Raw genomic sequence first — 45,419 nt, forward strand, 5'->3', positions numbered from 1 at the left:
TTGCCCGGGATCTGGCAGCAGAAGGCCTGCCGGTCGAAGCGGCCGGCAGGCCCTGAAACGTCAGACGTGAAACAGAGGTCCGAAGGCGGTCAGACCGCCTCGACGGCCATCTGTTCGCGCATGGTCTGGCGCAGGGTGTCGATCGGGGTCAGGCCCTTCTTGGAATCGATGTGCCAGAAGGTCCAGCCATTGCAGGCGTCGAGCCCCTGCACCTTGGCGCCGATGCGGTGGATCGAGGCGGCGTCCTCGCCGATGGCGATGGTGCCGTCGGCCCGCACCCGCGCCGTCCAGCGGCGCTTGGCGTCGGTCAGCTCGGTGCCCGGCTTCACCAGGCCGGCTTCCAGGAGGCTGGCGAAGGGAATGCGCGGCTCGGCACGCTTGCCGGCCGAGACCTTGAGCACCGTCGGGTCGAGCGCTTCCACCGCGGCGATGCGGGCTTCGGCCGCCTCGATATAGACGTCTTCGCGCTCGATGCCGACATAATGGCGGCCGAGACGCTTGGCGACGGCGCCGGTCGTGCCGGTGCCGAAGAACGGGTCGAGCACCACGTCGCCGGGCTTGGTCGAGGACAGGAGCACGCGGGCGAGCAGCGCTTCCGGCTTCTGGGTCGGATGCGTCTTGCGACCCTCGGCATCCTTCAGCCGCTCGCCGCCCGAGCAGATCGGGAACAGCCAGTCGGAGCGCATCTGCACGTCGTCATTGGCCGACTTCATGGCGTCGTAATTGAAGGTGTAGCCCTTGGCATTGGCGTCGCGCGACGCCCAGATCATCGTCTCGTGGGCGTTCTGGAACCGGCGGCCGCGGAAGTTCGGCATCGGGTTGGTCTTGCGCCACACGACGTCGTTCAGCATCCAGAAGCCCAGATCCTGCATCATCGCGCCGACGCGGAAGATGTTGTGATACGAGCCAATCACCCAGATCGTGCCATTCGGCTTGAGCACCCGGCGCGCGGCCAGGAGCCAGGCGCGGGTGAAGGCGTCATAGGCCTGGAAGCTCTCGAACTGGTCCCAGTGATCGTCCACCGCGTCGACCTTGGACTGGTCGGGCCGGTGCAGGTCGCCGCCGAGCTGCAGATTGTAGGGCGGGTCGGCGAAGATCACGTCGACCGAATTCTCGGGCAGCGCGGCCATCTGCGACACGCAGTGCCCCTTGTGGATCCGGTCCAGCCAGGCGGGTTTTTCCGCTTCGCAATTAACCACCTTGAGGGACGCGGAACGCTTGTAAGCCATCTTCACCACCGGACTACGCAGGACATTGAACCGGCGTCATGGTTACCGAACGACGTAAACAATCGGTGAAATCCTGCCTTTGTCGCGACCTCGTGCTCGTGCTACCGGACCCCTCGCACCATCTGCGCCCCGCGCAACCTTCGACGCAGTCGGCCTTCGCGCCGTCGCCCCTTCGCCAAAAACTTTCTTCGGAGCCCCCCATGTCCGAACCCCTGCTCGTGATCTTCGACTGCGACGGTGTCCTCGTCGATTCGGAGGTAATCGCCGCGCAGGTGCAGGCCGAGATCCTCGCCGAGCACGGTGTCGAGATCGATGCCGGCGAACTCGCCATCCGCTTTGCCGGGCTGACCTGGCCGATGATCCTGAAGCGCCTGTCGGACGAACTGGGCCGCAGCTTCCCCGAGGATCTCGTCACCCGCGTCAATGCCGAGGTGGACCGGCGGCTGGAATCCGACGTGGAGGAGATCGCCGGCGCCCGCATGGCGCTGGATCAACTCACCCTGCCGCGCTGCATCTGCTCGAACTCGTCGTCGCAGCGTCTCGAGCTGGAGCTCGAGCATGTCGGGCTGTGGGACTATTTCTTCCCGCATGTCTTCAGCGCGCCCGAGGTCGGCACGCAGAAGGTCAAGCCGGCGCCGGACGTGTTCGTCCATGCCTGCGAGCAGTTCGGCGTGGCGCCGCAGGCCGCCATCGTCATCGAGGATTCGGTCCATGGGGTGACCGCGGCCGTCGCCGCGGGCTGCCGCGTCGTCGGCTTCACCGGCGCCGGCCACAGCTTTCCGGGCCATGCCGACGCCCTGACCGAGGCGGGCGCCGAGACGGTGATCAGCCGGCTTGCGGACTTTCCCGCCGTCGTCGACGCCTTTGTCAGCTGGCAGGACGCCTGAACGCTTGGCGCGCTATTCCGGCGCGCCCTCGTCGAAGCCGGCGAAGATCACGATGCCGGCGGTCGGCGCCGGGTCGATGAGCACCGACTCGTCGACATAGGTGAAGGTCTGGGCGCCGCCATTGCGGGTGATCGCGACGGTCTGCTGGCCGAGCTCGGAATAGACCACGTCGTTGCCGCGCAGAACCGCGACGCGGATCGGCAGGCGCACGCTGCGGTCCTGGGCCACGGCCCCGGGGGTGATGCGGCCGAGGACGCCGATCTTCATCAGGAGCTTGCCGTCGACGATGCGGCAGTCGCGGGTCGTCTCGGCGATGTTGGCGACGTAGTCGACCTCGGAGCCGATGGTCTTGCGCAGGATCGCGGTGCCTTCGCGAAGCGTCACCTTCGGGCAGTAGCGGGCCTCGCCGCCCTGGTCGAACTGGCTCGATGCGGTGACCGAGGACGGCGGAATGCTAAGTGCCCCGGCATCGCCGAGATCGGCCTTGGGGGTGGTGGAATTGCAGGCGGCGAGCAGCGCCAGCGCACCGCCGAGGGCGAGGCCACCGGCCAGCCGGCGCAGCGCGGGAAGACGGCGGCTGATCGCGGTGCCGGGACCCTGCACGGAAATGCCCTCGTCGATGGCGTTGCGTTCACCATTGGTCGCTATGGGGGGCACTACCATATGCATCGCTCGGTCCTTCCGTTATCGTGGCGCGCCGTTCTATATCAGCCGCCCGTCGGTTAGGCGACCGACAGCGGAACATGGCGGAGCGCCGACCGGCACACGGTGCGCTCGCGGCCGAACAGAATGCCGGGAGCGATCCCGGTCCGAAGCGAAGTGGAGACGAAGTGAGATATGTGAGTTCGCGGGGAGAGGCTCCTGTCCTCGGTTTTGCCGACACACTTCTGGCAGGTCTCGCGAATGACGGCGGGCTGTATCTCCCGGAGACCTGGCCGCAGATCTCGGCGGAAACGATCCGCGGATTCGCCGGCCGGCCCTATGCCGAAGTCGCCTTCGAGATCCTCCTGCCCTACGTCGGCGAGGACATCGCCCCGGACGATCTGAAGCGCATGGTCGACGAGGCCTATGCGACCTTCCCGCATCCGGCCGTCGCGCCCCTCGTCCAGCTCGGCCCGTCGCATTTCGTGCTGGAGCTCTTCCACGGCCCGACCCTGGCCTTCAAGGACGTGGCGATGCAGCTCATCGCCCGGCTGATGGACCATGTGCTCGCCCAGCGCGGCCGCCGCGCCACCATCGTCGGCGCCACCTCGGGCGACACCGGCGGCGCCGCCATCGCGGCCTTCGCCGCGAGCCAGCGCACCGACATGTTCATCCTGTTCCCGCATGGCCGCGTCTCGCCGGTGCAGCAGCGCCAGATGACGACCTCGGGGGCGGACAACGTCCACGCGGTGGCCGTCGACGGCACCTTCGACGACTGCCAGGCGCTGGTGAAGGCGATGTTCAATCACGCCTCCTTCCGCCAGAAGGCGGCGCTGTCGGGCGTGAACTCGATCAACTGGGGCCGGATCATGGCCCAGATCGTCTATTACTTCACCGCCGCCGCCAGCCTCGGCGCGCCCGAGCGGGCCGTCTCCTTCACCGTGCCGACCGGCAATTTCGGCGACATCTTCGCCGGCTACGCCGCAAAGCGCATGGGCCTGCCGGTCGAGCGGCTGGTGATCGCCACCAACGAGAACGACATCCTCGTGCGCACCCTCGATCGCGGCCGCTACGAGACCACCGGCGTCCACGCCACCACCTCGCCCTCGATGGACATCCAGGTGTCGTCGAATTTCGAGCGGCTGATCTTCGAGGCGAGCGGGCGCGACGGCGACATGGTGCGCGGCCTGATGCAGCAGCTCGCCCAGTCGGGCAGCTTCCCCCTGCCCGAGGCGGTTCTGGCCGCGATCCGGGCCGAGTTCGATGCCGGCGCGACGGACCAGGCCGCGACCGCCGACATCATCCGCCGCACCCTCACCGGCACGGCCTATCTCCTCGATCCGCACACCGCCGTCGGCGTCGGCGTGGCGGAAAGCCGGCTCGGCCGCGAGGCGATGATCACGCTCGGCACCGCCCATCCGGCGAAGTTCCCCGACGCGATCGAGAAGGCCGTCCAGATCACCCCCGCATTGCCGCCCAGCCACGGCGACCTGATGCAGAAGCGCGAGACCATGGATCGCCTGCCGAACGAGATCGGCGCCGTGGAATCCTACATCCTCGCGCGCACGCGCGCCGTCGACCAGGGAGCCGAAGCATGAGCGTCGAGGTCACCAAGCTTTCGAACGGACTGACCATTGCGACTGAGACGATGCCGCATCTGGAGAGCGCCTGTCTCGGCATCTGGGTGAAGGCCGGCGCCCGCGACGAGGCGCCCCGGGAGCATGGCATCGCCCATCTCCTGGAGCACATGGCGTTCAAGGGGACGAGCCGGCGCAGCGCCCGGCAGATCGCCGAGGAGATCGAGGATGTCGGCGGCGAGATGAACGCCGCCACCAGCGTCGAGACCACCTCCTACTACGCTCGCGTCCTCAAGAACGACGTGCCGCTGGCGCTCGACATCCTGACCGACATCCTGATCGATTCGCGCTTCGACGAGCAGGAGCTGGAACGCGAGCAGCAGGTCATCCTGCAGGAGATCGGCGCGGCGGAAGACACGCCCGACGACATCGTCTTCGATCATTTCCAGGAAGCCGCCTTTCACAAGCAGATCATCGGACGGCCGATCCTGGGCACCCGCGAGACGGTGAAATCCTTTTCGCCCGACGATCTGCGCGGCTATCTCGCCCGGCACTATTCGCCCGACAAGATGATCGTCTCGGCGGCCGGCGCCGTGTCGCACCGCGCCATCGTCGACCAGATCGAGGCGGCCTTCGGCGGAACGGCTTCCGTGTCGCCGCTGCCGCTGGAATCCTCGCCGCGCCAGGCGGCGTCCTATACGGGCGGCGAGTTCCGCCAGGAGCGCGACCTGATGGACGCGCAGATGGTGCTCGGCTTCGAGGGCCGCGCCTATTACGCCCGCGACTTCTACGCCTCGCAGGTGCTGTCGCTGATCCTCGGCGGCGGCATGTCGTCCCGCCTGTTCCAGGAGATCCGCGAGCGCCGGGGCCTGTGCTACGCGATCTACGCCTTTCACTGGAGCTTCTCCGATTCCGGCATCTTCGGCATCCATGCCGCGACCGGCGAGGAGGAGCTGGCGGAACTGGCGCCGGTGATCGCCGACGAGCTGACGCGGGCCGCGGCCGGCATCTCCGAGCCCGAAGTCAACCGGGCGCGGGCGCAGATGCGCGCCAGCCTCTTGATGTCGCAGGAAAGCCCGGCCGCCCGCGCGGCCCAGATCGCCCGGCAGATGCTGTTCAACGGCGCGACCATCACCAATGAGGAGCTGATCACGCGGCTCGAGGCGATCACCGCGCCGCGGCTCGCCGACCTTGCCGAGCGTACGTTCGTGGGCACCGTGCCCACCCTCGCCGCCATCGGTCCGGTGTCCCGTCTGCCGAGCCGCGACGTCCTTGCCGAACGGCTTGCCGGCGCGTCGTCCGGCGCCGAGGCGAGGCTCGCGACCAGCCACTGATCCGCCGATGAGGATCCTGGAGCATCTCGCCGGGCCGCCCGTCCCCGCGCTGCACGGCGAGGGCATCCTTCTGCGCATGCCCCGGCGCAGCGACTATGCGGCGTGGCGGGATCTGCGCGGCGAAAGCCGCAACTTCCTGAAACCCTGGGAGCCGCTCTGGGCCGCGGACGAATTGTCCTGGGAGGCCTACCGCCAGCGCCTGCGCCGCTATGCACACGATGCGCGCGACGGCGTCAGCTACACCTTCTTCCTGTTCGACGCCTCCGGCCGCACGCTCTATGGCGGCACGACGCTCAGCCAGATCCGCCGCGGCGTCGCCCAGTCGGGCACGCTCGGCTACTGGATGGGCGAGCGCCATGCCGGCGCCGGCCTGATGGCGCGGGCGGTCGAGCAGATGAAGCTGTTCGCCTTCGACGTGCACCGCCTGCACCGGATCGAGGCGGCCTGCCTGCCGCGCAACAAGCGCTCCATCGGGCTTCTGGAGAAATGCGGTTTCGTCCGCGAGGGTCATCTGCGAAGCTATCTGAAGATCGCCGGACGCTGGGAAGACCATTATCTCTATTCGCTTCTGGCCGAAGAATGGTCGTCTTCGCAGCCCAGGGCTCGCATGGGCGCGGCCGTGGTGCAATAAACGCGAAGCGCGGGCGGGGGTGAGTCGGAATGCAAGGTCGGGGCACAACGTGAAGGCGAAAGCCATCAGCAATCGGAAAAGCGGCGTCGGGCCGATCGGTCTGGCCGCGCGGTGGATCCTGTCGCTGGCCTTCGTCCTCGTTGCGCTCGTCGTCTCGGCGTCGCCGTCCCTGGCGCTCGAAGCCGTCAGCATCTCGCGCGGCGACACCGCCATCGACATGCTGCCCGCGGTCGACGTCTATCGCGGCAAGGGCCGCGCCTTCCAGGTTGCGACCGTCCCCGGCGCCGACGGCATCGTGCGCCGCATCGAGATCGAGGCGCAGTCGGCGCAGGCCTCCGGCGACTGGGCGGTCTTCGCGCTCGCCAACAACACCGACAAGCAGATCGACCGGCTCGTCGTCGCCCCGCATTTCCGGCTGGTGGGCTCCGGCGTCGTCTGGCCCGATCTCGGCTCCCAGCGCATCGCCTCGATCACGCCCAGCCAGGGCTTTGCGCTGGAGCGCCAGCCGAGCACCGATGCCGACGTCTTCCTGGTGACCCTCGATCCCGGCGCGATCGTCACCTTCGTCGCCGAACTGGCGTCGCCGAACCTGCCGGATCTGCGGCTGTGGGAGCCGAACGCCTACAAGGACACGGTCAACGCCTTCACGCTCTATCGTGGCATCGTCCTCGGCATTGCCGGCCTTCTGGCGGTGTTCCTGACCATCCTGTTCGTCGTCAAGGGATCGGCGATGTTCCCCGCCACCGCGTCGCTGGCCTGGGCGGTGCTGGCCTATATCTGCATCGACTTCGACTTCTGGCAGAAACTGGTGCCGATCCTGCCCGGGCAGGAACGGGTCTGGCGAGCCGGCACCGAAGTGTCGCTCGCCTTCACCCTCGTCCTGTTCCTCTTCGCCTATCTCAACCTCAATCGCTGGCACGGCGTGCTGTCGATCTTCACCATCATGTGGCTGGCGGCGCTGGGCACGGTCGGCGTCGTCGCCGCCTTCGACCCGGTCGTCGCCTCGGGCATCGCCCGCATCTCGCTGGCCGCCACGGCCGCCCTCGGCCTCGGCATCATCGGCACGCTCGCCGTGCAGCGCTCCGACCGGGCGATCATGCTGATCCCCACCTGGTGCCTCGTCATCCTGTGGGTGTTCGCCGGCTGGTCCACCGTGACCGGCCGCATCGACAACGACATCATCCAGCCGGCGCTGGGCGGCGGGCTGGTGCTCATCGTCCTCCTGATCGGCTTCACCGTCATGCAGCACGCCTTTGCCGGCGGCGGCTTCGCTCAGGGGCTCCTGTCGGACCTGGAGCGCCGCTCGCTGGCGCTCGCCGGCACCGGCGACGCGATCTTCGACTGGGACGTCAGCCGCGACCGCATCTTCGCCGGCGCCGACGGCGACACCCTGGCCGGCATGCCGGTCGGCACCATGAACGGGCCGGCGCGCGACTGGCTGCCGGTCCTGCATCCGGACGACCGCGACCGCTTCAAGGTCACGCTCGACACCATCCTCGAACATCGCCGCGGCCGCATCATCCAGGATTTCCGCCTGCGCGACGAGGACGGCCATTATCACTGGGTCTCGCTGCGCGCCCGCCCGGTACTCGGCAGCGACGGCGAGGTGGTGCGCTGCGTCGGCACGCTCAAGGACGTCACCGATGCCAAGAAGGCCGAGGAACGGCTGCTGCACGATGCGCTGCACGACCAGCTGACCGGCCTGCCGAACCGCGAATTGTTCCGTGACCGGCTGGAAGCCATCGGCGTCCTCGCCATGACGCGGTCCGACGTGCAGCCGACGATCATCGTCATCGACCTCGACCGCTTCAAACAGGTCAACGACGATTTCGGCATCGCCACCGGGGACACCATCCTCCTGACCATCGGACGCCGGCTGAAGCGCCTCCTGAAGCCGCAGGATTCGCTGGCCCGGCTCGGCAGCGACCAGTTCGGCCTGATCCTCCTGTCGGAGACCGAGGTCACCGCGGTGGCCGATTTCGCCGAGGGCCTGCGCAACGCCATCAAGGCGCCGATCGCGTTTGCCAATCGCGAGATCGTCCTGACCGGTTCGATCGGTCTCACCGGCTGGACCGATGCCTCGACCTCGGACGAGGCGCTCAAGGAAGCCGAGCTGGCCATGTACCAGGCCAAGCGCAATGGCGGCGACAGCATCGAGCCGTTCCGGCCCGCCTATCGCAGCGTCGGCTATGGCCGCCTGGAACTGGAATCGGATCTGCGCCGCGCCTTCGAGCGCAACGAGCTGTCCCTCGCCTTCCAGCCCATCGTCACGCTGGAGACCGAAGACATCGCCGGCTTCGAGGCGCTGTTGCGCTGGGAGCATCCACGGCGCGGCGCGATCTCGCCGGCGGAATTCGTGCCGATCGCGGAAAGCACCGGCCTGATCGTCCAGCTCGGCCAGTTCGCGCTGGAGGAGGCCTGCCGCCGGCTCGGCGACTGGCAGCGCATGACCGGCGACGAGAACCTGTTCGTCTCGGTCAACATCTCCAGCCGCCAGCTCATCCGCCAGGATCTCATCGGCGACGTGAAGACCGTCATCGAGCGCTACCGGATCTCGCCGAACAGCCTCAAGCTGGAGCTGACGGAATCGCTGGTGATGGACAATCCGGAGCGTTCGGCCCAGCTCCTGACCCGCCTGAAGGCGCTCGGCGTCGGCCTGTCGCTGGACGATTTCGGCACCGGCTATTCGTCGCTCGCCTATCTGATGGGCTTTCCCTTCGACACGCTGAAGATCGACCAGTCCTTCCTGAAGAACAACAGCCAGCCGCAGCGGCCGATCATCCTGCATTCGATCGTCACCATGGCCCACGACCTGGGACTGAAGGTCGTGGCGGAGGGGATCGAGAGCGATGCCGACGTCATGCAGCTGCGCCAGCTCGGCTGCGAGTTCGCCCAGAGCTTCAAGTTCTCGCCACCGCTCGGCTCCGATCAGGTGCGCAAGATCCTCGACGACCGGGCGGTCGGCCTGAAGCGCGCCAGCTAGGGCGCGCCCGGCTCAGGCGTGGCCGGCTCAGGCGTGGCCGGCCTCGCTGGCCAGGAACGCCGGCTCGATGCCCAGCAGGCCCAGCGCACGGTCGTATTTGCTGTCCAGTTCGACGTCGAAGACGATGTCGAGATCGGCCTTGCAGGTCAGCCAGCCATTGGCCGCGATCTCGCTCTCGAGCTGGCCCGGCGACCAGCCGGCATAGCCGAGCGCCATGATCGCCGTCGTCGGCCCGACGCCCTTCGAGATCGCCTTGAGGATGTCGATGGTCGGGGTCAGCGAGATGTTGTCGGCCACGGCCACGGTGGATTCGGAATCATAGTCGTCCGAATGCAGGACGAAGCCCCGCCCCTTCTCGACCGGCCCGCCCATGCAGACGCAGATCTCCTGCCCCGATCTGGGCATCCGGATATCGCGCTCGCTGGCGACAATGCCGAGCTGGGTCAGGAGTTCGCCGAAGCCGACCGGCTGCGGCTTGTTGATGATGAAGCCCATCGCGCCGCTCGGCGAATGGGCGCAGACATAGATCACGGCGCGCGCGAAGCGCTCGTCGCCCATGCCCGGCATGGCGATGAGGAAATGCCCTTCCAGGGAAGAGTCCGTCGAATTTCTGCCGATTTCGGTTTCGAGATCCATGGCATCCAGATGCTTGCGGGGCTTTCACGATAGATGGCATCGCGGCGATGTCAAAACCAGAGCGCGCGGCGCGGCCCGATTTGCCGGCCGCGTCGCGGCTTGTTGAATGGCCAGCGGCCCTTGCCCGCGCTAACCACGAGGGCAGGCTGGCCATGCGCCGCAGATCGTTTCAGGGCAGAGGACACCGCAGATGAGATGGATTGCGCGGATCGCCGCTCCCATCGCCGCGATGGCGATGGGAGCGGCAGCGGCCGAGGCAGGGCCGGCATCGACCTATGCCAGTGAGCAGGTGACGCTGCGGCTCGTTGCGGGCGAAGCTGCGCCGGACGGCACCGTTCGCGGCGCGCTGCTGGTCGATCTCGCGCCGGGCTGGCACACCTACTGGCTCGATCCGGGCGCCTCGGGCATCCCGCCGCACATCGACTTCACGGCCACGGACAATCTGGCGGCCGCCGATCTGAAATTTCCGGCGCCGCTGCGTTTCGGCGAGGGCATCGCCCGCGCCAATGGCTACGAGAACGCCGTCGCCATCGGCTACGCGCTGACCCCGCAGCCCGGCACCACGCTCGACACGGTGACCGCCAGCCTCGCCATCGGCGTGTGCCAGGATATCTGCATTCCGGTGCAGGCGGAGCTTGCGGCCGATACCGGCGATGCGGCGGCAACCGAGACCGTCGCGGCGACCTTCGCCGCCCTGCCCGCCCGCGACGGCCCGCTCGGACGGATCAGTTCGGCCGTTCTGCCCGCCGGCGGCGACGTGCTGACCGTCGCCGTGGAAACGACGCTCGACGCGCAGGGCACCGATCTCTTCGTGCGCGGGCCGGACGGCTGGTATTTCGACGAGCCCGCAACGCCGGAGCGCAATGGCGACAGTCTCGAATTCCGCGTGCCCGTCGTCGGGCGCCCGCGCGGTGCGACGGACGGGCCGGCAACGCTCGACATGGTGGTCACCGGCGCGCGCGGCGACTTTGCCGCCGATGCGGTACCCGTCACCACCGACACGCCCGGCTGAACGGCTCGACAAAGCCCTCCACCTCGCCTCATATGGCGCCGGGCCGTAACGCCACGCATTTCACGAAGGGAACGACCAGATGACCATCGGTATCGGCGACAAGCTTCCGAACGCGACACTGAAGACCAAGACCTCCGACGGTCCGGCAGACCTGTCCACCGACGAGATCTTCGCCGGCAAGAAGGTCGTGCTGTTCGCCGTGCCCGGCGCCTTCACGCCGACCTGCTCGATGAATCACCTGCCGGGCTTCCTGACCCACAATGACGAGATCCGCGCCAAGGGCGTCGACACCATCGCCGTCGTCGCGGTCAACGACATCTTCGTCATGGGCGCCTGGGAGAAGGCCAACGACGCGGCCGGCAAGATCCTGTTCCTGTCCGACGGCAATGGCGAGTTCACCAAGGCCCTCGGCCTCGACATCGACCTCTCGGTCGCCGGTCTCGGCCTGCGCTCCAAGCGCTATTCGATGATCGTCGAGGACGGCGTCGTGAAGTCGCTGAACGTCGAGGAATCGCCGGGCCAGGCCGAGCGCTCGACCGCCGAGGCCGTTCTCGAGCAGCTCTGATCCGGATAATTCCGTCCCCGCGGCCAGTGCTGCGGGGACGGGCGCGGACTTTCGACTTCGCGCCTATGCGCTGCGCTTGCGGCGCTTGAACGGCTCCATGCCGTCGCGGGCAAGCTGGTCGGCGCGCTCGTTCATCTCGTCGCCGGCATGGCCTTTCACCCAGTGGAAGGTGACGTCGTGGCGCCCCTTCTCCTCCTCCAGCTTCTGCCAGAGCTCGGCGTTCTTCACCGGCTTCTTGTCGGCGGTCTTCCAGCCATTGCGCTTCCAGCCGTGGATCCACTTGGTGATGCCGTCGCGCATATATTGCGAGTCGGAATAGATATCGACGGCGCAGGACCGCTTCAGGGCCGTCAGCGCCTGGATCACCGCGAGCAGCTCCATCCGGTTGTTGGTGGTGTGCTCCTCGCCGCCCTTCAGTTCCTTCTCGTTGCCGTTGAAGCGCAGGATCGCGCCCCAGCCGCCGGGTCCCGGATTGCCAGAACAGGCACCGTCGGTGTGGATCTCGACCCGTCCCTCGGCGCTCATGCCGTCACCCGCTCGTCGTCATAGCCATAGTCCGAGACGCTCTTCACCGACCGGTGGAAGCGCAGCTTGCCGAGATATTCCATCGGGTCCTTCTTGGTCACGAAGGAATCGTCGGGCACGGTCAGCCAGTCATAGAGCCGGGTCAGCAGGAAGCGCAGCGCCGCGCCCCGGCACAGCACCGGCAGCGCCGCCAGCTCCGCCGCGCTCAGCGGCCGCACGCTGGCATAGCCGCCGATCAGCGCCCGGCCCTTGGTGATGTTGAAGCTGCCGTCCTGCTCGAAGCACCAGGCGCAGACGGCGATCGCCAGATCGTAGGCGAGAAGGTCGTTGCAGGCGAAATAGAAGTCGATCAGGCCGGACAATTCGCCCGACAGGAAGAAGACGTTGTCGGGGAAGAGATCGGCGTGGATGACGCCCTTCGGCAGATCGGCCGGCCAGTTCGCCTCGACGAAATCGAGCTCCGCGCCGATCTCGGCGGCAAGTCCCGCCTCGATGCCGTCGACCCGGTCGCCGCAGCTCTCGAACAGCGGCCGCCAGTCGACCACGGCAAGGCCGTTGCGACGGTGCAGCGGGAAGTCGGCGGCCTTGCCGTGCATGCCGGCCAGCGCTGCGCCGACGGCGCGGCAGTGCTGGGGCGCAGGACGGCGGGTCCACATGCCTTCGAGAAAGGTGAAGATCGCCGCCGGGCGGCCCGACAATTCGCCGAGCGACTCGCCGGCGCGCGTGTGGACCGGCAGCGGACAGGACAGGCCGCGCTCGGCCAGATGCTCCATCAGCCCGACGAAGAACGGCAGGTCCGACCGGTTCACCCGCTTCTCGTACAGCGTGAGTATGTAGGTGCCCGCTGTGGTGCGCAGCAGGAAGTTGGAATTCTCCACCCCCTCGGCGATGCCCTTGTAGCTCAGCAGTTCGCCGATGTCGTAGGCGCCGATGAAATCGGCGAGCTGCGGCTCGGAGACGTCCGTATAGACAGCCATGGTCAGCCCTGCCCGTTGACGAAGGCCATGTCGACGGGCGTCAGCGGCGTCTGGCGCAGGCTGCGCATCACCGGGAAGTTCTCGTTCTCCTCCGCCGTGCGCACGAGCTCGATGGTCACCTCGTAGCGCTCGCGGAAGGAATCGACGATGGCGTCGACGAGGATCTCCGGCGCCGAGGCTCCGGCCGACATCGCCACCACCCCGCCGGGCTTCACGCAGTCCCAGGGCAGGTCCTGCGGCCCCTCCACCAGCGCGCCCTGCATCGCGCCGGAGCGCTCGGCGACCTCGACGAGGCGGAGCGAGTTCGACGAGTTCGGCGCGCCGACGATGAGAAACAGGTCGGCGCCGGGAGCTGCCGCCTTCACTGCGTCCTGGCGGTTGGTCGTGGCGTAGCAGATCGATTCCGACGAGGGCGCCTGCATCTGCGGGAAACGCGCCTGCAACACCGCGATGATCCCCGCGGTGTCGCCGACCGAGAGGGTGGTCTGGGTCACGAAGCCCAGCGCCTCCGGATCGGCCGGCACATAGGCGGCCGCGTCGGCCTCGGTCTCGATCAGCGTGACGCTGCCCTCGGGCAATTGCCCCATCGTGCCGATGACCTCCGGATGGCCGCGATGGCCGATCAGCAGCACGTGACGGCCGAGCCGCGTGTGGCGCATGGCCTGCTTGTGGACCTTGGAGACCAGCGGACAGGTGGCGTCGAGATAGAGCAGGTCGCGGGCTTCGGCGGCGGCCGGCACCGATTTCGGCACGCCATGGGCCGAGAACACCACTGGCTGGCCGTCATCAGGGACCGAATCCAGTTCCTCGACGAAGACCGCGCCCTTGCTGCGCAGGCCTTCCACGACATAGCGATTGTGGACGATCTCGTGCCGCACATAGACCGGCGCGCCGTATTTCTTCAGCGCCAGCACGACGATCTGGATGGCCCGGTCGACGCCGGCGCAGAAGCCGCGCGGCTCGCACATGCGGATCGTCAGCTTCGGTTTGGTGGCTGTTGCGGACAAGAAGAGCTCCGGGCTGTTCGGCAGGGCGAATGTCGCGCCGAATGAAGGGATGCGACGCATGGGTGTCAAGCCTCGCGGCGCTTGTGGCGCAGCATTGCGGCACGCAGACGTTGGACCGCGAAGGACGCTGCCGGCGCGGCGTGGCTCAGCGGGCTTCGCGTCTCGCGGCGCGGCGGTCGCCGACGATCAGCATCCCGGTCATGACGATCAGCACCAGCGCCAGCCCGTACCAGGTGATGGCGTATTGCAGGTGATTGTTCGGGATGTCGATGACGGTCGTGCCGCCGACGGGTCCGCCACCCGGCGTCCCGGCCCGCCCGGCATCGACGAAGAACGGCAGCACCGTGACGCCGGCATCCAGCGCCAGCCCCCCGGCCATGGCGTCGATGTCGCGCCAGAAGAAGGTGTCGTTGCCCGGCTCGTTGTCCGGCACGAAATAGCCAGGCGTCTCGCGCGGCGCGTCGCGGGCAAGCCCGGTGACGGACACGACGCCCTCGCTTTGCCCCTCGGCTCGGCTGGCCGGATCACGCATCTCGTAGGGCACGTAGCCGCGATTGACGAAGACGACGGCGTCGGCATCGGTGAGCAGCGGCGTGAAGACGTTCCAGCCGGGCTTGCCCTCGAAGGTCGTGAGCATGAAGCGCTCGCCCTCATGCAGGAACCGCCCGGTGACGGTCACCGGCGTGTAGTCCACGTCGCCGGTGTCCGCGAAGCGGGCGCGCAGGGCGGCCAGATCAATCGGCTCGGCATGGATGCGGGCGTCGATGCGCTCCAGCATCGCCTGCTTCCACTGCATCCTCTCGACCTGCCACGAGCCCAGCCCGAGCAGGATCACGATCCCGACGAGGCAGGCGCCGAGCGCAAACCAGAACTTGCCCCGCGACATGCGCCGGGGAACGTATCCGGCGCCGCCTGCGCCGATGGACGAAGCGGAATCAGACGTCATCGCGAAGCCGGCCTTCCGACGCGTTGTGGCGATACTGCATGGCGATCATCAGGCCCTTCAACGCGCGCAGAAGCGGCAGGGCCAGCCCGAGGATCAGCGGCAGCCACAGGAGGAAATGCACCCAGAGCGGCGGATCGAAGGCGACCTCCACCCACAGGGCCATGCCGACGACGATGAAACCGACGATGAGGATCACGAAGACCGCGGGGCCGTCGCCCGAATCGATGAAGCCGTAGTCGAGGTCGCAGTTCGCGCAGCGCGGCGCCACCGTCAGGAAGCCGGCGAACAGCTTGCCCTCGCCGCAGCGCGGGCAGCGACCGAGGACACCGGCCTTCACCGGGTCGGCTGCTCTCTCGGGGCGTCCGCCTCTGTCGCTCAAATGCTCACTCCGTCATGGCTGGCCGGGATCCGTTGTGCAGCCCGCGGCGCGCATGGTCCTGAAACGAAGAAGGCGGCACATCGCTGCGCCGCCCTCGCAATTTCCGTTTGTCCGCCGCCTATTCGACGTGGATCGCGGCGCCCCAGCTGCCCCAGATATAGATGCAGAAGAAGAGGAACAGCCAGACGACGTCGACGAAGTGCCAGTACCAGGCCGCCGCCTCGAAGCCGAAATGCTTCTGCGGGGTGAACTGGCCTTTCATGGCGCGCAGCAGGCAGACCGCCAGGAAGATGGTGCCGACCAGGACGTGGAAGCCGTGGAAGCCGGTCGCCATGTAGAAGGTCGAGCCGTAGATCGAGCCGCCGAAGGCGAAGGGCGCGTGGGCGTATTCGTAATACTGGACGTAGGAGAAGATCACGCCGAGCACCACGGTGAGCGTGAGGCCCCAGATCAGGCCCTTGCGGTCGTCGTGCAGCAGCGCATGGTGCGCCCAGGTCACGGTCGTGCCCGACAGGAGCAGCGTGACCGTGTTGAACAGCGGCAGATGCAGCGGGTCGAGAACCTCGATGCCCTGCGGCGGCCACTGACCGCCCAGCACCTCGGTGCGGGCCGCCTGGATCGCCTCGTTCGGGAACAGGCTGGCGTCGAAGAAGGCCCAGAACCACGCCACGAAGAACATCACCTCCGAGGCGATGAACATGATCATGCCGTAGCGCAGGTGCAGCGAGACGACGCGGGTATGGGCGCCTTCCTGACCTTCCTTGATGGTGTCAGACCACCACGCATACATGACGTAGAGAACGAGCGCGAGGCCGAGATAGAAGATCCACGGGCCGGCGAGATCGACGCCGAACATGACGAACTGGCCGCCCGCCGCATAGCGCATGAAACCGACGAGACCGATCATCATGATGAAGGCCCCGGCCGAGGCTAGGAACGGCCACGGGCTCGGATCGATGATGTGATAGTCATGCTTGGCGTGCGTGTCGGCCATCGCGGGTCCCCGGTCTCTTCTGAATGCCCTGCGGTCTGCTTAGCGAAACTCGCTCGGCAACTCCAGCATCTGATTGGTGTTTTCGACAGTCACCGCGATCGCTCGCGGCTCTCTAGAGTTGATCGGTCGTCGGTGTTCTCGTCGTCTCGCTCTTGCTGGCGGCCACCGGGGCCTCCGCTTCATCGAGCGGGAAGAAGGTGTAGGACAGGGTGATCCCCGGCGCGTCCTTGAGCTCTTCGGCCTCCAGCATGTCGGCATCGACATAGAAGACGATCGGCATGTCGATCTCTTCGCCCGGCTGCAGGGTCTGGTTGTCGAAGCAGAAGCAGGCGATCTTGTTGAAGTAGACGCCGGCGGCCACCGGGGTGACGTTGAAGGTCGCCTGGGCCCGCACCGGCTTGTCCGACAGGTTCTTGACGTGGAAACTGGTCTCGCGGGTCTCGCCCAGCTTGACGGTGACCTCGCGGTCGTTCGGACCGAACTTCCAGGGCAGCCCCGGCGCGACATTGCCGTCGAAACGCACCAGCACCGTCCGGTCGATCACCTGGCTCGGCGCGGTCTCGGCGCGCTGGGTGGTGCCGCCATAGCCGGTGACCTGGCAGAACAGGTAGTAGAGCGGCACCGAGGCGTAGGCGGCGCCGACCATGCCCACCGCGAAGGCGGCGCAGGCAACGGCGATGACGAGGCCGCGGCGCCGTGCCGGCTGCGCGGATGCGTTGGGCTGGGTGTCGGTCATGTCGACAGCTTCGCGAGAGTGACGAAATAGAAGATCACCACCAGCGAGATCAAAACGACGCCGATGGCGATGGAGCGATTGCGCCGGGCGCGCTGCTGCGCCTCGGTCAGGCGGATGCGATCATCGTCCATCTCAGTACCACCCCGCCGGCAGCAGCGACCGCGCGACGGCTTCGCCGAGCAGGATCACGAAGAGCGCGAAGAGATAGACGATCGAGAAGGCGAACAGCTTCTTGGCCGGCAGCATCTTCTCGTCGCCGTCCGGCATCCGGAACGTCGCATAGGCGTGGCGCAGGAAGTTCGCGCCCAGCAGCACAGAGGCGACACCATAGACCGGCCCGGCAAAGCCGAGCAGCCACGGGGCGACACCGACCGGCACGAGGACCAGGGAATAGAGGAATATCTGGAGGCGCGTCGCCTGCTCGCCGGCGACGTTCGGAAGCATCGGGACGCCGACGCTGCCGTAATCCTTCAGCTTGAACATGGCCAGCGCCCAGAAATGCGGCGGCGTCCAGAGGAAGATGATCAGGAACAGGACGATGCTCTCGATCGCCACGCCACCGGTGACGGCGGCCCAGCCGACCATCGGCGGAAACGCCCCGGCCGCACCGCCGATGACGATGTTCTGCGGCGTCGAGCGCTTCAGACCCATCGTGTAGATCACGGCGTAGAAGAAGATGGTGAAGGCCAGAAGCCCCGCGGCGAACCAGTTGGACGCCAGTCCCAGCATGGAGACGGCGAGCAGCGACAGGATCAGGCCGAAAGCGAGCGCTGCCTCGCGGTCGATGCGGCCCGCCGGGATCGGCCGGTTGGCGGTGCGCGTCATCACCGCGTCGATGTCGGAATCGTACCACATGTTCAGCGCGCCCGAGGCGCCCGCCCCGATGGCGATCGACAGGATCGAGATCACCGCCAGCGTCGGGTGGATGGCGCCGGGCGCCAGCGCCATGCCGGTGATCGCGGTCAGCACCACGAGCGACATCACCCGCGGTTTCAAGAGGGCAATGTAGTCACGCGGCTCCGCCAGGCTGATCGCCGGCATCGCGTTGGTGTGATTTGCGTCGAGAAGCGTCAAGTCGAACCTCGAACCCGTTCGGCGCGATCCTGACCCCGCCTGGGGCCGGTCGTCGTGCGAACCGTTGCGTCGTTCTGCCATCGGCCTTGTTCCACATCCGTCGGGATGCTGCGCCGTGGCTTGCAGTCGCGGCTCCCGGACTGCGGAACCGTCAGACGATCAGGCATCCCGGATACGGAGATCCGGGATGCCGATTGATGTGCGGGAGACCGCCTGCGAAGGGTCTCAGCGGACCCGCGGCAGCTCTTCCCACTGGTGGTACGGCGGCGGCGAAGGCAGCTGCCATTCCAGCGTCGTCGCACCCTCGCCCCACGGGCTCGGACCGGCGATGCGCTTCTTGGAGAAGGCCTCGAAGACACCGTACAGGAACACCAGCACGGCAAAGCCCGAGAGATACGAGCCCATCGAGGACACGTAGTTCCAGCCGGCATAGGCTTCCGGATAGTCGACATAGCGGCGGGGCATGCCGGCTGCACCCAGGAAATGCTGCGGGAAGAACACGATGTTCACGCCCACGAAGGTCAGCCAGAAGTGCAGCTTGCCGATCGTCTCGTTGTACATGTAGCCGGACATCTTCGGGAACCAGTAGTACCAGGCCGCGAAGATCGCGAACACCGCACCCAGCGACAGCACGTAATGGAAGTGGGCGACGACGTAATAGGTGTCGTGCAGCACGCGGTCCATGCCGGCATTGGCCAGCTTCACACCCGTCACACCGCCGACGGTGAACAGGAAGATGAAGCCGATCGCCCAGAGCATCGGCGTCTTGAAGCTCAGCGAGCCGCCCCACATCGTCGCGATCCAGGAGAAGATCTTGATGCCCGTGGGAACCGCGATGACCATCGTCGCGAAGACGAAGTAGCGCTGCGTGTTGAGCGAGATGCCGGTGGTGTACATGTGGTGGGCCCACACGACGAAGCCGACGACACCGATCGCGACCATGGCGTAGGCCATGCCCAGATAGCCGAAGACCGGCTTCTTGGAGAAGGTCGAGATGATGTGGCTGATGATGCCGAAGCCCGGCAGGATCAGGATGTACACTTCCGGGTGGCCGAAGAACCAGAACAGGTGCTGGTACAGGATCGGGTCACCACCGCCGGCCGGCGAGAAGAACGTCGTGCCGAAATTGCGGTCGGTCAGAAGCATGGTGATCGCGCCGGCCAGGACCGGGAGCGAGAGCAGCAGCAGGAACGCCGTCACCAGCACGGACCAGGCGAACAGCGGCATCTTGTGCAGCGTCATGCCGGGAGCGCGCATGTTCAGGATCGTGGTGATGAAGTTGATCGCACCGAGGATCGACGAGGCACCCGCCACGTGCAGCGAGAAGATCGCCAGATCGACGGCCGGCCCGGGATGACCCGAGGTCGACAGCGGCGGATACATGGTCCAGCCCGTGCCGGCGCCGTTCGAACCCGGTGCACCCTCGACGAACATCGACAGGATCAGCAGCGGGAAGGAGAAGGCGAGCAGCCAGAAGGAAATGTTGTTCAGCCGCGGGAACGCCATGTCCGGCGCGCCGATCATGATCGGCACCATCCAGTTGGCAAAGCCGCCGATCAGCGCCGGCATGACCATGAAGAAGATCATGATCAGGCCATGGCCCGTCGTGAACACGTTGTAGAGCTGCGGGTCGCCGAAGATCTGCAGACCCGGCTCCTGAAGCTCCATGCGCATGGCGATCGACAGCGCACCGCCGATGATGCCCGCGCAGATCGAGAAGATCAGGTAGAGCGTCCCGATGTCCTTGTGGTTGGTCGAATAGACCCAACGCCGCCAGCCGGACGGCATGTGCGCGTCGTGGGCATCGTGAGTGGCACCATATGCCATATCGAGCTCCCTCAAACCCTGTTCGTGTTAGCGGCCGGCCACGGCGACGGAGTCACCGGACTGGATCCGCGCCGTCAGCTGTGCATTGGCGTCCTCGAGGCTGCCCGACGCGGCTGAGTACCACGCGGCGAACTGCTCCTTGGACACGACGCGCACGGCGATCGGCATGTTGTAGTGAGCCTGGCCGCAGAGCTCGGAGCACTGGCCGTAGAAGATGCCCTCGCGCTGCGCCTCGAACCAGTATTCGTTGAGGCGGCCCGGCACGGCATCGACCTTCACGCCCAGCGACGGCAGGGCGAAGGAATGGATGACGTCGCCCGAGGTCGAGATCAGGCGGATGACGGTATCGACCGGCACGACCATCTCGTTGTCGACGGCGAGAAGGTGCGGATAGACGTTACGATCGGCCTTGCCGCTCGCATCGCGATCATCCTCGATCAGCGGGTAGGATTCGAAGGAGACCGGCTCGGCCTCCGCTTCGGCCGACACTTCGGACGGCTGGTATTCGTAACCCCAGTACCACTGGTAGCCGGTCGCCTTGACGGTCAGCTCCGGCTCGCTCGGCGGATTGTACTGCGCCGTCAGAAGCTGGAAGGACGGCACCGCCAGGAAGAGAAGGACGATCACCGGGGCGAGCGTCCAGACCACCTCGATCATGGTGTTGTGGCTGGTACGCGACGGGACCGGATTGCGCGAAGCGCGATAGCGGAACACCACCCAGGCCAGAAGCACGGCGACCAAAATGGTGATCGGAATGATGAAGGCGAGCGTGTAGTCGCTGAACCAGTGGATCTGCGCCTCGATGGGGGACAGCGCTTCCTGCAGGCCCATCTGCCAGGGGTGCGGCTGACCCGGAAGCAGGTCACTCTCCTGTGCGACAGCCGAACCGGCGGTCCCCATGGATGCCATCGCGGCAAAGATCGATCGTTTCACTCGCATTGTCTCCCTGCGCGCTCGTGCGTCAGTGGTGGGAACCGGCGTTTCGGGGACGAATAGCGCCTGCCGCCATCCGGCGCCAGCACCGGCATCCCGCGAAATCGGAAGAATCTTCGGCTCGCCGCTTAAAACCACGAAACCCGGCGCGCCGCAACATCTTAGAACCATCGCAAGCTTGCGGCATTTTTGCGCCGCGACCGGCATTCCGGCGCCTCCACGGCATCGCCGCGCGGACGATTCGCATTGCCGCGACCGGGCCCGTATGTGGCCGCTCCGGCCCGTTCTGTTCGACGGACGCTGTCCGGTAACCATTTGTTTGCTATAACGCCGGCACATTCCAATCCAGTCTCGAACCGGATGACCCGATGATCAGAACCCTTCAGACGGCGGCTGCGGCCCTCGCCCTTTGCGCCGCCAGCCTTCACCCGGCCTTCGCCCAGTCCGGCGCCACCGGCACCGTCAAGTCCCAGCACGGCGCCTGGGCCATCGTCTGCGACCAGCCGGCGGGCGCCTCTGGCGACCAGTGCGCGCTCCTGCAGAACGTCGTCGCCGAGGACCGTCCGGAGATCGGCCTGTCGATCGTTGCCCTGAAGACCGCCGACCAGCAGGCCCGGATCCTGCGGGTCCTGGCGCCGCTGGGCATTCTCCTGCCGAACGGTCTCGGCCTCTATGTCGACGGCAAGGATATCGGCCGCGCGCAGTTCGTGCGCTGCTTCGACGACGGCTGCTATGCCGAGGTGATCCTCGCCGACGAACTCCTGAAGACGCTGTCGGGCGGCGCCACCGCCACCTTCATCGTCTTCCAGACCCCCGAACAGGGCATCGGCATCCCGGTCGATCTCAACGGTTTTGCGGACGGCTTCGCCGCCCTCCCCTGACGCTCTGCGGAGACGGTTTGCGCCCCGGCGCGGACCGTCTGCCATCGCATCGGGCGGCGCCCCTGTTGGCAGGCGGCGCCGCGACGCTTATCTGCGGGGCCTGTTGCCAGAGGAGTCCTGCCATGTCCGCGTCGCTGATCGAGCGCTTCGACATCTCACGCGCCGAGATCGACGCGATTCTCGGGGAAACCCTGTCCGGCGCCGATGATGGCGAGCTGTTCCTCGAATACCGCGAATCGGAATCGCTGGTCTTCGACAATGGCCGCCTGAAGGCCGGCAATTTCTCCACCGACCAGGGCTTCGGCCTGAGGGCCGTGGCCGGCGAGGCCGTCGGCTACGCCCATGCCGGCGACTTTTCCGATGCCGCGCTGAAGCGCGCCGCAAAGGCGGTCTCCGCCGTGAAGACCGGCCGCAACGGCAGCTATGCCGAAGCGCCGGCCGGCACCAACCACAAGGTCTATGGCGACGAGAACCCGATCCCCTCACCCGGCTTCGAGGCGAAGGTCAGGCTGCTCCAGGACATCGACGCCTATCTGCGCGGCCAGGGCGACGACGTGCGCCAGGTCTCCGTCACGCTCGGCTCGCAATGGCAGAATGTCGAGATCCTGCGCGCCGACGGCCGGCTGGTGAAGGATGTGCGCCCGCTCGTGCGCATCAATGTCTCCGTCGTGTGCGGCGAAGGCGACCGGCAGGAATCCGGCTCCTTCGGCGCCGGCGGGCGCACCGGCTTCTCCGAATTCTTCGTCACCGAGAACTGGCAGGCCATCGCCGACAAGGCGATTGCCCAGGCCAGGGTCAATCTGCGGGCCGTCGCGGCCCCTGCCGGCACCTTCGACATCGTGCTGGCCTCGGGCTGGCCGGGCGTCATGCTGCACGAGGCGGTCGGCCACGGGCTGGAAGGCGACTTCAACCGTAAGAAGACCTCGGCCTTCTCCGGCCTGATGGGCCAGCAGGTCGCCGCAAAGGGCATCACCGTCGTCGACGACGGGACGGTGGCCGAGCGCCGCGGCTCGCTGACCATCGACGACGAGGGCACGCCCTCCAACCGCACCGTGCTGATCGAGGACGGCAAGCTGGTCGGCTACATGCAGGACCGCCAGAACGGCCGGCTGATGGGCATGGCCTCCACCGGCAACGGCCGGCGCCAGTCCTATGCCCATGTGCCGATGCCGCGCATGACCAACACGATGATGCTGGACGGTCCGCACACGCCGGAAGAGATCCTCGCCTCGGTGAAGGACGGCATCTATGCCGTCTCCTTCGGCGGCGGGCAGGTCGACATCACCTCGGGCAAGTTCGTCTTCGGCTGCACCGAGGCCTACCGCATCCGCGACGGCAAGGTGGCCGAGCCGGTGAAGGGCGCCATGCTGATCGGCAACGGCCCGGAGGCGATGCACCGGGTCTCCATGGTCGGCAACGACGTGGCGCTGGATACCGGCATCGGCATGTGCGGCAAGAACGGCCAGGGCGTGCCGGTCGGCGTCGGCCAGCCGCATCTGCGCATGGACCGTATGACGGTGGGCGGCACCGAGACCTGAGCCGCCGCCCTCCCGCAGCCCCTCCCCGATCGCGCCCCGACAGCCGGACGAGTGCCATGCAGTTCCAGTCGATCCTCATCCTGACAGGTGCCGGCATCTCGGCCGAATCCGGCGTCGACACCTTTCGCGACGTCGGCGGGATCTGGTCGAAGGTCCGGCTGGAGGACGTGGCGACGCCGGAGGGCTTTGCCCGCGACCCGGCCATGGTCCATGATTTCTACAACCAGCGGCGGGCCGGGCTCGCCGGCGTGAAGCCCAACCCGGCCCATCTCGCTCTGGCACGGCTCGAGCGGGAGTTTTCCGGCAGCGTCACGGTGGTGACCCAGAATATCGACGATCTGCACGAGCGGGCCGGCTCGCGCGGCGTGATCCACATGCATGGCGAACTGGCCAAGGCACTCTGCGCCCGCTGCGGCACACGCGGCCCGTCGCCCGATCAGCTGTCGACGGAACTGGCCTGCCGCCAGTGCGGCAGCCTGGCGGGCATGCGGCCGGACGTCGTCTGGTTCGGCGAGATGCCGTACCACATGGACATGATCTACGACCGGCTGGCCGCGGCCGACCTGTTCGTGTCGATCGGCACCAGCGGCGCGGTCTATCCCGCCGCCGGCTTCGTCGAGGACGCGCGGGCCAATGGCAGCCGCACGCTGGAGCTCAATCTCGAGCCGTCGGCCGGCACCACGCTGTTTTCGGAAGCGCGGCACGGGCCGGCCAGCCGCCTCGTTCCCGACTTCGTCGACGAGATGCTGGCGCGGCGCTGAGCCGCAGGCCGTTCGCCCTTACGGGTAGAGCCGCTCTATGTCCCAGCCGGCGCCCGGTTCGCCGCGCGGCGTGAAGATGGCGCGGTCGTGCAGGCGGAACTGGCCGTCATGCCAGAACTCGATCTGGGTCGGCATCAGCCGGAAGCCCGACCAGTGCGGCGGGCGCGGCACCGGGCCGTCGCCATATTCGGCGCCGAGCGCGGCGACCTTTTCCTCCAGGACTTTCCGGCTTGCCAGCGGGCGCGACTGGTGGGATGCCCAAGCGCCGATGCGGCTGCCCTGGGGGCGCGAGGCGAAATAGGCGTCGGCCTCGGCGTCCGAGACGATCTCGACCGGACCGCGCACACGCACCTGCCGGCGCAGCGACTTCCAGTGGAAGCACATGGCCGCCTTGCGGCTGGCCAGAAGCTGGGCCCCTTTGGCGCTCTCGAAATTCGTGTAGAAGACGAAGCCGCGCGCATCGAACTCCTTCAACAGGACCATGCGCACATCCGGCAGGCCGGCGGCGTCCACCGTCGCCAGCGCCACCGCGCCGGGATCGTTGGGCTCGCTCGCCTCGGCGTCTTCCAGCCAGGCCGAAAACAGCGCGATCGGATCGTCGCCGACGGGTCTTTCACCAAGAGTTAAGGCTTCGCTAGCCATTATCGTCATGATCCTTTGCATATGACATCGTCGCAACGATTCGCGGCGCGGCGCCGTAACAGATAAGAGATCGATGGCATCGTTCCAAATCCTCCTGGCCGGCCTGCTCGCGCTCGCGCTCGGCGGATGCGTGGTAGCCGGCCCGAATGCGGGCGACATGATCGACGACACGCTGATCACCGGCTCGATCGCGCCGCGCCCTGCCCCGGCGGCCTCGAGCGACAATTCGGCGATCCCCGATCTCGAGCGCCTGTCCGACCGGCGCACGGTGCGCAACGCGGTGTCGGCCGCCGACATCGAGGCCGCGGCCAAGAGCTATCCCTGGGCCAATCCGCAGACCGGCACCAACGGCGTGATCAGCGCCCTGCAGGAAGTGCGCAACGGATCGCGCATCTGCCGGACCTTCCAGACCTCGCGCCAGCGCTTCGACGGCGTCGCGCTCTACAATGGCGAGGCCTGCACCACCGGTGCCGGCGAATGGGCCCTGGTGCGCTTCGACGAGAACGGCTGAGGCGATCCTGGCGCCGATCCGGGCCCTCGACCCTTAAATTCCATGGCGGCATCCACCATATAGGCGCAGGGCGCGGACCCTCCGCGTCACATTCGCCCAGCCATCATTCGTGAAGGACCCATTGCGTCATGCGCGACCCTTACGCCGTCCTCGGCGTTGCCAAGACAGCGAGCGAAAAGGAGATCAAATCCGCCTTTCGCAAGCTCGCCAAGCAGTATCACCCGGATGCCAATGCCAGCGATCCGAAGGCTGCGGCGCGTTTCAACGAGGCCAATCAGGCCTATGAAATTCTCGGTGACAAGGACAAGCGCGCGCAGTTCGACCGGGGCGAGATCGATGCCGAGGGCAAGGCGAAGTTCCAGGGCTTCGGCGGCGGCGGCAGCCCGTTCGGCGCCGGCGGCTTCGGCGGCGGACGCGGCCAGCGGCCCGGCGGTTTCGACTTCCGCTCGACGGGCGGCCCGGAGGATATGGGCGCCGAGGGGCTGTTCTCGGACTTCTTCGAGCAGGCCTTTGCCGGCGCGGCCGGTGGCCGTCGCTCGGCCGGACCCGGCTTTGCCGGCGCCCGTAATGCCAGCACCAAGGGCGAGGACATCAACGCCAATCTGAAGGTCAAGCTGGCCGACGTCGTTTCCGGCGCCAAGGTCGAGGCGATCTTCCCGACCGGCAAGCGGCTGGCGATCCGGCTGCCGGAAGGCGTCGAGGACGGCCAGACGATCCGCCTCAAGGGACAGGGCCAGCCGGCCCCGGTGCCCGGCGGCAAGCCCGGCGACGCGCTGGTCACCGTGCAGTTCGCGCCCCATCCGCGCTTTCGCATCGATGGCCGCGACCTGATCCACGATCTGCCCGTGCCGCTGAAGACCGCGGTGCTCGGCGGCAAGGTCGAGGTCGAGACCCTCGACGGCCGCATCGCGCTGACCATTCCGGCCTGGACGAATTCCGGCAAGACGTTTCGCCTGCGCGGAAAGGGTCTGACGACGAAGGCGGGTGGACGCGGCGACCTGATGGCGTCGGTGCGCATCATGCTGCCCGAGGGCGACGCCGATCTCGCCGCGCTGTTCCAGAAACAGGCCGAGCGCGAAGACGCCATCGGCTGATCGGCCACGGTCGCCCGGCAAACGACGCCCCTGCCGGACAGGGCGGTGCAAGCGTGCTTGAAGGCCCGGCGGGGCTATGCCATACCCGCCGCCGCCAAAGCATTGTTTGCACGCTGTCTTGAGGGAGTCGCGCCATGGCCGAATCGAAGGGTCTGATGACCGGCAAGCGTGGCCTCGTGATGGGCGTCGCGAACAACCGCTCGATTGCCTGGGGCATCGCCAAGGCGGCCCGCGAGGCCGGTGCGGAACTCGCCTTCACCTATCAGGGGGACGCGTTGCGCAAGCGGGTCGAACCGCTGGCCAAGGAGCTCGACGCCCTGGTCGTCGGCCATTGCGACGTCAGCGACGCCGCCTCCATCGATGCCTGCTTCAAGACCATCGAGGACGAATGGGGCAAGCTCGACTTCCTCGTCCACGCCATCGGCTTTTCCGACAAGGACGAGCTGACCGGTCGCTATGTCGACACGAGCGAGGCGAATTTCTCCAAGACCATGCTGATCTCGGTCTATTCCTTCACGGCGGTCGCCCAGCGCGCCGAGAAGCTGATGACCGATGGCGGCTCGATGCTGACCATGTCGTATTACGGCGCCGAGAAGGTGATGCCGAACTACAATGTCATGGGTGTCGCCAAGGCCGCGCTCGAGGCCAGCGTCCAGTATCTGGCGGTCGATCTCGGCCCGAAGAACATCCGCGTCAACGCCATCTCCGCTGGCCCGATCAAGACGCTGGCCGCCTCCGGCATCGGTGATTTCCGCTACATCCTCAAATGGAACGAGTACAACGCGCCGCTGCGCCGCACCGTGACCATCGACGAGGTGGGCGATGTCGGCCTCTATTTCCTGTCGGATCTGTCGCGCTCGGTGACCGGTGAAATCCACCATGCCGATTCGGGCTACCACGTGGTCGGCATGAAGGCCGTCGACGCGCCCGACATCTCGGTCGTCAAGGACCTGCCGTAAGCCGGTCCCTCTCTCCGACGCCATGGCGGATGCTGCGATGATTTCGACCGAACTCTATCTCTGCCGCCACGGCCAGACCGACTGGAACGCCGAAGGCCGGCTGCAGGGTCAGGAAGACATTCCGCTCAACGCCCTCGGTCGCGAACAGGCCCGGCGCAACGGCCTGTGCCTGCGCAACATCCTCGGCGCCGGCGCCTCCGGCTTCAGCTTCCTGTCGAGCCCGCTCGGCCGCGCCGTCGAAACGATGCGGATCATCCGCGCCGAACTGGACCTTCCCCCGGACGATTTCGAGACCGATCCGCGCCTGGTGGAGCTGCATTTCGGCGACTGGCAGGGCTCCACCCTCGACGAGGTCCGCAAGGGCGATCCGGACGGGCCGAAGCGGCGCAAGGCCGACAAGTGGAACTTCGTGCCGCCGGGCGAGAAGGCCGAATCCTATGCGCTACTGGCCGAACGGGTGCGCCCCGTCTTCGAAAGCCTGTCGCGGCCGACCATCGTGACCGCCCATGGCGGCGTGTCGCGCTGCATCCTGCGCATGTATGGCGGCTTCGACGACCGGGCGGCCGCCCGCGGCGACATCGCCCAGGACCGCATCCTGCACTGGCTCGACGGCGGGCTGACCTGGGTCTGAGGGCTCCTCAGCCGGCGTCGACGATGCGCAGGGTCTCGGTCTCGCCGAAGATCAGCACCACGTCCATGCCGGGCTCGACGACGTCGTAGTCGAAATTCTCCGGCAGGCGGTAGGTGACGCCGTCGCTGAGCCGCAACTGGGCGTGCTCGCGGTCGATCGCCTCGATGGTGCCGTCGACTTCTTCCGCCATGGCCGGGATCGTCATTGCCACGGTGAGAAAGGACGTCGCGAAGAATGCGAGAATCTGCCTGGTCACTGTATGGTCCTTCCACCTCCGCCGCGACCGCCATCATGGCACGCGGCGTTCTCGCTGCCCCTCTCCGGGGCGTCTGTCAGCTGCGATGTTTGGCCCCGATTGTGTCAATTCTCGTGCGCGAAAATTACAATTCGTTTCGATCCGTTGCATTTGACGGATTTGGTTAAGCTAACGTAAGCGAGGCTTCCTCCAGGCCTCTTCTCCTTTCGGCGGAATTCCATGTCCCACAACAGCTTCGGTCATCTCTTTCGCGTCACCACCTGGGGCGAGAGCCACGGGATCGCGATCGGCTGCGTGGTCGACGGAACGCCCCCGGGAACCCGGTTCTCGGAAGCCGGCATCCAGGCCTATCTCGACAAGCGCCGCCCCGGCCAGTCTCGCTACACCACCCAGCGCCAGGAGCCCGACCAGGTGCGGGTGCTGTCCGGCGTCATGCCCGGCGAGACCGAGGGCGAACTCGTCGCCACCGGCACGCCGATCGCGCTGGAGATCCAGAACACCGACCAGCGCTCGAAGGACTATTCCGACATCGCCCGGCGCTACCGGCCCGGCCATGCCGACATCACCTACGACATGAAATACGGCGTGCGGGACTATCGCGGCGGTGGCCGCTCCTCGGCCCGCGAGACCGCGACCCGCGTGGCGGCCGGCGCCATCGCCCGGCAGATCGTGCCGGGCCTGACGGTCCGCGCGGCCCTCGTCCAGATCGGCACCATCGCCATCGACCGCAGCCGCTGGGACTGGGACGAGGTCGACCGCAACCCGTTCTTCTGCCCCGACGCCGAGACCGCCGAACGCTGGGCGGAGCATCTGGACGCCGTGCGCAAGAGCGGCTCGTCGGTCGGCGCCATCGTCGAGGTGGTCGCCGAGGGCGTGCCCGGCGGCCTCGGCGCGCCGATCTACGCCAAGCTCGACGGCGACATCGCCGCCAACCTGATGTCGATCAACGCCGTGAAGGGTGTCGAGATCGGCGACGGCTTCGCCGCCGCGACCCTGTCGGGCGAGGAGAATGCCGACGAGATCCGCATTGGGCCCGACGGCGCGCCGCAATTCCTGACCAACCACGCCGGCGGCATTCTGGGCGGCATCTCCACCGGCCAGCCGGTCGTGGCGCGCTTCGCCGTCAAGCCGACCTCGTCGATCCTCACCCCGACCCGCTCGGTCGACGCGGACGGCCAGGAGGTCGACGTGATGACCAAGGGCCGCCACGATCCCTGCGTCGGCATCCGCGCCGTGCCGATCGGCGAGGCGATGGTCGCCTGCGCGGTGGCCGACCATTATCTGCGCCATCGCGGCCAGACCGGACGGGGCTGACGCCCCTCCCCACCTCCGGCACGGGCCGGATCGTCAAACAAATCGTTGAACAGGTCCGCGAGGACGCTAAGGTCGCCCCATGCGGACACGTCTCTACCATCACCCCATCTTCGCCGAGCATCTGACCGGTCCCGGCCATCCCGAGCGCCCCGAGCGCATGCAGGCGGTCACGGCCGCGCTCGAGGACGAGGCGTTCCAGCATCTCGACCGGGCCGAGGCGCCGGAGGGCGCGCTGGAGGCGATCTATCGCTGCCATCCGGAGGATTACGTCCGCAAGGTTGCGACGACGATTCCCGAGGAAGGGCTGGTGCGCGTCGACAACGACACCATCGTCAGCCCGAAGAGCTTCACCGCGGCGTTGCACGGCGTCGGCGCCGCGACGGCGGCCGTCGACGACGTGATGACGGACGAATGCGACAATGTCTTCGTCGCAGCACGGCCGCCCGGCCACCATGCCGAGCGCCAGACGGCGATGGGCTTCTGCCTGTTCAACAACGCCGCCATCGCCGCGCGCCACGCCCAGGCGGTCCACGGCCTCGACCGCGTCGCCATCGTCGACTGGGACGTCCACCACGGCAACGGCACCCAGGACATCTTCTGGGAGGATTCGTCGGTGATGTACTGCTCGACCCACCAGATGCCGCTCTATCCGGGCACCGGCGCCAAGGGCGAGACCGGCCAGGGCAACATCGTCAACGCGCCGCTGTCGGCCGGCGACGGCAGCGACGTCTTCAAGGACGCGTTCCGCTCGCGGGTGCTGCCGGCGCTGCGGGACTTCCACCCCGACCTCGTCATCATCTCGGCCGGCTTCGACGCCCATCACCGCGATCCGCTGGCCAATCTGCAGCTGACCGAGGCGGATTTCGACTGGGCCACCGCCGAACTGATGGCGCTGGCCGACCGGGCCTGCGACGGCCGGCTTGTGAGCCTTCTCGAAGGCGGTTACGACCTGCACGGCCTTGCGGTCTCCACCACCGCCCACGTCAAGCGGATGATGACCGGCTGACCACGACCTCTCTTCGACGAGAGGCCCGGCACCGGACATTCGGAAACACCAGACAGACGGACACCATGCCCGAACGCGACGACGCCCCGCTCCCGACCGACGATTCCGACATTGCCGAGATGAGCTTCGAGAATGCCCTCGCGGCACTGGAGCGCATCGTCTCGGATCTCGAACGCGGCGATGTGCCGCTGGACCGCTCGATCCGCATCTACGAGCGCGGCGAGAAGCTGAAGAACCATTGCGACCGGCTGCTCTCCGTGGCCGAGGACAAGGTCGAGAAGATCAAGCTCAACCGCGCCGGCAAGCCGGTCGGCACCGAGCCGCTCGACCCCGATTGAGACGCTCCCCCGAAGGGCAAGGCAACCGGACGTTCCCTCCGGCCGTTGTCCGTTCGTGTTTGCGGCCAGCGGGTTGAACCTCGCGTTTTGGAACCGATGTAAAGTGTTTCGCGCCGCTGGCGCGTGCATCTGACAGGCAGTGAAAGGTCCCGCCAGTGTCTTCGAAGTCGGTAACGCCACTGCTCGACCAGATTTCCTCCCCCGCCGATCTGCGGACCCTGAAGGAAAGCCAGCTCCGGCAGGTGGCCGACGAGCTGCGCACCGACCTGATCGATGCGGTCTCCAAGACCGGCGGCCATCTGGGCGCAGGCCTCGGCGTCGTCGAACTGACGGTGGCGATCCATCACGTCTTCAACACGCCCGACGACCGGCTGATCTGGGATGTCGGCCACCAGGCCTATCCCCACAAGCTTCTCACCGGGCGCCGCGACGGCATGCGCACCGTGCGCCAGGAAGGCGGCCTGTCGGGCTTCGCCAAGCGCACCGAGAGCGAATACGACCCGTTCGGCGCCGGCCATTCCTCGACCTCGATCTCCGCCGGCCTCGGCATGGCCGTGGCACGCGACCTTTCCGGCGGCAAGAACAACGTCATCGCGGTGATCGGCGACGGCGCGATGAGCGCCGGCATGGCCTATGAGGCGATGAACAATGCCGGCGCGCTCGACGCGCGGCTGATCGTCATCCTCAACGACAACGACATGTCGATCGCTCCGCCGACCGGCGCGATGAGCGCCTATCTGGCGCGCCTCGTCTCCGGCAAGACCTATCGCAGCCTGCGCGACCAGGCGAAGTCGATCAGCCAGCACCTGCCCGGCTTCTTCCGCGAGGGCGCCCGGCGCACCGAGGAATATACCCGCGGCTTCTTCACCGGCGGCACGATGTTCGAGGAGCTCGGCTTCTACTATGTCGGGCCGATCGACGGCCACGATCTCGACCATCTGCTGCCCGTCCTGAAGAATGTCCGCGACGCCAGGACCGGCCCGATCCTCGTCCATGTCGTCACCAAGAAGGGCAAGGGCTACGGCCCGGCCGAGAACTCCGCCGACAAGTACCATGGCGTGTCGAAGTTCGACGTCATCACCGGCGCCCAGGCCAAGTCCAAGGGCAATGCGCCGAGCTATACCGGCGTCTTCGCCGACAGCCTGATCCAGGAGGCGCAGGACGACGACAGGATCGTCGCGGTCAACGCCGCCATGCCCAGCGGCACCGGGCTCGACAAGTTCGGCGAGATCTTTCCCAAGCGGACCTTCGACGTCGGCATCGCCGAGCAGCACGCAGTGACCTTCTGCGCCGGACTTGCGAGCGAGGGCTACAAGCCCTTCGCCGCGATCTACTCGACCTTCCTGCAGCGCGCCTACGACCAGATCGTCCACGACGTGGCGATCCAGAAGCTGCCGGTGCGATTTGCCATCGACCGGGCCGGCTATGTCGGCGCCGACGGGCCGACCCATGCCGGCTCCTTCGACACCGGCTTCCTGTGCCCGCTGCCGGGCATGGTGGTGATGGCCGCCGCCGACGAGGCCGAGCTGCGCCACATGGTGCGCACCGCCGCCGTCTACGACGAGGGCCCGATCTCCTTCCGCTATCCGCGCGGCAACGGCACCGGCGTCGACATGCCGGAACGCGGCGAGGCGCTGGAGATCGGCAAGGGCCGCATCGTCAGGGAGGGCACCAAGGTCGCCATCCTGTCCTTCGGCACACGCCTCGCCGACAGCGTCGCCGCGGCCGAAGAGCTGGAAACCTTCGGCCTGTCGACCACCGTTGCCGATGCGCGTTTCGCCAAGCCCCTCGACGCCGAGCTGATCGGTCGCCTTGCGCGCAACCACGAGGTGCTGATCACCGTCGAGGAAGGGGCCAGCGGCGGCTTCGCCTCGCAGGTGCTGGAGCATCTGGCGGCCCGCGGCCTGCTCGACCACGGCCTGAAGATCCGGCCGCTGATCATGCCCGACCGCTTCCTCGACCACGCCGCGCCGGAGACGATGATCCGCCAGGCGGCACTCGACCGGCAGGGCATCGTCGACACCGTCTTCCGCGCCCTCGGCACCGAAGCCAGCCGCGTCCTGCAGGCGTAACCTCCTCCTCGATAAAGGGCTTCGCGCGCGTTACTGCTTGCCATTTGCCGCCGCTGGCCGCATGACCTGCCGATGGCTTCCACCGAAGAACAACATCTGTCGCGCGTCCGGCTCGACGTCCTCGTCAGCGACCGCGGTCTTGCCGCCAGCCGCGCCCGTGCGCGCGACGCGATCATGCGCGGTCACGTCAAGGTCGACGGGCAGACCGTCACCAAGCCGAGCCTCAACGTGCCGCCCGAAAGCGAGATCACGTTGGACGACCCGGCCGCCGACTATGTCTCGCGCGCCGGGCTGAAGCTGGAAGCCGCGCTCGACCAGTTTGCCATCGCCGTCGAAGGCCGCACGGCCGTCGATCTCGGCGCCTCGACCGGCGGCTTCACCGAGGCGCTGCTGCGCCGCGGCGTCGCCCATGTGGTCTCCATCGACGTCGGCCACGGCCAGATGCATCCGCGCATCGCCGCCGATCCGCGCGTCACCCCGATCGAGGGCCTGAATGCCCGCGACCTGACCCGCGAGGATATCGGCGGCCGCTCCTTCGATCTGCTGGTCGCCGATGTCAGCTTCATCACCCTGCGGCTGGCGCTGCCGCCGGCCCTGGAGCTGGCGGAGCCCGGCACCACCGGTGTCTTCCTGGTGAAGCCGCAATTCGAGGCCGGGCGCGAGGCGATCGCCAAGAACGGCCTCTTGCGCGATCCCGACAGCGCGCCGCAGGTGGCCGAGGCCGTGCGCGACTGGCTCGCCGCCCAGCCCGACTGGCAGGTGAAGGGGCTCGCGCCCTCGCCGATCCCGGGCGGCGACGGCAATCACGAATTCCTGCTGATCGCCGAAAAATCATGAGCCTGGAACTGACCATCGACCGGCTCGGGGCGCAGGGCGACGGGGTCGCCGACACGGCCTCCGGGCCGGCCTTCGTGCCGTTCACCCTGCCGGGCGAGCGGGTCGAGGCGACCGAAGCCGGGCGCCGCTTCCGCCTCGACGCGGTCCTCACCCCCTCGCCGCAGCGCCGGACGCCGCCCTGCCCGCATTTCGGCACCTGCGGCGGCTGCGACCTGCAGCATGCCGATGATGCGCTCTACACCGCCTTCAAGCGCGACGTGGTGGTCGATGCCCTGGCGCGCGTCGGCCTCGACACCGAGATCGCGCCGCTGGTGACCTGCCCGCCGGCGTCGCGTCGCCGGGTGGCGCTGTCGGCGGTCGGCGCCGGCAAATCCGTGCATCTCGGCTTCAATGCGGCCCATTCGGACCAGATCGTGCCGATCGAGGTGTGCCCGATTGCCCTGCCTGCGATCCAGCGGGCCCTGCCCGCGTTGCAGCGGCTCGCCGCGCTGCTGGCCGATCGCAGGACACCGCTGAAACTCACCGTGACCGTGACCGACACCGGTCTCGACGTCGCCGCCACCGCGGCGCCCAAGCTGGCCGAGGGCAAGCGGCGCCAGGCTATTGCGCTGGCCGTCGGCGAAGGCTTCGCGCGGCTCACCGTCGACGGGGAGATCCTCGTCATGACGCGGCCGCCTTCGATCGCCTTCGACGGCATCACCGTCGAGTTGCCGCCCGGCGCCTTCGTCCAGGCCGTGGCCGCAGCCGAAACCGCGATGGCATCGCGGGTGACGAAGCATCTGGCCGGCGCCAAGCACGTCGCCGATCTCTTCTCGGGCTCCGGCACCTTCGCGCTGCGTCTCGCCGTCCAGTCGCGGGTCCATGCGGTCGAATCGGAAGCCGCGCCGCTTGCCGCCATGACCGCCGCCTGGCGCACCCGTCCCGGCCTGAAGCCGCTGACGACCGAGCGCCGAGACCTCTATCGCCGGCCGATCCCGGCGAAGGAGCTGAAGGCCTATGACGGCCTGGTCTTCGATCCGCCACGCGCCGGCGCCGAGGCGGTGTCGCAGGAGATCGCGGCATCGAAGATCAGCCGCGTCGCCGCGGTCTCGTGCAATCCGGTCACGATGGCCCGCGACCTGCGCATTCTCGTCGATGGCGGCTTCCGCCTCGTCGAGGTGACGCCGGTGGACCAGTTCCTGTGGTCGCGCCATGTCGAGGCGGTCGCGCTTCTGGAGCGCTGACCGGCCGCCCGCGCCGCCGCGATCCCTTTGATTCTCCGCGACCGAGCGACTAAGCCCCTGCCATGACCGGATATCTCACCCAGTATGGCTACGCCTTCCTGTTCGTGGTCGTGCTGTTCGAATCCACCGGCATTCCGCTGCCGGGCGAAAGCATTCTGGTCGCTTCCGGCATGCTGGCCGGCGAAGGATCGCTGAACATCTGGGCGGTGCTGTTCGCCGCCTTCGCCGGATCGATCGTCGGCGACAATCTCGGCTATGTCGTCGGCCGGCGCTACGGGCGGCGGATCGTCGTGCGCTGGGGCTCGCGCTTCGGCCTCGGCGAAAAGCGCTTCGCCATGGTCGAGGAGCGCTTCAAGAATTACGGCTTCGCCGTCGTGCTGGTCGCCCGCTTCGTCATCATCCTGCGCCAGCTCAACGGCTTCGTCGCCGGCACGATGCGGATGAGCTGGCCGATCTTCCTGTTCTACAACTGCATCAGCGCCGCCCTGTGGAGCGCCGCCTACGGTGCCGGCGCCTATCTGTTCGGCTCGGCCTTCCGGCATTTCTTCGAGGGCTATTCGACCTGGCCGATCTTTGTCATCGCGGCGCTTGTGTGCGTCATCGGCATGGTGGGAACCTACAAGTTCCTGTTTGCCGAAGAGGATGACGAGACGCCGGCCGAAGATTCCGACACCGCAGATGATGCCTCGCTGCGCGGCAAGTCCTGACAGGCCCCCGCGGCCACGCCCCGCGCGGCGGGGCGCCGACCGGTCAGCGCGACATGAAGGCCATGAAGGCGGCGCGGGCCTCGTCCGAGGTCAGCCGCTCGGAGAAATGATCGATCTCCCGCTCGATCCGCGCCACGATGTCCTTGCGGTCGCCGCGCAGGAGCTCGCGTGCGATCGCCACGGCCTTGGGCGGCTTGTGGGCCAACCGTTCGGCGGTCTCGCGCGCTACCGCCTCGACGTCCTCCTCCACGACCTTGTAGACGATCCCCGCCTCGCGGGCGGCTTCCGCATCGAAGGTGTCGCCCAGCGCCAGCAGCGCGAAGGCCCGCTGGTCGCCCATGATGCGCGGGCCGATCAGGCTGGACCCGGCCTCCGGCGTCAGGCCGAGATCGATGAAGGGCGTGCGGAAGACCGAGCGCGACGAGGCGAAGGCCATGTCGCAATGCATCAGCAGCGTCGTGCCGATACCGATCGCCAGGCCGTCCACCGCGGCGATCATCGGCTTCGGCGCGGTCGCGACCGTCGTCAGGAATTCGTGGATCTCGGTGCGCTGCAGCCCGCCCTGCGCCAGCGTCAGGAAATCCTTGATGTCGTTGCCGGCGGAAAAGGCGCCGGGCACGCCGCAGATCAGGATCACCCGCACCGCCTCGTCGCCGGCCGCGCCCTGAAGCGCGGCGGTGATCGTGCGGTACATGTCCAGCGTGATGGCGTTCTTCTTGTCCGGCCGGTTCAGCCGGATGGTCAGGACGCCGTTTTCCGTCGTCGTCTGGATCAGGTCGGTCATGGTCGCGGTCCTACTGCAGGATCGAATGGGCAGCCGCGAGGCTGGCGGCGCCGCCGACGACCTGCCGCTTCAGGGCACCGGTCTCCGACAGGAGGTTCTCTGCCATGAAGCGGGCGAGATGGGCGCGCTCGGTGCGGGTCGTGTCGGCCAGCGCCGCCTTGGCGAGATAGACCGCGCCGGCGGTGAGGCCGAACAGCCGCAGATAGGGCGTCGCACCGGCAAGGGCGGTGTCCATGTCCCTGGCGGCCGTGGCGTTCGACAGGAACTCCGTCGTCTCGCGCAGATCGGCCATCGCCGTGGCAAGCGCGTCGCCGGTCTCGCCGAAGGCCGCCTCGTTCTGGCCGCGCACCGCCTCGATCGTCTCGTCCAGCTCGGCGAAATAGCGGCGCACCGCCTCGCCGCCCGACTGGCCGATCTTGCGGGCGACGAGATCGATCGCCTGGATGCCGTTGGTGCCCTCGTAGATCGGCGCGATGCGCGCGTCGCGCAGCAGCCGGGCCGCCCCGGTCTCCTCCACGAAGCCCATGCCGCCATGCACCTGGATGCCGAGCGAGGCGACCTCGACGCCGATATCGGTGGAGAACGCCTTGGCGATCGGCGTCAGGAGATTGGCGCGCTCCTTCCACGCCGCCGACGCCTCGGCGTCGGCGCGATGCGCCTTCGCCATGTCGGTCGCGTGGCCGCAGGCATAGGTGATCGCCCGCACCGCGCCGGTCAGCGACTTCATCGTCAGCAGCATGCGGGCGACGTCGGGATGGTCGAGGATCGGGCTCATCTCGCCGCCGGCTTCCGGGTTCTTGGCCAGCCGGGTCGCGCGGCCCTGGCGGCGCTCGCGGGCATAGTCGAGCGCCTTCTGGAAGGCGGCTTCCGCGACGCCGATGCCCTGCACGCCGACCAGCAGACGGGCATTGTTCATCATCGTGAACATGCAGGCGAGACCGCGGTTCTCCTCGCCGATGAGATAGCCGACCGCACCGGCCTCCTCGCCGTCGACGCTGCCGTCGCCGTAGATCATCGTGCAGGTGGGCGAGCCGTGGATGCCGAGCTTGTGCTCGACCGAATGGCAGAAGGCGTCGTTGCGGCGTCCGAGCGAGCCGTCGGCGTTGACCAGGAACTTCGGCACCAGGAACAGCGAGATGCCCTTCACGCCGGCCGGTGCGTCGGGCAGGCGCGCCAGCACCAGATGGACGATGTTGTCGGTGAAGTCGTGCTCGCCATAGGTGATGTAGATCTTCTGCCCGAAGATCCGGTAGCTGCCGTCATCGGCCCGTTCGGCCTTGGTCTTCAGCGCCGAGAGATCCGATCCAGCCTGGGGTTCGGTCAGGTTCATCGTGCCCATCCAGGCGCCGGTGACCAGCTTTTCCAGATAGGTCGCCTTCAGCTCATCCGAGCCGTGGGCCTCCAGCGCCTCGACCGCGCCGACGGTCAGCGTCGGCCCGATGGCAAAGCCCATCGAGGCGGAGTTCCACATCTCGAAGACGGCGGCCGACAGCGAGGTCGGCAGGCCCTGGCCGCCATATTCCTCCGGCCCGGTCAAGGCGTTCCAGCCGCCGGCCGACCAGCTTTCGTAGAGCGCCTTCCAGCCGGTCGGCGTCGTGACCACGCCGTCCTTCACCGAGGTCCCCTCGCGGTCGCCGACATCGGCGAGCGGCGCGATCTCCTCGCCGGCGAAGCGGCCAGCCTCTTCCAGCACGGCGTCGAGCAAATCGGGGGTCAGTTCGCCCAGGAGGCCCTGTTCCATCGCCGCTTCCAGTCCCGCGACCTTTTTCAGCGCGAAGGCGATGTCATCGACCGGTGCCTTGTACATGGTAGATCTCCTCATGCTCGAACCGAGCGAATTGCGACGGAGGCAGGCTCACGACGCAATTACCTTTTACGTAATCGTCAATCAACAGGAGCGGAACCGAAAGCCGCCCGAACCATTCTACTGGCATCACTCGAAGGGAGATTTGCATGCGGTTCGTGCGGTATGGTGACCGGGGCTCTGAACGGCCCGGTTTGCTCGACAACGACGACCGTATCCGCGACCTCTCCGAGCATCTCTCCTCCCAGACCAGCGAGTCTCTCGACCCCGACCGCCTCGCCGCGGCCGGCCGGCTCGATCCCGCGTCGCTTCCACTGGTGGCCGAAGGCGTGCGGCTGTGCAAGCCCGTGCGGCGCATCGGCAAGATCATCGGCGTCGGGCCGAACTATCACGACGCGGCGGCCCAGGCCGGCTTCAAGGTCAATCCCGAACCGACGCTGTTCCTGAAGGCGGCAACGGCGGCCTGCGGGCCGAACGACCGGATCGAACTGCCGAAGCTGGCGAGCCGCGTCGACTGGGGCGTCGAGCTGGCCGTGGTGATCGGTCGCACGGCCAAATATGTCAGCGTCGAGGAGGCCATGCGGCATGTCGCCGGCTTCACCCTCGCCAACGACGTCACCGAGCGCAGCTTCCAGCTGCAGCGTGGCGGCCAGTGGTCGAAGGGCAAGTCGCACGACACCTTCGCGCCGCTCGGGCCCTGGCTGGTGACGCCGGATGCGATCGGCGACCATGACGCGATCGATCTCTGGCTGGACGTCAACGGCGAACGCCAGCAGAGCGCCAGCACCGCCGGCATGATCTTCAAGGTGCCGTATCTGATCTCCTACATCTCCCGCTTCATGCGGCTGGAGCCCGGCGACGTCATCCTGACGGGCACGCCGGGCGGCGTCGGCCTGTCCTACGACCCGCCGCGCTTCCTGAAGGCCGGTGACCGGATCACCGTTGGCGGCACCGGCCTCGGCAGCCAGTCCTCGCTCTGCGTGGCAGTCTGACACGCGGACCGGCCCCCTCACGACCATGGACGGCCCAGCGGGTCGTCGCGCGTTGCGCGCAGCGCGCCGGCCAGAACCGCCGATAGCCCCCTCGCCTTCCACCCCGAGGGGTCGTCCAGCTCCATCCGTTCCAGCGCCGCCTCCTCCCGCGGATCGGGCGTCATGCGCCAGCCGACGAGTGCCAGACGCGCCAGGGCGAGGCGATCGGCTTTCACCGACTTCAACAGCTTCAGCGCCGGCACGAGCCGCCGCTCTTCGGCGGTGAGGGCCGTGCCGAACGGATAGGCCGGCAGCCTGTCGGCATAGGGCCGCAGGGCCTCCACCACGGCTGCACGCGCATTGCGCCGCGGCGGCGCGAAGCCGGCCTCCAGCTTCGTCGCGGCGATCGCCGCCTTGGCCAGCCCCGCCTGGAACCGCCCGTCGGCCAGCCCGATCGTCGCCGCCACCGTGTCGCGGTCGGTGCGGCCGCGCAGGTCGGCAACGCCATATTCGGTGACGACGATGTCCTTCAGGTGCCGGGGGATGGTGGTGTGGCCATAGGCCCAGAGGATATTCGAGGGCCCGTTCGCGCCGCGGGTGGACGGCAGGCCGATGACCGAGCGGGCGTCGGGCAGCTCGAAGGCCTGGGCGACGAAATTGTACTGGCCGCCGACGCCGGAGACGACCCGGCCGTCGTCGAGCTGGTCGGAGCAGATGTCGCCCAGCGGCGTCGCCAGCATCGCGGCGTTGAAGAAGCGTGCGTTGCGGCGATCGGCGGCATGGGTCGCGCGGTCCTCGGCCGGCACCGCGTTGACGAAGGAGATCTCGCGCATCGACAGGAGCGCGCGGCGCTCCGGCGCCATCTCCCGCAGCCGCGCATAGAAACTCTGTGGGCCGACGAAGAAGCCACCATGCAGGACCTTGCCGTCGCTGGCCGGGCGCCGGAGGATGCCGGCCTCGAACAGCTCCAGCAGCCCGTCGACGAACATCTCCGACAGGCCGTAGAGCCCTTCGCGGAACGGCTCGGTCTCAGGCTCGAGGCTCTCCGGCCAGTTGTCGAGGGCCGCCAGCATCGCCTTGAACGTCGCCGGATCGCGATGGCGCAGGATGAGCGCATGGGTGAGCGCGTCGCCGATCCCGCCAATGCCGATCTGGATCGTGCCGCCGTCCTTCACCAGCGCCGCGCTGTAGAGGCCGATGGCGTATTCGACCGGGCCGATCGGCTGCTTGGGCACGGAGAACAGGCGCGCCGCTTCGACGTCCTCGCCCTCGAGCAGACAGTCGAACCGCCCGGTCGGCAGGGCCGCCGGACCGCCCATAAAGGGCAGGTTGGCATTGGCCTCGCCGACGAAGAGGATCGGCTGGCCCCGCTCGCGCGCGGCGTCGAGCGCCGGCAGGAGATCGAGCGTCATGTCGGTGTTGGAGGACAGCGACCATTGGCTGCGGTCGGCCGACGGCGCGACCATCTGGCCGATGACATTGACGCCGCTCGCCAGGATGTAGCCGGCGGCATGGGTGTAGTTCGCCGTGACGTAGTTCTCCTGGGCGTGGCGATTGCCCAGAAGCGCGCCGGCCTGGAGAAAGAACTCCACCACCCGGACATTGGGCGGCAGCGCATCGTTCCGGCGGTCCGCAACATAGTCGAGCCGGGTCACGCCGTCGTAGAGGCGTTTCGCCAGCGGCCCGGCAAAGCGGCCCTCCAGCCCCTCGCCGCCCGAGGGCGGGTCGAGGGAGAGGGCCGTCTGGATGGTCAGGTCGACCTGCGGGTCGCGCAGCGCCCGGCGGTAGAGCGCGTTGGCGACATGGTTCGCCTTGCCGAGGCCGAGCGGCAGCGCCAGCACGATCGTCTTGCCGACCGCCGCGATCACCGCGTCGGCCAGCGCATCGGCCTCGGTGAAGCGTTGCGTCATCAGCTCTTCAGGCGCTGCCAGCCCTCGTCCGGCGCAAAGCGCGGCCCATGCTTGTCGGCCAGTTCGTTCATCCGGGCGACGATCTCGTCGACGCCACGCTGCTTCGCGTAATGGATCGGGCCGCCGCGGAACGGCGCAAACCCGGTGCCGAAGATCATCGCGCCGTCGGCGACGTCCTCGCTCTCCACCACGCCCTCGCGCAGGCACGCCACGACCGCATTCAGCATCGGCAGGATCAGCCGGTCGAGCATGTCCGGATCGTCCTTCGAGCCGTCCGGCAGCGCGTCGAGGCGCTGCTTCTGCGGCTTGCCGTCCTCGTCATAGGCATAGAGCCCCGCGCCGGTCTTGCGGCCGAGCTTGCCTTCGTCGACCATGGTCTGCAGCCAGTCGGGCGAATCCGGAAAGGCGGTGTCGAGGCGTTCGCGCAATGAGGCCGAGACGTCGAGGGCGATGTCGAGGCCGACCTGGTCGGTCAGCTCGACCGGCCCCATGGGCATGCCGAATCCTTCGGCGCAGGCGTCGATGCGCTCCTTCGGGATGCCCTCGTCGACCATGATCAGCGCCTCGGCCATGTACGGCGTCAGCGAGCGGTTGACGAGGAAGCCCGGGGCCGAGGTGACCGGAGCCGGCAGGCGCGACAGCTCCACCGCGAAGGCGGTCGCCCGGCGCGCCGTCTCGGAGCTGATCGCATCGTGGCTGACGATCTCGATCAGCTGCATGCGCGACACCGGGTTGAAGAAATGCAGTCCGACGAGGCGCGAGGGATCGGCGAGACCGGCGGCGAGGTCGGCCAGCGGCAGCGCCGAGGTGTTGGTCGCCAGCAGCGCCCCCTCCTTCAGCTGCGGCTCGATCTCCGCATAGATCTTGCGCTTCAGCTCGATCTTCTCGGGCGCCGCCTCGATGACGATGTCGGCGCGGCCGATGCCGTAGCCCATCGGGTCCGGCACCAACCTGTCCAGCGCGTCGCGCACCTTCAGCGGGTCCTTCAAGGTCGCCTTCAGCATCTTCTGGGCCGCCTTGATCGCCTTGCCGATCGGCGCCGTGGCCACGTCGCCCAGCGTCACGGAAAAGCCCTCGCGCGCCGCCCAGGCGGCAATGTCGCCGCCCATGGCGCCGGCGCCCACCACATGGACGTGCCGGATCCCGGACGTGCCGTCCTTCAGGCCGCGCATGGTCTCGCGCAGGAAGAACACCCGCACGAGGTTCTGGGCGGTGTCGGTCTCGATCAGCTCGGCGAAGCTGTCGATCTCGCCCTCCTGCATGGCCTTTGCGTCGCCGCCATGGGCCTCCCACAGATCGATCAGCCTGTAGGGCGCCGGGTAGTGTTCCTGCGGCGCCCTGGCGGCGGCGCTCTTGCGCATCTGCTTGGCGGCCAGCGAGCGCGCCGGCTTCACCGAGAAGGCGTGCCCCTTGAGGCTGCGGCTCGCGGTCGGCAGGTCGTTGTAGAGCGCGGCCTGCACGGCCGAGGCGACGTGCCGTTCCCCGACCACGGCGTCGACGAGGCCGATCGACTTCGCCTTCTTCGCCGGCATCGACTTGCCGGTCAGCATCATGGTCATCGCCTCCACCGGATCGGCGATGGCGGTCGAGCGGTAGGTCCCGCCGAGCCCCGGATGCAGGCCGAGCATCACTTCGGGAAAGCCGAGGCTGGCGTCGGCGACGGCGATCCGCCGGTCGCAGGCCAGCGCCAGTTCCAGACCGGCGCCGAGGCAGTGGCCATGAATGACCGCGATGGTCTTGGCCTTCACCTTCGACAGCCGGTCGAGGACGAGATGGGCTTCCTTGAGCATGCCGCGGATCTCGCCGGTCGAGGCGCCGGCGAATTGCTGGATGTCGGCGCCCGCGGCAAAGCCCGACGGTTTGGCCGAGCGGATGACGACGGCCGAGGGGCGTTGGTCGATGATCTGGTCGACGTGGTGCGACAGCTCCTCGATCACGCTGCGGTCGATGGTGTTGACCGACTTGCCGGGGCGATCGAGCACCAGCCAGTAGACGTAGTCGTCGTCCGTGGCGGCGCGCCAGTTGCCGGTCTGCTCCGCGTCACGCACCGGCCCGAGTTCGAGGGCGCGTTCGGATAGTGCCTTCAGCATTCTGCCCATGGGTGTGCTCTCGTCTTTCGTCGAATGTCAGGCGCCCGGACCGGTTCGCGGTCCGGCGGCGGGGCGGATCAGGCCGCTTCCAGAAGCATGGCGCCGCCGAGGCCACCGCCGATGCACTCGGTGGCGATCCCGCGCCTGCGGCCAAGCCGGCGCATGGCATTGGCCAGATGCAGGGTGATGCGGTTGCCGCTGGTGCCCACCGGATGGCCGAGCGAGATGGCGCCGCCATCGACATTGATGTTGGCGTGGTCGATGCGGCCGCCGCGCCCGTCGAGGCCGAGAACGCCGTCGGCGACCTTCGGATCGTCGAAGGCGGCGATGCAGGCCAGCACCTGCGCGGCGAAGGCCTCGTTCAGCTCCCACAGATCGACGTCGGCCACGCCCATTCCCTGCCGCTTGAGGATCGGCGCGGTCGAGACCACCGGGCCGAGCCCCATGATCGACGGGTCCAGCGCGCCCCATTCGGAATCGACGATCCGCGCCAGCGGCGTCAGGCCATGGCGCTCGACGGCTTCTTCGGAGGCGAGGATCGTCCAGGACGCGCCATCGGTGATCTGCGAGGCGTTGCCGGCCGTCACCTTGCCATAGGGGCGCTCGAAGACCGGCTTCAGCTTCGCAAGGCTCTTGGCGGCGGAGCCCGGCCGCACGCCGTCGTCATGGTCGAAGACCTCGCCGTCGCGCGAGAAGGCCGGCAGCATCTCGTCCTTCAGCCAGCCTTCCCTGGTGGCGTGAGCGAGCCGGTTGTGGCTCTCGGCGGCGTAGCTGTCGGCGTCGCGCCGCGAGATATCGAAGAGATGCGCCAGGATCTCGGCGGTCTGGCCCATGTTGAGATCGGAGATCGGATCGGTCAGTCCCCGCTCCAGCCCGATCACCGGCTTCAGGAATTCGGGCTTCAGGCCGGTGAAGGCCTTCAGCCGGTCGGTGGTCGTGCGGGCGCCGTTCAGCCTGGCGAACCAGTCGACCGCGCCGCGGCGCAGCACCAGCGGCGAATGGCTCAGCGCCTCGGCGCCGCCGGCCAGCACCATGTCGGCCTTGCCGAGCTCGATGGTCCGGAACGCCGTGTCGATCGACTGCATGCCCGAGCCGCAATTGATCTGCACGGTGAAGGCCGGGATCTCCTCCGACAGGCCGAGCCGCAGGGCGGCCACCCGCGCCGGGTTCATTTCGTCGGCCACGACATTGACGCAGCCGAGGATGACGAGGTCGATGGCGTCCGGCCCGAAGGGCTGGCGCAGCATCAGGGGCCGCCCGCACTGGACGGCGAGATCGACGGGCGAGAACGGTCCCGGCTTGCCGCGTGCCTTGATGAAGGGCGTGCGCGCGCCGTCGACGAGATAGACGGGTCTGGTCATTATTCGGCTGCCTCGCGGTGGGTTTCGTCGCCTCCGGTGCGATTGCGGTCATGCTGGGACGCGATCGGGGACACGTCGGCCATCGGGAAGGCGTCGACGGCCACGACCTTGTCGACCGCCGCCTTGGCCTCGGCCAGACGGTCGAACTCGGCGGTGGTGATCACGCCGGCATCCCGCGCCTCGGCCGGATCGCGCATCTTCGCCTCGCGCATCTTCTTCTCGATGGGCGCCGCCTCGGTGACAAGCTCGAAGGCGAGTTCCAGGTCCTTGACCGGATGCTCGGCATGGCCCTCGCCGAGATAGATGTCCGGCGTCAGGCGATCGCGCTGCGAGGACGGCCGCATCAGGATCGCTGCGACCTCGCCGGTCAGCTCGTCCGAGGGCTCCTGAAAGGGCACGCCCAGCGGGAAGGCCAGAACGCGGGTCACCGCCGCGGCCCAGCGGGCCGGCAGATTGTCGAGCACGCCCTCGAAGGCGAGCGACATGCGGTTGTAGCCCTTCTGCATGATGAACTCGACGATCGGACGGTCCACCTCCGGGCGGCCCTCGACCTCGAAGCGCTTCAGGACGGCGCCGAGGAGATACAGCTCGGAGAGAATGTCGCCGAGCCGGGCCGACAGCATCTCCTTGCGCTTCAATGCGCCGCCCAGCGTCAGCAGCGACAAATCGGCGACCAGCGCGAAGGCCGAGGCGAAGCGCGAGAGCTGGCGCCAATGGCCGATGAAGGCGGCGTTCTTGGGCGCCGGTGCGGCCATGCCGCCGGTCCAGCCGCGCACGAAGCAGCGGAACGCATTGGTCAGCGAATGGCCGACATGCTTCCAGAAATGCGTGTCGA

General features: G+C 67.8%; 45 protein-coding genes (1 of these 45 cut by a window edge). 23 read left to right on the forward strand and 22 right to left on the reverse strand.

What is annotated here, in order from left to right; genetic code table 11:
- A protein-coding gene (locus ACEQX1_RS20650; RefSeq protein WP_370197596.1) for an HAD family hydrolase crosses the window boundary here: on the forward strand, positions 1 to 56 show its 3' portion. 571 nt of this gene lie to the left of the window's left edge; only the last 56 of its 627 coding nucleotides appear in the window; its start codon lies off the left edge, out of view; the stop codon is at positions 54 to 56.
- A 33-nt stretch (positions 57 to 89) separates the two neighbouring features.
- Here the strand turns inward: ACEQX1_RS20650 and ACEQX1_RS20655 are convergent, their stop codons facing one another.
- Positions 90 to 1,229, reverse strand: coding sequence for a site-specific DNA-methyltransferase (locus tag ACEQX1_RS20655; protein ID WP_024350006.1), 1,140 nt, complete (start codon positions 1,227 to 1,229; stop codon positions 90 to 92).
- A gap of 200 nt (positions 1,230 to 1,429) precedes the next feature.
- Between ACEQX1_RS20655 and ACEQX1_RS20660 the strand changes: the two genes are divergently transcribed.
- Positions 1,430 to 2,116: an HAD family phosphatase gene (locus ACEQX1_RS20660; RefSeq protein ID WP_188075810.1), complete on the forward strand. Its 687-nt coding sequence runs from the start codon at positions 1,430 to 1,432 to the stop codon at positions 2,114 to 2,116.
- 12 nt (positions 2,117 to 2,128) lie between these two features.
- Here ACEQX1_RS20660 and ACEQX1_RS20665 read toward each other — a convergent pair whose 3' ends face one another.
- Positions 2,129 to 2,785, reverse strand: a complete 657-nt coding sequence (locus ACEQX1_RS20665; protein ID WP_370193331.1) for a hypothetical protein — start codon at positions 2,783 to 2,785, stop codon at positions 2,129 to 2,131.
- A 161-nt stretch (positions 2,786 to 2,946) separates the two neighbouring features.
- Here ACEQX1_RS20665 and thrC point away from each other — a divergent pair, with 161 nt between their 5' ends.
- The 4 genes from thrC to ACEQX1_RS20685 all read left to right on the forward strand — a co-directional run bounded on the left by thrC (position 2,947) and on the right by ACEQX1_RS20685 (position 9,283).
- Entirely contained in the window at positions 2,947 to 4,356 is a 1,410-nt protein-coding gene (gene thrC, locus ACEQX1_RS20670; RefSeq protein WP_370197598.1) for a threonine synthase, read from the forward strand.
- A complete protein-coding gene (locus ACEQX1_RS20675; RefSeq protein WP_370197600.1) occupies positions 4,353 to 5,669 on the forward strand; it encodes a M16 family metallopeptidase in 1,317 nt (438 codons plus the stop codon). The genes thrC and ACEQX1_RS20675 overlap by 4 nt, the downstream gene beginning before the upstream one ends.
- Positions 5,670 to 5,676: 7 nt before the next feature.
- The gene (locus tag ACEQX1_RS20680; RefSeq protein ID WP_188075814.1) at positions 5,677 to 6,300 is read left to right on the forward strand and encodes a GNAT family N-acetyltransferase; all 624 of its coding nucleotides are present in this window, start codon (positions 5,677 to 5,679) and stop codon (positions 6,298 to 6,300) included.
- A 94-nt stretch (positions 6,301 to 6,394) separates the two neighbouring features.
- Positions 6,395 to 9,283, forward strand: a complete 2,889-nt coding sequence (locus tag ACEQX1_RS20685) for an EAL domain-containing protein (RefSeq protein ID WP_370197608.1) — start codon at positions 6,395 to 6,397, stop codon at positions 9,281 to 9,283.
- A 27-nt stretch (positions 9,284 to 9,310) separates the two neighbouring features.
- On the opposite strand, the gene ACEQX1_RS20690 is transcribed toward ACEQX1_RS20685, so the two are convergent.
- Positions 9,311 to 9,919, reverse strand: a complete 609-nt coding sequence (locus tag ACEQX1_RS20690) for a YqgE/AlgH family protein (protein ID WP_187391307.1) — start codon at positions 9,917 to 9,919, stop codon at positions 9,311 to 9,313.
- Positions 9,920 to 10,109: 190 nt separating this feature from the next.
- Here ACEQX1_RS20690 and ACEQX1_RS20695 point away from each other — a divergent pair, with 190 nt between their 5' ends.
- Together ACEQX1_RS20695 and ACEQX1_RS20700 are read left to right on the forward strand one after the other, a co-directional pair.
- Positions 10,110 to 10,931 carry a protein-disulfide reductase DsbD domain-containing protein gene (locus ACEQX1_RS20695; protein WP_370193328.1) on the forward strand — a complete coding sequence of 274 codons (822 nt, stop codon included), beginning with the start codon at positions 10,110 to 10,112 and terminating at the stop codon, positions 10,929 to 10,931.
- 79 nt (positions 10,932 to 11,010) lie between these two features.
- Positions 11,011 to 11,496 (forward strand): peroxiredoxin, encoded by a 486-nt coding sequence (locus ACEQX1_RS20700; RefSeq protein WP_024349997.1) that lies wholly within the window; start codon positions 11,011 to 11,013, stop codon positions 11,494 to 11,496.
- 63 nt (positions 11,497 to 11,559) lie between these two features.
- Here ACEQX1_RS20700 and rnhA read toward each other — a convergent pair whose 3' ends face one another.
- From rnhA to coxB, 11 genes are all read right to left on the reverse strand, one after another.
- The gene (rnhA, locus tag ACEQX1_RS20705) at positions 11,560 to 12,021 is read right to left on the reverse strand and encodes a ribonuclease HI (protein ID WP_230784858.1); all 462 of its coding nucleotides are present in this window, start codon (positions 12,019 to 12,021) and stop codon (positions 11,560 to 11,562) included.
- On the reverse strand, positions 12,018 to 12,998 hold the full coding sequence (locus ACEQX1_RS20710) for a homoserine kinase (protein ID WP_277021435.1): 981 nt from the start codon (positions 12,996 to 12,998) through the stop codon (positions 12,018 to 12,020). The genes rnhA and ACEQX1_RS20710 overlap by 4 nt, the downstream gene beginning before the upstream one ends.
- Positions 12,999 to 13,000: 2 nt before the next feature.
- Positions 13,001 to 13,966, reverse strand: coding sequence for a 4-hydroxy-3-methylbut-2-enyl diphosphate reductase (gene ispH / locus ACEQX1_RS20715; RefSeq protein WP_370193334.1), 966 nt, complete (start codon positions 13,964 to 13,966; stop codon positions 13,001 to 13,003).
- Positions 13,967 to 14,150: 184 nt separating this feature from the next.
- Entirely contained in the window at positions 14,151 to 14,951 is an 801-nt protein-coding gene (locus ACEQX1_RS20720) for an SURF1 family protein (protein WP_370193327.1), read from the reverse strand.
- A complete protein-coding gene (locus ACEQX1_RS20725) occupies positions 14,941 to 15,330 on the reverse strand; it encodes a DUF983 domain-containing protein (protein WP_370193326.1) in 390 nt (129 codons plus the stop codon). The genes ACEQX1_RS20720 and ACEQX1_RS20725 overlap by 11 nt, the downstream gene beginning before the upstream one ends.
- 118 nt (positions 15,331 to 15,448) lie before the next feature.
- Positions 15,449 to 16,324, reverse strand: coding sequence for a cytochrome c oxidase subunit 3 (locus ACEQX1_RS20730; RefSeq protein ID WP_370193325.1), 876 nt, complete (start codon positions 16,322 to 16,324; stop codon positions 15,449 to 15,451).
- 112 nt (positions 16,325 to 16,436) lie between these two features.
- Entirely contained in the window at positions 16,437 to 17,060 is a 624-nt protein-coding gene (locus ACEQX1_RS20735; protein WP_228240140.1) for a cytochrome c oxidase assembly protein, read from the reverse strand.
- A complete protein-coding gene (locus ACEQX1_RS20740) occupies positions 17,057 to 17,191 on the reverse strand; it encodes a hypothetical protein (RefSeq protein WP_266102103.1) in 135 nt (44 codons plus the stop codon). The genes ACEQX1_RS20735 and ACEQX1_RS20740 overlap by 4 nt, the downstream gene beginning before the upstream one ends.
- A gap of 1 nt (position 17,192) precedes the next feature.
- On the reverse strand, positions 17,193 to 18,101 hold the full coding sequence (locus ACEQX1_RS20745) for a heme o synthase (protein ID WP_370193333.1): 909 nt from the start codon (positions 18,099 to 18,101) through the stop codon (positions 17,193 to 17,195).
- 258 nt (positions 18,102 to 18,359) lie between these two features.
- Positions 18,360 to 19,961, reverse strand: coding sequence for a cytochrome c oxidase subunit I (gene ctaD, locus ACEQX1_RS20750; protein ID WP_024349987.1), 1,602 nt, complete (start codon positions 19,959 to 19,961; stop codon positions 18,360 to 18,362).
- A gap of 27 nt (positions 19,962 to 19,988) precedes the next feature.
- The gene (gene coxB / locus ACEQX1_RS20755; protein ID WP_029702899.1) at positions 19,989 to 20,900 is read right to left on the reverse strand and encodes a cytochrome c oxidase subunit II; all 912 of its coding nucleotides are present in this window, start codon (positions 20,898 to 20,900) and stop codon (positions 19,989 to 19,991) included.
- Between the two features lie 362 nt (positions 20,901 to 21,262).
- Between coxB and ACEQX1_RS20760 the strand changes: the two genes are divergently transcribed.
- The 3 genes from ACEQX1_RS20760 to ACEQX1_RS20770 all read left to right on the forward strand — a co-directional run bounded on the left by ACEQX1_RS20760 (position 21,263) and on the right by ACEQX1_RS20770 (position 24,074).
- The gene (locus tag ACEQX1_RS20760) at positions 21,263 to 21,775 is read left to right on the forward strand and encodes an invasion associated locus B family protein (protein ID WP_009210621.1); all 513 of its coding nucleotides are present in this window, start codon (positions 21,263 to 21,265) and stop codon (positions 21,773 to 21,775) included.
- Between the two features lie 122 nt (positions 21,776 to 21,897).
- Positions 21,898 to 23,313 (forward strand): metalloprotease TldD, encoded by a 1,416-nt coding sequence (tldD, locus tag ACEQX1_RS20765; RefSeq protein ID WP_188075824.1) that lies wholly within the window; start codon positions 21,898 to 21,900, stop codon positions 23,311 to 23,313.
- Positions 23,314 to 23,369: 56 nt separating this feature from the next.
- Positions 23,370 to 24,074: an NAD-dependent deacylase gene (locus ACEQX1_RS20770; RefSeq protein ID WP_024349984.1), complete on the forward strand. Its 705-nt coding sequence runs from the start codon at positions 23,370 to 23,372 to the stop codon at positions 24,072 to 24,074.
- A gap of 18 nt (positions 24,075 to 24,092) precedes the next feature.
- On the opposite strand, the gene pdxH is transcribed toward ACEQX1_RS20770, so the two are convergent.
- Positions 24,093 to 24,716: a pyridoxamine 5'-phosphate oxidase gene (gene pdxH, locus ACEQX1_RS20775; RefSeq protein WP_370193322.1), complete on the reverse strand. Its 624-nt coding sequence runs from the start codon at positions 24,714 to 24,716 to the stop codon at positions 24,093 to 24,095.
- A gap of 73 nt (positions 24,717 to 24,789) precedes the next feature.
- Between pdxH and ACEQX1_RS20780 the strand changes: the two genes are divergently transcribed.
- The 4 genes from ACEQX1_RS20780 (at position 24,790) to ACEQX1_RS20795 (ending at position 27,911) form a co-directional block, all read left to right on the forward strand.
- Positions 24,790 to 25,227 carry an RT0821/Lpp0805 family surface protein gene (locus ACEQX1_RS20780; protein ID WP_370193321.1) on the forward strand — a complete coding sequence of 146 codons (438 nt, stop codon included), beginning with the start codon at positions 24,790 to 24,792 and terminating at the stop codon, positions 25,225 to 25,227.
- Positions 25,228 to 25,355: 128 nt separating this feature from the next.
- Positions 25,356 to 26,321: a DnaJ C-terminal domain-containing protein gene (locus ACEQX1_RS20785; RefSeq protein ID WP_187391318.1), complete on the forward strand. Its 966-nt coding sequence runs from the start codon at positions 25,356 to 25,358 to the stop codon at positions 26,319 to 26,321.
- 134 nt (positions 26,322 to 26,455) lie between these two features.
- On the forward strand, positions 26,456 to 27,280 hold the full coding sequence (gene fabI, locus ACEQX1_RS20790; RefSeq protein ID WP_009210626.1) for an enoyl-ACP reductase FabI: 825 nt from the start codon (positions 26,456 to 26,458) through the stop codon (positions 27,278 to 27,280).
- 37 nt (positions 27,281 to 27,317) lie between these two features.
- Positions 27,318 to 27,911 (forward strand): histidine phosphatase family protein, encoded by a 594-nt coding sequence (locus tag ACEQX1_RS20795; protein ID WP_370195560.1) that lies wholly within the window; start codon positions 27,318 to 27,320, stop codon positions 27,909 to 27,911.
- Positions 27,912 to 27,918: 7 nt separating this feature from the next.
- On the opposite strand, the gene ACEQX1_RS20800 is transcribed toward ACEQX1_RS20795, so the two are convergent.
- The gene (locus tag ACEQX1_RS20800) at positions 27,919 to 28,167 is read right to left on the reverse strand and encodes a DUF1344 domain-containing protein (RefSeq protein WP_040325888.1); all 249 of its coding nucleotides are present in this window, start codon (positions 28,165 to 28,167) and stop codon (positions 27,919 to 27,921) included.
- A gap of 219 nt (positions 28,168 to 28,386) precedes the next feature.
- Here ACEQX1_RS20800 and aroC point away from each other — a divergent pair, with 219 nt between their 5' ends.
- The 7 genes from aroC to ACEQX1_RS20835 all read left to right on the forward strand — a co-directional run bounded on the left by aroC (position 28,387) and on the right by ACEQX1_RS20835 (position 35,664).
- Positions 28,387 to 29,481, forward strand: coding sequence for a chorismate synthase (gene aroC / locus ACEQX1_RS20805; protein ID WP_370195561.1), 1,095 nt, complete (start codon positions 28,387 to 28,389; stop codon positions 29,479 to 29,481).
- A 79-nt stretch (positions 29,482 to 29,560) separates the two neighbouring features.
- Complete coding sequence (locus ACEQX1_RS20810; RefSeq protein WP_230784867.1) at positions 29,561 to 30,487, forward strand: histone deacetylase family protein; 927 nt, start codon at positions 29,561 to 29,563, stop codon at positions 30,485 to 30,487.
- 65 nt (positions 30,488 to 30,552) lie between these two features.
- Positions 30,553 to 30,825, forward strand: coding sequence for an exodeoxyribonuclease VII small subunit (locus tag ACEQX1_RS20815; RefSeq protein WP_009210630.1), 273 nt, complete (start codon positions 30,553 to 30,555; stop codon positions 30,823 to 30,825).
- 155 nt (positions 30,826 to 30,980) lie between these two features.
- Positions 30,981 to 32,897, forward strand: coding sequence for a 1-deoxy-D-xylulose-5-phosphate synthase (gene dxs, locus ACEQX1_RS20820; RefSeq protein ID WP_370195562.1), 1,917 nt, complete (start codon positions 30,981 to 30,983; stop codon positions 32,895 to 32,897).
- A gap of 72 nt (positions 32,898 to 32,969) precedes the next feature.
- Positions 32,970 to 33,734, forward strand: coding sequence for a TlyA family RNA methyltransferase (locus ACEQX1_RS20825; protein ID WP_370195563.1), 765 nt, complete (start codon positions 32,970 to 32,972; stop codon positions 33,732 to 33,734).
- Positions 33,731 to 34,957, forward strand: a complete 1,227-nt coding sequence (locus tag ACEQX1_RS20830) for a class I SAM-dependent RNA methyltransferase (protein WP_370195564.1) — start codon at positions 33,731 to 33,733, stop codon at positions 34,955 to 34,957. Before ACEQX1_RS20825 ends, ACEQX1_RS20830 begins: the two co-directional genes overlap by 4 nt.
- 62 nt (positions 34,958 to 35,019) lie before the next feature.
- Positions 35,020 to 35,664, forward strand: a complete 645-nt coding sequence (locus ACEQX1_RS20835) for a DedA family protein (protein WP_370195565.1) — start codon at positions 35,020 to 35,022, stop codon at positions 35,662 to 35,664.
- A gap of 43 nt (positions 35,665 to 35,707) precedes the next feature.
- Here ACEQX1_RS20835 and ACEQX1_RS20840 read toward each other — a convergent pair whose 3' ends face one another.
- Together ACEQX1_RS20840 and ACEQX1_RS20845 are read right to left on the reverse strand one after the other, a co-directional pair.
- A complete protein-coding gene (locus ACEQX1_RS20840; RefSeq protein ID WP_277021371.1) occupies positions 35,708 to 36,448 on the reverse strand; it encodes a crotonase/enoyl-CoA hydratase family protein in 741 nt (246 codons plus the stop codon).
- Between the two features lie 10 nt (positions 36,449 to 36,458).
- A complete protein-coding gene (locus ACEQX1_RS20845; RefSeq protein WP_370197604.1) occupies positions 36,459 to 38,255 on the reverse strand; it encodes an acyl-CoA dehydrogenase in 1,797 nt (598 codons plus the stop codon).
- Between the two features lie 146 nt (positions 38,256 to 38,401).
- On the opposite strand from ACEQX1_RS20845, the gene ACEQX1_RS20850 reads away from it, so the two are divergent.
- A complete protein-coding gene (locus ACEQX1_RS20850; protein ID WP_230784874.1) occupies positions 38,402 to 39,244 on the forward strand; it encodes a fumarylacetoacetate hydrolase family protein in 843 nt (280 codons plus the stop codon).
- Positions 39,245 to 39,261: 17 nt separating this feature from the next.
- Here the strand turns inward: ACEQX1_RS20850 and ACEQX1_RS20855 are convergent, their stop codons facing one another.
- From ACEQX1_RS20855 to ACEQX1_RS20870, 4 genes are all read right to left on the reverse strand, one after another.
- The gene (locus tag ACEQX1_RS20855) at positions 39,262 to 41,133 is read right to left on the reverse strand and encodes an acetyl-CoA hydrolase/transferase C-terminal domain-containing protein (RefSeq protein WP_370195568.1); all 1,872 of its coding nucleotides are present in this window, start codon (positions 41,131 to 41,133) and stop codon (positions 39,262 to 39,264) included.
- Positions 41,133 to 43,232, reverse strand: a complete 2,100-nt coding sequence (locus ACEQX1_RS20860) for a 3-hydroxyacyl-CoA dehydrogenase NAD-binding domain-containing protein (RefSeq protein WP_370195569.1) — start codon at positions 43,230 to 43,232, stop codon at positions 41,133 to 41,135. The genes ACEQX1_RS20855 and ACEQX1_RS20860 overlap by 1 nt, the downstream gene beginning before the upstream one ends.
- A 68-nt stretch (positions 43,233 to 43,300) precedes the next feature.
- The gene (locus ACEQX1_RS20865; protein ID WP_370195570.1) at positions 43,301 to 44,584 is read right to left on the reverse strand and encodes an acetyl-CoA C-acetyltransferase; all 1,284 of its coding nucleotides are present in this window, start codon (positions 44,582 to 44,584) and stop codon (positions 43,301 to 43,303) included.
- Positions 44,584 to 45,419 (reverse strand): DUF1974 domain-containing protein (locus tag ACEQX1_RS20870; RefSeq protein WP_370197606.1); only part of this gene is annotated, 836 nt, incomplete at its 5' end. The genes ACEQX1_RS20870 and ACEQX1_RS20865, both read right to left, overlap by 1 nt.

The organism is Aurantimonas sp. (assembly GCF_964217435.1).
In the GTDB taxonomy this organism is placed as follows: domain Bacteria; phylum Pseudomonadota; class Alphaproteobacteria; order Rhizobiales; family Rhizobiaceae; genus Aurantimonas; species Aurantimonas coralicida.

Coding starts and splice junctions, on each gene's coding strand:
- ACEQX1_RS20655 (WP_024350006.1), bottom strand. CDS start 1,229: ATGGCTTACAAGCGTTCCGCGTCCCTCAAGGTGGTTAATTGCGAAGCG.
- ACEQX1_RS20660 (WP_188075810.1), top strand. CDS start 1,430: ATGTCCGAACCCCTGCTCGTGATCTTCGACTGCGACGGTGTCCTCGTC.
- ACEQX1_RS20665 (WP_370193331.1), bottom strand. CDS start 2,785: ATGCATATGGTAGTGCCCCCCATAGCGACCAATGGTGAACGCAACGCC.
- ACEQX1_RS20675 (WP_370197600.1), top strand. CDS start 4,353: ATGAGCGTCGAGGTCACCAAGCTTTCGAACGGACTGACCATTGCGACT.
- ACEQX1_RS20680 (WP_188075814.1), top strand. CDS start 5,677: ATGAGGATCCTGGAGCATCTCGCCGGGCCGCCCGTCCCCGCGCTGCAC.
- ACEQX1_RS20690 (WP_187391307.1), bottom strand. CDS start 9,919: ATGGATCTCGAAACCGAAATCGGCAGAAATTCGACGGACTCTTCCCTG.
- ACEQX1_RS20695 (WP_370193328.1), top strand. CDS start 10,110: ATGAGATGGATTGCGCGGATCGCCGCTCCCATCGCCGCGATGGCGATG.
- ACEQX1_RS20700 (WP_024349997.1), top strand. CDS start 11,011: ATGACCATCGGTATCGGCGACAAGCTTCCGAACGCGACACTGAAGACC.
- rnhA (WP_230784858.1), bottom strand. CDS start 12,021: ATGAGCGCCGAGGGACGGGTCGAGATCCACACCGACGGTGCCTGTTCT.
- ACEQX1_RS20710 (WP_277021435.1), bottom strand. CDS start 12,998: ATGGCTGTCTATACGGACGTCTCCGAGCCGCAGCTCGCCGATTTCATC.
- ispH (WP_370193334.1), bottom strand. CDS start 13,966: ATGTGCGAGCCGCGCGGCTTCTGCGCCGGCGTCGACCGGGCCATCCAG.
- ACEQX1_RS20720 (WP_370193327.1), bottom strand. CDS start 14,951: ATGACGTCTGATTCCGCTTCGTCCATCGGCGCAGGCGGCGCCGGATAC.
- ACEQX1_RS20730 (WP_370193325.1), bottom strand. CDS start 16,324: ATGGCCGACACGCACGCCAAGCATGACTATCACATCATCGATCCGAGC.
- ACEQX1_RS20735 (WP_228240140.1), bottom strand. CDS start 17,060: ATGACCGACACCCAGCCCAACGCATCCGCGCAGCCGGCACGGCGCCGC.
- ACEQX1_RS20740 (WP_266102103.1), bottom strand. CDS start 17,191: ATGGACGATGATCGCATCCGCCTGACCGAGGCGCAGCAGCGCGCCCGG.
- ACEQX1_RS20745 (WP_370193333.1), bottom strand. CDS start 18,101: ATGCCGGCGATCAGCCTGGCGGAGCCGCGTGACTACATTGCCCTCTTG.
- ctaD (WP_024349987.1), bottom strand. CDS start 19,961: ATGGCATATGGTGCCACTCACGATGCCCACGACGCGCACATGCCGTCC.
- coxB (WP_029702899.1), bottom strand. CDS start 20,900: ATGCGAGTGAAACGATCGATCTTTGCCGCGATGGCATCCATGGGGACC.
- ACEQX1_RS20760 (WP_009210621.1), top strand. CDS start 21,263: ATGATCAGAACCCTTCAGACGGCGGCTGCGGCCCTCGCCCTTTGCGCC.
- tldD (WP_188075824.1), top strand. CDS start 21,898: ATGTCCGCGTCGCTGATCGAGCGCTTCGACATCTCACGCGCCGAGATC.
- ACEQX1_RS20770 (WP_024349984.1), top strand. CDS start 23,370: ATGCAGTTCCAGTCGATCCTCATCCTGACAGGTGCCGGCATCTCGGCC.
- pdxH (WP_370193322.1), bottom strand. CDS start 24,716: ATGGCTAGCGAAGCCTTAACTCTTGGTGAAAGACCCGTCGGCGACGAT.
- ACEQX1_RS20780 (WP_370193321.1), top strand. CDS start 24,790: ATGGCATCGTTCCAAATCCTCCTGGCCGGCCTGCTCGCGCTCGCGCTC.
- ACEQX1_RS20785 (WP_187391318.1), top strand. CDS start 25,356: ATGCGCGACCCTTACGCCGTCCTCGGCGTTGCCAAGACAGCGAGCGAA.
- fabI (WP_009210626.1), top strand. CDS start 26,456: ATGGCCGAATCGAAGGGTCTGATGACCGGCAAGCGTGGCCTCGTGATG.
- ACEQX1_RS20795 (WP_370195560.1), top strand. CDS start 27,318: ATGATTTCGACCGAACTCTATCTCTGCCGCCACGGCCAGACCGACTGG.
- aroC (WP_370195561.1), top strand. CDS start 28,387: ATGTCCCACAACAGCTTCGGTCATCTCTTTCGCGTCACCACCTGGGGC.
- ACEQX1_RS20810 (WP_230784867.1), top strand. CDS start 29,561: ATGCGGACACGTCTCTACCATCACCCCATCTTCGCCGAGCATCTGACC.
- ACEQX1_RS20815 (WP_009210630.1), top strand. CDS start 30,553: ATGCCCGAACGCGACGACGCCCCGCTCCCGACCGACGATTCCGACATT.
- ACEQX1_RS20825 (WP_370195563.1), top strand. CDS start 32,970: ATGGCTTCCACCGAAGAACAACATCTGTCGCGCGTCCGGCTCGACGTC.
- ACEQX1_RS20830 (WP_370195564.1), top strand. CDS start 33,731: ATGAGCCTGGAACTGACCATCGACCGGCTCGGGGCGCAGGGCGACGGG.
- ACEQX1_RS20835 (WP_370195565.1), top strand. CDS start 35,020: ATGACCGGATATCTCACCCAGTATGGCTACGCCTTCCTGTTCGTGGTC.
- ACEQX1_RS20840 (WP_277021371.1), bottom strand. CDS start 36,448: ATGACCGACCTGATCCAGACGACGACGGAAAACGGCGTCCTGACCATC.
- ACEQX1_RS20845 (WP_370197604.1), bottom strand. CDS start 38,255: ATGTACAAGGCACCGGTCGATGACATCGCCTTCGCGCTGAAAAAGGTC.
- ACEQX1_RS20850 (WP_230784874.1), top strand. CDS start 38,402: ATGCGGTTCGTGCGGTATGGTGACCGGGGCTCTGAACGGCCCGGTTTG.
- ACEQX1_RS20855 (WP_370195568.1), bottom strand. CDS start 41,133: ATGACGCAACGCTTCACCGAGGCCGATGCGCTGGCCGACGCGGTGATC.
- ACEQX1_RS20860 (WP_370195569.1), bottom strand. CDS start 43,232: ATGGGCAGAATGCTGAAGGCACTATCCGAACGCGCCCTCGAACTCGGG.
- ACEQX1_RS20865 (WP_370195570.1), bottom strand. CDS start 44,584: ATGACCAGACCCGTCTATCTCGTCGACGGCGCGCGCACGCCCTTCATC.